Annotated in this window: 46 protein-coding genes, 1 tRNA gene and 2 pseudogenes (2 of these 49 running past the window's edge); 17 read left to right on the top strand and 32 right to left on the bottom strand. The window is 72.3% G+C overall.

Features of this window, described 5'->3' with window-relative positions; all coding sequences use genetic code 11:
- Positions 1–682: the 3' portion of a hypothetical protein gene (locus ACFRFC_RS08180; protein ID WP_382687281.1), read on the top strand. 485 nt of this gene lie to the left of the window's left edge; 682 of the gene's 1,167 nt are visible here — the last part of the coding sequence; the start codon falls outside the window, past its left edge; it ends in the stop codon at positions 680–682.
- A gap of 448 nt (positions 683–1,130) precedes the next feature.
- On the opposite strand, the pseudogene ACFRFC_RS08175 reads toward ACFRFC_RS08180, so the two are convergent.
- Positions 1,131–1,376 (bottom strand): annotated as a pseudogene (locus ACFRFC_RS08175) (ISAzo13 family transposase); the annotation flags it as partial.
- Between the two features lie 96 nt (positions 1,377–1,472).
- Here ACFRFC_RS08175 and ACFRFC_RS08170 point away from each other — a divergent pair.
- From ACFRFC_RS08170 to ACFRFC_RS08155, 4 genes are all read left to right on the top strand, one after another.
- Positions 1,473–2,237, top strand: coding sequence for a sporulation protein (locus tag ACFRFC_RS08170; RefSeq protein ID WP_382687278.1), 765 nt, complete (start codon positions 1,473–1,475; stop codon positions 2,235–2,237).
- A gap of 1,120 nt (positions 2,238–3,357) precedes the next feature.
- The gene (locus ACFRFC_RS08165) at positions 3,358–3,960 is read left to right on the top strand and encodes a toll/interleukin-1 receptor domain-containing protein (protein ID WP_382687276.1); all 603 of its coding nucleotides are present in this window, start codon (positions 3,358–3,360) and stop codon (positions 3,958–3,960) included.
- A 210-nt stretch (positions 3,961–4,170) separates the two neighbouring features.
- The gene (locus ACFRFC_RS08160) at positions 4,171–5,664 is read left to right on the top strand and encodes a TIR domain-containing protein (RefSeq protein WP_382687488.1); all 1,494 of its coding nucleotides are present in this window, start codon (positions 4,171–4,173) and stop codon (positions 5,662–5,664) included.
- Positions 5,661–7,523, top strand: coding sequence for an SPFH domain-containing protein (locus ACFRFC_RS08155; RefSeq protein ID WP_382687274.1), 1,863 nt, complete (start codon positions 5,661–5,663; stop codon positions 7,521–7,523). The genes ACFRFC_RS08160 and ACFRFC_RS08155 overlap by 4 nt, the downstream gene beginning before the upstream one ends.
- A 503-nt stretch (positions 7,524–8,026) precedes the next feature.
- On the opposite strand, the gene ACFRFC_RS08150 is transcribed toward ACFRFC_RS08155, so the two are convergent.
- The 9 genes from ACFRFC_RS08150 to ACFRFC_RS08110 all read right to left on the bottom strand — a co-directional run bounded on the left by ACFRFC_RS08150 (position 8,027) and on the right by ACFRFC_RS08110 (position 17,027).
- Entirely contained in the window at positions 8,027–8,509 is a 483-nt protein-coding gene (locus ACFRFC_RS08150) for a hypothetical protein (protein ID WP_382687272.1), read from the bottom strand.
- Between the two features lie 367 nt (positions 8,510–8,876).
- Positions 8,877–10,211 (bottom strand): MFS transporter, encoded by a 1,335-nt coding sequence (locus ACFRFC_RS08145; RefSeq protein ID WP_382687270.1) that lies wholly within the window; start codon positions 10,209–10,211, stop codon positions 8,877–8,879.
- A gap of 335 nt (positions 10,212–10,546) precedes the next feature.
- Positions 10,547–11,266 (bottom strand): 3-keto-5-aminohexanoate cleavage protein, encoded by a 720-nt coding sequence (locus ACFRFC_RS08140; RefSeq protein WP_382687267.1) that lies wholly within the window; start codon positions 11,264–11,266, stop codon positions 10,547–10,549.
- Between the two features lie 125 nt (positions 11,267–11,391).
- Complete coding sequence (locus tag ACFRFC_RS08135; RefSeq protein ID WP_382687264.1) at positions 11,392–12,066, bottom strand: RraA family protein; 675 nt, start codon at positions 12,064–12,066, stop codon at positions 11,392–11,394.
- Positions 12,067–12,074: 8 nt separating this feature from the next.
- Positions 12,075–12,875 carry a carbon-nitrogen hydrolase family protein gene (locus tag ACFRFC_RS08130; protein ID WP_382687261.1) on the bottom strand — a complete coding sequence of 267 codons (801 nt, stop codon included), beginning with the start codon at positions 12,873–12,875 and terminating at the stop codon, positions 12,075–12,077.
- A 112-nt stretch (positions 12,876–12,987) separates the two neighbouring features.
- Positions 12,988–14,103 carry an ABC transporter ATP-binding protein gene (locus ACFRFC_RS08125; RefSeq protein WP_382687259.1) on the bottom strand — a complete coding sequence of 372 codons (1,116 nt, stop codon included), beginning with the start codon at positions 14,101–14,103 and terminating at the stop codon, positions 12,988–12,990.
- A 2-nt stretch (positions 14,104–14,105) separates the two neighbouring features.
- Positions 14,106–15,185: a PotD/PotF family extracellular solute-binding protein gene (locus ACFRFC_RS08120; RefSeq protein ID WP_382687256.1), complete on the bottom strand. Its 1,080-nt coding sequence runs from the start codon at positions 15,183–15,185 to the stop codon at positions 14,106–14,108.
- Between the two features lie 82 nt (positions 15,186–15,267).
- Entirely contained in the window at positions 15,268–16,065 is a 798-nt protein-coding gene (locus ACFRFC_RS08115) for an ABC transporter permease (protein ID WP_382687253.1), read from the bottom strand.
- Positions 16,062–17,027 (bottom strand): ABC transporter permease, encoded by a 966-nt coding sequence (locus ACFRFC_RS08110; protein WP_382687250.1) that lies wholly within the window; start codon positions 17,025–17,027, stop codon positions 16,062–16,064. The genes ACFRFC_RS08115 and ACFRFC_RS08110 overlap by 4 nt, the downstream gene beginning before the upstream one ends.
- A gap of 331 nt (positions 17,028–17,358) precedes the next feature.
- Here ACFRFC_RS08110 and ACFRFC_RS08105 point away from each other — a divergent pair, with 331 nt between their 5' ends.
- Entirely contained in the window at positions 17,359–17,844 is a 486-nt protein-coding gene (locus ACFRFC_RS08105; protein WP_382687248.1) for an Lrp/AsnC family transcriptional regulator, read from the top strand.
- A gap of 32 nt (positions 17,845–17,876) precedes the next feature.
- Here ACFRFC_RS08105 and ACFRFC_RS08100 read toward each other — a convergent pair whose 3' ends face one another.
- Entirely contained in the window at positions 17,877–18,347 is a 471-nt protein-coding gene (locus ACFRFC_RS08100) for an Lrp/AsnC family transcriptional regulator (RefSeq protein ID WP_382687245.1), read from the bottom strand.
- Positions 18,348–18,753: 406 nt separating this feature from the next.
- Between ACFRFC_RS08100 and ACFRFC_RS08095 the strand changes: the two genes are divergently transcribed.
- A complete protein-coding gene (locus ACFRFC_RS08095; RefSeq protein ID WP_382687485.1) occupies positions 18,754–19,662 on the top strand; it encodes a YbhN family protein in 909 nt (302 codons plus the stop codon).
- 370 nt (positions 19,663–20,032) lie between these two features.
- Positions 20,033–20,929, top strand: a complete 897-nt coding sequence (locus ACFRFC_RS08090; protein ID WP_382687242.1) for an SDR family oxidoreductase — start codon at positions 20,033–20,035, stop codon at positions 20,927–20,929.
- Positions 20,930–21,076: 147 nt separating this feature from the next.
- Here the strand turns inward: ACFRFC_RS08090 and ACFRFC_RS08085 are convergent, their stop codons facing one another.
- Entirely contained in the window at positions 21,077–21,802 is a 726-nt protein-coding gene (locus ACFRFC_RS08085) for an SDR family oxidoreductase (protein WP_382687240.1), read from the bottom strand.
- Positions 21,803–22,009: 207 nt separating this feature from the next.
- Between ACFRFC_RS08085 and ACFRFC_RS08080 the strand changes: the two genes are divergently transcribed.
- The 4 genes from ACFRFC_RS08080 (at position 22,010) to ACFRFC_RS08065 (ending at position 28,506) form a co-directional block, all read left to right on the top strand.
- The gene (locus ACFRFC_RS08080; RefSeq protein WP_382687238.1) at positions 22,010–23,119 is read left to right on the top strand and encodes a mechanosensitive ion channel family protein; all 1,110 of its coding nucleotides are present in this window, start codon (positions 22,010–22,012) and stop codon (positions 23,117–23,119) included.
- A 156-nt stretch (positions 23,120–23,275) separates the two neighbouring features.
- A complete protein-coding gene (locus ACFRFC_RS08075) occupies positions 23,276–25,495 on the top strand; it encodes an NADP-dependent isocitrate dehydrogenase (protein ID WP_382687235.1) in 2,220 nt (739 codons plus the stop codon).
- Positions 25,496–25,996: 501 nt separating this feature from the next.
- Complete coding sequence (locus tag ACFRFC_RS08070) at positions 25,997–27,364, top strand: bifunctional o-acetylhomoserine/o-acetylserine sulfhydrylase (RefSeq protein ID WP_382687232.1); 1,368 nt, start codon at positions 25,997–25,999, stop codon at positions 27,362–27,364.
- The gene (locus ACFRFC_RS08065; RefSeq protein WP_382687484.1) at positions 27,361–28,506 is read left to right on the top strand and encodes a homoserine O-acetyltransferase; all 1,146 of its coding nucleotides are present in this window, start codon (positions 27,361–27,363) and stop codon (positions 28,504–28,506) included. Before ACFRFC_RS08070 ends, ACFRFC_RS08065 begins: the two co-directional genes overlap by 4 nt.
- Positions 28,507–28,541: 35 nt before the next feature.
- Here the strand turns inward: ACFRFC_RS08065 and ACFRFC_RS08060 are convergent, their stop codons facing one another.
- On the bottom strand, positions 28,542–28,883 hold the full coding sequence (locus ACFRFC_RS08060) for a DUF5713 family protein (protein ID WP_382687229.1): 342 nt from the start codon (positions 28,881–28,883) through the stop codon (positions 28,542–28,544).
- Positions 28,884–28,976: 93 nt separating this feature from the next.
- Here ACFRFC_RS08060 and ACFRFC_RS08055 point away from each other — a divergent pair, with 93 nt between their 5' ends.
- Both ACFRFC_RS08055 and ACFRFC_RS08050 read left to right on the top strand, forming a co-directional pair.
- Positions 28,977–29,777 carry an N-formylglutamate amidohydrolase gene (locus ACFRFC_RS08055; protein ID WP_382687226.1) on the top strand — a complete coding sequence of 267 codons (801 nt, stop codon included), beginning with the start codon at positions 28,977–28,979 and terminating at the stop codon, positions 29,775–29,777.
- Positions 29,778–30,279: 502 nt separating this feature from the next.
- A complete protein-coding gene (locus tag ACFRFC_RS08050; RefSeq protein WP_382687224.1) occupies positions 30,280–31,503 on the top strand; it encodes a cytochrome P450 in 1,224 nt (407 codons plus the stop codon).
- Positions 31,504–31,533: 30 nt separating this feature from the next.
- On the opposite strand, the gene ACFRFC_RS08045 is transcribed toward ACFRFC_RS08050, so the two are convergent.
- From ACFRFC_RS08045 to ACFRFC_RS08035, 3 genes are read right to left on the bottom strand one after another with little or no spacing between them, the layout of a single operon-like run.
- A complete protein-coding gene (locus tag ACFRFC_RS08045) occupies positions 31,534–32,031 on the bottom strand; it encodes a hypothetical protein (RefSeq protein ID WP_382687482.1) in 498 nt (165 codons plus the stop codon).
- Between the two features lie 29 nt (positions 32,032–32,060).
- Positions 32,061–32,720 (bottom strand): RNA polymerase sigma factor, encoded by a 660-nt coding sequence (locus ACFRFC_RS08040; RefSeq protein ID WP_382687222.1) that lies wholly within the window; start codon positions 32,718–32,720, stop codon positions 32,061–32,063.
- Positions 32,721–32,725: 5 nt separating this feature from the next.
- On the bottom strand, positions 32,726–34,165 hold the full coding sequence (locus ACFRFC_RS08035) for a S8/S53 family peptidase (protein WP_382687220.1): 1,440 nt from the start codon (positions 34,163–34,165) through the stop codon (positions 32,726–32,728).
- Positions 34,166–34,274: 109 nt separating this feature from the next.
- Here ACFRFC_RS08035 and ACFRFC_RS08030 point away from each other — a divergent pair, with 109 nt between their 5' ends.
- On the top strand, positions 34,275–36,878 hold the full coding sequence (locus tag ACFRFC_RS08030) for a CHAT domain-containing protein (RefSeq protein WP_382687217.1): 2,604 nt from the start codon (positions 34,275–34,277) through the stop codon (positions 36,876–36,878).
- 1,114 nt (positions 36,879–37,992) lie between these two features.
- Here the strand turns inward: ACFRFC_RS08030 and ACFRFC_RS08025 are convergent.
- Positions 37,993–40,251 carry a LuxR C-terminal-related transcriptional regulator gene (locus ACFRFC_RS08025; RefSeq protein ID WP_382687214.1) on the bottom strand — a complete coding sequence of 753 codons (2,259 nt, stop codon included), beginning with the start codon at positions 40,249–40,251 and terminating at the stop codon, positions 37,993–37,995.
- A gap of 95 nt (positions 40,252–40,346) precedes the next feature.
- Here ACFRFC_RS08025 and ACFRFC_RS08020 point away from each other — a divergent pair, with 95 nt between their 5' ends.
- On the top strand, positions 40,347–41,432 hold the full coding sequence (locus ACFRFC_RS08020; protein WP_382687211.1) for a M12 family metallopeptidase: 1,086 nt from the start codon (positions 40,347–40,349) through the stop codon (positions 41,430–41,432).
- 133 nt (positions 41,433–41,565) lie between these two features.
- On the opposite strand, the gene ACFRFC_RS08015 is transcribed toward ACFRFC_RS08020, so the two are convergent.
- From ACFRFC_RS08015 to ACFRFC_RS07960, 12 genes and pseudogenes are all read right to left on the bottom strand, one after another.
- A complete protein-coding gene (locus ACFRFC_RS08015) occupies positions 41,566–42,693 on the bottom strand; it encodes an LLM class flavin-dependent oxidoreductase (protein WP_382687208.1) in 1,128 nt (375 codons plus the stop codon).
- Between the two features lie 11 nt (positions 42,694–42,704).
- A complete protein-coding gene (locus ACFRFC_RS08010; protein ID WP_382687206.1) occupies positions 42,705–43,898 on the bottom strand; it encodes an LLM class flavin-dependent oxidoreductase in 1,194 nt (397 codons plus the stop codon).
- Positions 43,899–44,002: 104 nt separating this feature from the next.
- Positions 44,003–45,358 (bottom strand): annotated as a pseudogene (locus ACFRFC_RS08005) (NtaA/DmoA family FMN-dependent monooxygenase); the annotation flags it as partial.
- 19 nt (positions 45,359–45,377) lie between these two features.
- Complete coding sequence (locus ACFRFC_RS08000; protein ID WP_382687204.1) at positions 45,378–46,589, bottom strand: LLM class flavin-dependent oxidoreductase; 1,212 nt, start codon at positions 46,587–46,589, stop codon at positions 45,378–45,380.
- 438 nt (positions 46,590–47,027) lie between these two features.
- Positions 47,028–47,840: a GNAT family N-acetyltransferase gene (locus ACFRFC_RS07995; RefSeq protein WP_382687201.1), complete on the bottom strand. Its 813-nt coding sequence runs from the start codon at positions 47,838–47,840 to the stop codon at positions 47,028–47,030.
- Between the two features lie 62 nt (positions 47,841–47,902).
- The gene (locus ACFRFC_RS07990; RefSeq protein ID WP_382687198.1) at positions 47,903–48,922 is read right to left on the bottom strand and encodes a transporter substrate-binding domain-containing protein; all 1,020 of its coding nucleotides are present in this window, start codon (positions 48,920–48,922) and stop codon (positions 47,903–47,905) included.
- A 137-nt stretch (positions 48,923–49,059) separates the two neighbouring features.
- The gene (locus tag ACFRFC_RS07985; RefSeq protein ID WP_382687195.1) at positions 49,060–50,010 is read right to left on the bottom strand and encodes an amino acid ABC transporter ATP-binding protein; all 951 of its coding nucleotides are present in this window, start codon (positions 50,008–50,010) and stop codon (positions 49,060–49,062) included.
- Entirely contained in the window at positions 50,007–50,999 is a 993-nt protein-coding gene (locus tag ACFRFC_RS07980; RefSeq protein WP_382687192.1) for an amino acid ABC transporter permease, read from the bottom strand. Before ACFRFC_RS07980 ends, ACFRFC_RS07985 begins: the two co-directional genes overlap by 4 nt.
- Before the next feature lie 198 nt (positions 51,000–51,197).
- Positions 51,198–51,347: a hypothetical protein gene (locus ACFRFC_RS07975; RefSeq protein ID WP_382687189.1), complete on the bottom strand. Its 150-nt coding sequence runs from the start codon at positions 51,345–51,347 to the stop codon at positions 51,198–51,200.
- Between the two features lie 223 nt (positions 51,348–51,570).
- Entirely contained in the window at positions 51,571–52,470 is a 900-nt protein-coding gene (locus tag ACFRFC_RS07970; RefSeq protein ID WP_382687187.1) for a glutathione S-transferase C-terminal domain-containing protein, read from the bottom strand.
- 197 nt (positions 52,471–52,667) lie between these two features.
- Positions 52,668–52,793 carry a putative leader peptide gene (locus tag ACFRFC_RS07965; protein ID WP_382687184.1) on the bottom strand — a complete coding sequence of 42 codons (126 nt, stop codon included), beginning with the start codon at positions 52,791–52,793 and terminating at the stop codon, positions 52,668–52,670.
- Positions 52,794–53,010: 217 nt separating this feature from the next.
- Positions 53,011–54,084 carry a glycoside hydrolase family 5 protein gene (locus ACFRFC_RS07960; protein ID WP_382687182.1) on the bottom strand — a complete coding sequence of 358 codons (1,074 nt, stop codon included), beginning with the start codon at positions 54,082–54,084 and terminating at the stop codon, positions 53,011–53,013.
- A 397-nt stretch (positions 54,085–54,481) separates the two neighbouring features.
- On the opposite strand from ACFRFC_RS07960, the gene ACFRFC_RS07955 reads away from it, so the two are divergent.
- Positions 54,482–54,555 (top strand) — tRNA-Pro (locus tag ACFRFC_RS07955).
- A 310-nt stretch (positions 54,556–54,865) separates the two neighbouring features.
- Here the strand turns inward: ACFRFC_RS07955 and ACFRFC_RS07950 are convergent.
- The 3 genes from ACFRFC_RS07950 to ACFRFC_RS07940 all read right to left on the bottom strand — a co-directional run.
- Positions 54,866–56,113, bottom strand: a complete 1,248-nt coding sequence (locus ACFRFC_RS07950; protein WP_382687179.1) for a cytochrome P450 — start codon at positions 56,111–56,113, stop codon at positions 54,866–54,868.
- Between the two features lie 625 nt (positions 56,114–56,738).
- Positions 56,739–57,416, bottom strand: coding sequence for an SRPBCC family protein (locus ACFRFC_RS07945; protein WP_382687176.1), 678 nt, complete (start codon positions 57,414–57,416; stop codon positions 56,739–56,741).
- Positions 57,413–57,671, bottom strand: partial view of an ArsR/SmtB family transcription factor gene (locus ACFRFC_RS07940; RefSeq protein WP_382687173.1) — the 3' portion only. Its footprint extends 101 nt past the window's final position; 259 of the gene's 360 nt are visible here — the last part of the coding sequence; its start codon lies off the right edge, out of view; it ends in the stop codon at positions 57,413–57,415. Before ACFRFC_RS07940 ends, ACFRFC_RS07945 begins: the two co-directional genes overlap by 4 nt.

Below are 57,671 nucleotides of genomic sequence, written 5' to 3'. Positions count from 1 at the left end.
CCTGCCGCGCCGGCGGGTCTGGCGGCCCGCGCGGGCGGGCGAGGGTCCCGGGCGCTACGTCCTGCTCAACCTGGGCGGTCTCCAGAACCCCTGCTGGCCGGACTCGGAGGCCGCCGCGTACGCGCGGCTGATGCTCGACGCCGTCCGCGCCGCGCAGCCCGCCGGCTGGTCCGTCATCGTCACGACGAGCCGCGCCGTCGCAGCCGAGCTGGGCGACCCCGCTGTCCGTACCGACGGCCGCGACACGGTGCTCGGCCTGATGGCCGGCGCCGCGTACGCCTGCATGACACCGGGACTCGGCAATATCTACGACGCGGCGGCGACCGGCGTACCGGCCTTGTGGCTGCCGTCCGCCAACGAGACCCATCACCTCCAGGCCCGCCTGCTCGCCGAACACGGCTACTGCGATGCGCGGGTGGACTGGCCGGACGTCGGCGGGCCGGCCACGTACGACGTACCACTGCCCGCCGTCCCGGAGGCGCTGACGAAAGCGATCGTGGAGGTCGTACGTAAGCTCTCTGCGGAACCGGTGCTGAAGGACCGGCTGGCGGAGCAGGTGGCCCGGTGCGCGGACGGGCTCGGCCTCCTGCCCGGCAGGGCACGGGCGCTGACGGACCGCTTCGGCCACGGCGGCATGCGGGAGGCCGCGGCGGCGCTGGTACGACTGCCGCTCGGCCGCTGACGGCCCGTGCGCCCGGGCCCAGTCACAACGCCGCCCTGTTCGCGCTGGCCACAGAGGTCCCGGCGGCGATCGTCTCCCGCAATCCCGGCCTGACCATCGACGTCGCGGTCTCCTGGCAGCGCCTATCGGCCGGGGGGAGGACAGCCCAAGCGGCGGCCGTCAGCAGCCGCTCCAGCGCGACGACCCTGAAGGCGCCGTCCAGACCCCGGCATGCGTGTTGGGAAGCTCATCCCTGCGCACGGGCAGGCTCACACCGTGACGGCAGACGGGTCTCCAGCCCTTCCTTCAACACTGCTGCGCTGCCAAGCGCACCACCCGTTCTGCTGCCGGCTCGGTCGCACGGCCGTCGGCCGGAGGCTTCATGCGTTGGGCGGCGTAGGGCTCCAGGGCGTCGATCAGGCCACGGAGGGCTCGGCCGGTCGACTGCTGGTAGTCGGCCCATGCCGCGTTTGCGTCCTCCGCCCGGTCGCCGAACCCGCCCCAACGGGGCCTGTCCGGCCTCCAGCTCGAACACACCCTTGCGTACCGTCGTCCCGCTCACCCTGGCCTCCCGCGCTACGGCCCAGACCCCGCCGTGCCCCAGCGGCCTTGCTCCGATGCCAGCAGCGAGCGTCGCTGCCGCTCGTCGAGATGCGGAAACAACACCACGTACCTCAAAGCGAGTTGGGCACCAGCCCTCGTCCGCGATGCGCATGCCACACCAACGAGCCCCAGAAATGGGAAGCAACACCTTGATGACCTGCAAGCCCTTAAAGTCTGCGGAACGATGTTTCCGAGATACGGGGGCCACATGGCTGTCAGCAGGTTTCTGAAGCTGGTCGCGAACGGAGTCAACCCGCCCAAGGTCACCACCGAGCTGGCCGACTCCCGGGTCCGGCCAGGTGAGCGGCTCACGGCCCGGGTGATGCTGGAGGGCGGGGCGGCCGACACCGTGATCGAGCGGTTCGCGGTGGAACTGCTCGTCCGCTTCGAGAGCCATGGCGAACACGAGATCCGCTTCCTCAAGACGGTCGCCGAGCACACCTTTCCCTCGCCTTTCACCCTTGCCGCTGGTGATAAGCGTGACGAGGAAGTGGCCTTCGACCTGCCGTGGGAGATGCCCCTGACCCACGCCGGCGGGCAGCCCCTCAACGGCGCGTACTGCGCGGTGCGTACCGAACTGGCCGTCGCCGACGCCGTCGACCGGGGCGACCTGGACGAGGTGCAGGTGCACGCGCTGCCCGCGCAGGAGGCCGTTCTCACCGCCATGACGGATATCGGCTTCAGGCGCCTGGAGGCCGAGGTGAAGCCGGGGCACGCCAAGTCACCCCTGGAGGCGGCCGACTGGTGGGCGGGGTTGCAGACGGCCGGCTGGTGGCAGGAGATCGAGATGCGTTTCCCGGACTGGTACCCGCACGGCAGCACACTGGAACTCTGGCTCGTCACCGGCGCCGACAAGGTCGTCGTCTGCCCCGGCCAGGCGGCACCGCTGATCCTCGGCCATGACGAGACCACAGGCAGGGCCGCACTGGCGGCCAGGCTGGACGGGCACCTGAGAGCCCAGTTCGGCGGCTGAACCGAGCACGGCACTCCCGGACCGGCTCGACAGCGCAGGCCCCAAGACCCGCTCGTCCGCACGACGGACGGGCAAGCCGCCCCGCGGTTCGGGCGAGCCCCCCTACTGTGCCGCCCACCACCACGCGAGGAGCTGATCACATGACGGAACGGCACGATGTCGACTTATGGTTCGACCCCGTGTGCCCGTACACCTGGATCACCTCACGCTGGCTGGTAGAGATCTGAGCTGTACGGCCGGTGACGGTCCGCTGGCGGGTGATGAGGCTGTCAGTACTCGACGAGCATCTGGACGAGAACCCCGAGGGCGACTGGAGTGACCACATGTGGGCGCCGGTGCGGGTTCTTGGACGCCCATGCGAGCATGTCGGGCCGCCGTCCCTCCACGCCACCAGCGGAGACCGGCCACTCCCCCGCAGCGAGCCCTCACCGTGCCCCGCACACACGAGGCACGCAAGTCAGCCGCATCAACCATCCATGGATATCAAAGTTCATGGCGATGGCGCGGCGTCACTCACGTGCGCGCCGGGTGGCCTGGCGGCGATCTGGAATCCCTCCTGCTGGACGGTTCCCGCGACGGCCGGGCCGAGATCATCGGTGGGGAGGTAGCACAGTGCCAGGACGACGGCTTCCTCGGCTGTGGCGGCCTCGCCGAGAACGTCTCGGAGAGAGGATGCTTCTTCATGCGGAATGGGCTTCCAGCGTGTGACGGGACGATGGCCACCTCATCGCGGAACGGGTATCCGGTGCAGGAGCTGAAGCCGAGGCACCACGCCTGGGACCCGGCCGTACCGCTGGAGGAGACCCTGCCGGCGGGGGATTCGGCGCCGGGCGTGACGAGGGGCCGTCAGACCGCGCGACCGCTCCGGCCCGCTCCCACCCGACACCCCACCGCACCCCGGCGGCAGTGGACACCCCGGGTGTGCCGCCTGCGCCACCGGCGACGCCGAGCGGACCGCGGACCGCACCGCCATCCTCCACTCCCGCAAACAACGCTCGCAGCCGCGCCGCGTTCGGCGGCCGGCCACCCACCAGCCGTCTCAACCGCGCTGCGGGTCACTGCACCTAGACTCCCCTCAGGGCCCCTGCCGGAGGTCCGCCGGTCGACACCAGGGGGGCCGATGGACGCGGTCGTCGGTGATGTGATCACGGCGGTCGGGCTCGCCGCCACGGTGGCGTCCACCTACTTCGGCTATGTCGGCGTCCAGCATCTGATCCGGCGGCGGGGCAGCGCCGCGCCGCCCCCGTCCGGGCCCGCCCGCGAAGAGCCCGGCGAACAGCACGACGAGCGCCCCGGCGAGCACCCCTCCTACGAAGTCGTCGTCTCCTACACCACCGCCGACGGCGAGGCCGCCCGGCGGCTCGCGGAGAGCCTGCGCCGGGCCGGTGCGTCGGTGTTCCTGGTGGAATGGGTCGCGCCGGGACTGCTTCCCCTCCTCGAATCCCAACGCGCCTTGTCCGAAGCCGTGTTGGGGGTGCTGCTGTTCGGCCGTACGACGATGGACGACCCCCGGATCGTCGACGAGTACGCGGCGCTGCTCCAGCGGGCGCACGGCGGGGGACTGCGGTTCGTCCCGGCGCCGGTGGCGGACGTCCGTCTCCCGGCGTTCGCCGCGATCCGTCAGCCGGTGGATCTGCGCGAGCCGGGGTCCGCACGGTACGACACCGAGGTCGGGCGGCTGGTGCGGGTCGTGCGCGGACGGACGGCAGGGCCGGCCGGCTGACGCCCGCGCGCACCCCCACCCGACGGGCCATGCCACGCACCACGAGACGCCTGGCGCCACAACATGAGTCCTACACGCGGGAGTTGTGCGAAATGGGGGGTGGAGCCGAGCGCACCCCCCTTACCCTGGTTGCCCCGCAGCGGACGGCCAGGCTCCTTCGCGCAACCGCGAACCCCCGCCGTCCGGCCGAGGAGGTCCGAGCGGTTGAAGGTGTTTCTCTCGTACGCGGCCGATGACGCCGACTGGACACGGCTGCTGGCCGAACAGCTCGCCGGGCACGGACTGTCGCCGTTCCACGACCAGTTGAGCATCGAGCCGGGCCAGGTCGTGCTCCACGAGCAGGAGCGGGAACTGCGCGCCTCCGCGCACGGCATCGCCGTGATCAGTCCGGCGTCGATGCGGGACGCGCGCGCCATGGACGAGTACGCGGTGCTGGCCACCGAGGCGGCCTCGAACGGCATGCGGTTCATCCCGGTGCTGCTCGGGCACGTCCCACGGCCCCCGTTCGCCGCCCAACGGGTCTGGCGGGACTTCAGCGATGCCACCGGACAGGAGTTCGTGGCCATGGCCGCCGAACTCGCGGCGGTCATCGCCGACCGCCCCCGCCCGGCCGGCGCCGGCCACTCCCCCGACACCCTGCGCGCCGCCCACCCTGCCCCGCCCCGCCCCCTCACACCCCCGGACGAGCCCGCGTTCGTCGTCTGCTACGCCCCCGCCGACGCCGCCTACGGCGGACGGCTGGCCCGCCGTCTGCGGTCGGCCGGACTGCCGGTGTGGTCGACGGACGATCTACGGCCCGGCGACGGCCACTTCTGGACGATCCGGCAGCAACTGCGGTACGCGGTGGCCGTCGTCGTCGTGATGACCCCGCACTCGCAGGACTCCGAGGACATCACCCGGATGATCCTGGAGGGCCAGGTCCACGGGCGGCCGTTCGTGCCCGTGCTGCTGGAGGGCGAGGTCAACTTCCATCTGGCCGCCACCTGGCATCTGAACGCCCGTGACGGCAGCCTCCCCGACGCGGCCCGGCTGGACCTGCTGCGCCGGCTGCACGACGACGTACGCCACCACCGCCCGGTCCGGCTCCCCGAGGCGCCGCCGCGCGCCCCCGGCGGCCGGTCCCGGGCCCCGGTGGTCGCGCTGACCCGCCCCGCGGCCCTCGAACAGCTGCGCGCCCATCTCACCGACGGCGAGTACGCGCACGCCGATCTGCTGACCACCCGGATCGTGCTCGAGACGGCCGGCCGGCTCACCGAGGGCTGGCTGCGCGAACGGCAGGCCGCCGAGGTCCCGCTGGATCTGCTGGCGAGCCTCGACGCGCTGTGGGCCGACCGCTCCGGCGACCGCCAGGGCTTCGGCCGTCAGCTCGCGCTCCTCGCGGGCCGGGGCCGCCGGGGCCCGCGCTTCACGGACCTGGGAGCGGCCCTGGGCTGGCGCGATTCCCCGGAGGACCCCTCGCCCCGCCTCTACCGCGACTTCGTACGACGCTCCGCCGCCGGGACGGGCGAGCCAGGACGCACAGGCGACACAGGACATCCGGACGACGCGAGACACCCGGGCGAGCCCGGACCCGACCGGCACCCCGGGTTCTTCCCCACCCTCCGTGACCCCGGACGCGAGAACGACCCCGACTGGTACGACCGTTGGACCTCGACCGTGCTGGCGGTGCACGCACGGCTGCGTGAGTGGAAGGCCACCCCATGACATTTTTCTCGATTGTCCTCCTGCTGTTGTTCGCGGGCACCGGATGGGCCATCTGGCAGGGGCGGGTGGTGGTGCCCCGCGAGCATGTCGGCATCGTCACCCGCCGCTTCGGCCTTGCGCACTCCGATCCCGCGTTCCGCGAGATCAACCCCGCCAAGGCGAAGGGTGTCCACGCCCGCACCCTGCTGCCCGGCAGCATCCACTGGCGCACCCCGGTGGTGCACAGCGTCCGGTACGTGCCCCGCGTGCATGTCCCGGCGGACATGATCGGCGTCGTCACGGCGCGCGAGGGGCAACTGCGGGCCGACGGCCGCACCGTGGGACGGCATGTCGAGTGCGACAACTTCCGCGACGGCGCGGCCTTTCTGCTCGGCGGCGGTGAACAGGGCGTGCAGGTGTCGACCCTGGCCGGCGGTCACTCGTACCACCTCAACACCCTGCTGTTCGATGTCCAGATACGCTCCCGGACCCATGTGCCGACCGGCACGATCGGGCTGGTGGAGGCCAAGGCGGGCGCGGTCAGGCCGCCGGACCAGCGGTTCGGCCGCCATGTCGAGTGCGACAGCTTCCAGGACGGGCAGGCGTTTCTGTCCGGCGGCGGCGAGCAGGGCAAGCAGCTCGCCATCCTGGGCGGCGGCACCTCGTACGCGATCAACCCGGAGCTGTTCAAGGTCATCACGGTCGACAACGTGGCCGAGTCCCGGGAGGGGCTGACGGCGCGGCATCTGCGGGACATCTCCATCAAGGAGGGGTACGCCGGGGTGGTCGTCACCCTGGACGGGGCCGAACCCTCACAGGACGCCGAGTCCGGCACGGTGGCGCCCCGGATCGCGGGGCACAGCAGTTTCCGCAAGCCCTGGGAGTTCCTCGCGGGGAACGGGCAGCGCGGCATCCAGGATGAGACCCTGGGCCAGGGCACGACGTACTCGCTCAACCCCTGGTTCGTGCGGGTGACGCTCATCCCGACCCGGGTGCTGATCCTGACCTGGCACAACAAGAAGGGCACGGAGACCGACAACTACGACGCGGACCTCGGGGAGATCGTCGTCAACGTCCAGGGCTTCGACCTGGCGGTGACGCTCTCGCAGAACCTCCAGATCCCGCCCCGGGTGGCGCCCAAGCTGGTCAGCCAGTTCGGCAACGACAGCCACTCCGACCTCGGGGGGCTCGTCGATGACCGGGCGCCCATGCGGAGGTTCGTGCGGGACGTCCTCGGGCCGACCGTCGCCGGGTACTTCGCCGAGATCGCCATGACCAGCTCCGTGCTCGACTTCCTCGCCAGCTATCAGGACATCCGCAAGGACCTCACCGACCGGGTCATGCACGCGCTGGAGAAGTGGGAGCTGGCGATGCTGGGCACCACCCTCGGCCGCTTCACCCCGACCGACCCCGTCCTCCTCGAACGCCTCAAGGAGAAGTTCTACGAGGAGATGCGCGGCGAAAGCCTCGGGGTGAGCCTGAAGAACGCCAAGCTGGAGGACCTGATCGACGAGTACCGGGCGCGGCAGGAGTCCCGTCGGGTCGCCGTCGAACTCAAGGCGGAGGTCGACCTGCTGGGGCCGGACAACGTGTCGATGATCCGGATCGTAAGGGAGTTCGCCAAGTTCGATGTCCCCGAGTACATCGGCGGCGGTGACATCTCGGCGCTTGTCCAGGCCCTGCCGATGGCCACGATGCAGGACATGCTGGCCCGGCTGCACGAACTGCGCCCGGCCGGCAAGCCGATCGCCGCCGCCCCGGGCGCCAGGGAGCTGACGGAGCCCGGGATGGAGACCCTCGAAGCGGGCCTCGACGACATCGGCGAGGCGGAGGAGGCGGCGGACGGGGACATCGACGACGAGGGGCGGGCCGGGGTGTGACGCGGGTAGGTGGCGGGGCGGTCACATGACGAGCCAGCCGACCACGACGAGCACACCGAGGAAGCAGAAGGCGAGCATCCCGTCCACCGCACAGCCCGGATTGGCGGTCAGCCCGGAGAGCCGGGCCTTGAACGCCGCACCCCGTGGGGCGGGCGGGTCCGGCGGGACAGGCGGGAGCGGGGCGGGTGGCCCGGAGGACCGGACGGCAGGCTGGGCGCGCGGTTGGGCGGCGGGCTGGGGGCAGGCTGGGGGGCGGGGCCGGACAGGTCGCCGCGAGGGCTGAGCCGACTGGTGCGAGTGGGAGGGCAGTGATGGCCTGGACTTTCTCGGGATGGCACATCCAGCGCCACCTCAAGAGAGGGACCAGGCAGCACGGCGTCTATGCCTACCCCGCGAAGAAGGCTGTCCAGGCCGTGAAACGGAAGGTCAAGACGCTGTGCCGAGAGGAATGATCCCGGAACAGGAGGGGAGACATGGCCGGTGTCGGACGTGGGCCGTTCCCGTCAGCTCGGTGAAGAAGCGGCCAGGGACAGGCAGGACTTCTCGGGGCCGTGCGGCGTGACCTGGGCTCGGACCGGGACGGCCGCCGGCAGGTCGACGGTGAAGCAGCGGGTGGCCATGGCCTCGGCCGGGCCGAGGACGGCGAGGTTCCGCTCGTAGGTGCGGGAGAACTGGACGAGGATGCGGGTGCCGTGCTCTGTGGGGCGCACCTCGACGAGTGCCCCGTTGCGCGGGCCGGCGATGGAGGTGCGGTCGAGGACGGCCTGGACGTCCTGGTCGGACGGGGTGGGGTCCTCGGCCGCGACCAGGGCGTCGGCGAACCGCGCCGCGTCTGTCCGGGTCGCCTCGAACGCCTCGCGCTCCCGGCCCGACTCGCGGTACCGGCCGACGGCGAACACGGTGACGAGGACCAGTGCTGGAATGAGCAGGACGGCGCCCAGGGCCTTCGCCCAGGGTGCGGTCCTTCCTTCTCGCTCTGCTTTCACGGGTTCCCGTCGCTTCTACGGAAGGTTGCCCACCGCGCGGCGGAAGGCGGAGGCGGCGGCGTAGGCGGAGGTGCCGGTGTTGTTCGGTTGGTGGCTCTCACGGCCGACCCACCAGGCGCCGCCAATCTCGCATTCGAAGTATCCGGGCCCCTGTCCCGCTCTCAGCTCGGCGACGACGGACCCTTGCTTGCCCTCCAGGTAGACGGCCTGGATCCTCGCTCCCTGCCTGCGTTGTGCAGGTCAAGGGCGGTTCCCCTGACCGATGACGAGTCGGGGGCGGCGCCGGCCGGCCCCGCGCCCCGCGCCCCGCGCCTCGCGCCCCGCGCCCCGCGCCCCGCGCCCCGCGCCCCGCGAAGAGTGCGGCGATTCACCACGCGGGCGCAGGTCCTCGTGCCGTGCCCGCGAGGCGGTACCACGCGAGCGGCGCGGCGACCAGGGCGATGGCCGCGGTGACGCAGAACGTCCGCACGAAGTCCGGGGACGCCGGGTGCTCACCGTGGAGCAGGACCAGCAGCGCCAGTCCGATGGAGCCACCGGTGTACTGCGCCGTTGTCACCAGGGCGCTTCCCGTTCCGCTGCTTGCCTGCGGAAGGTCCCGGGTGCCCGTGATGAACATCGTCGTGAACGCCATTCCCTGCCCGAAGCCGCTGAGCAGCAGTCCCGGCAGGATGCCCGCCGCGTATCCGCCGTCGGTGCCGGCGGCCAGGGCGAGCACCAGGAGCCCGGCCGCGCCGGTGACGAAGGCCGTGGACAGCAGCCGTCGCAGCGGCATGCGGCCGGCCAGTCGGCCGGCGACCGTGTTCCCCGCGACGATGGCGCCGGCCAGCGGAAGGAACGCCAGGCCCGCGGCGAGCGCGCTGTACGCCCGCACGTCCTGGAGATACAGGGTGACGAGATAGAACTCGGCCCCGAAGCTCGCCATGTACAACGCCGCGACCAGGCAGGCGACCTGAAGGGTCCGTACGCGTAACAGTGTCCGGGGCACGAGGGGGCGGTGCCGGCTCTGGCTGAGCGCGAGCAGCCCACCCGCCAGGACCGCCACCAGCAGTGCGGCGGCGACGACGGTCGGGTGGGGATGCGCGCGGGAGAGTTCGGTGAAGGCCAGGATGACGGCGACGACCGTGGTGCACGCCGAGAGGGTGGCCAGGGCGGCGACGGGAACCCGTGCTCGGGTCGCGGTGGAGCGGACCGCGTTTCCGGCGGCGAGCAGACAGACGGCCACGATGGGGATGTTCACCCAGAAGATCCACTGCCAGGAGGCCACCGCGAGGATGCCGCCGCCGGCGGTGACGCCGAGGGCGAGGCCGACCGCCCCCGTGGTCCCCCACACGCTCACGGCCCGGTCCCGCTCCGGTCCGGCCGGGTAGGCGGAACTGAGCAGCCCCAGTGTCGCGGGCACCAGCAGGGCCGCCGCCACGCCCTGACCGACGCGCGCCGCGATCAGGAGCGCCGCCGAACCCGAGAGCGCGGCGGCTGTCGAGGACACGGCGAAGAGCAGCTGGGCGGTGACGAACACCCGGCCGGCGCCGAACACATCCGCCAGTTGTCCGCCCAGCAGCAGGAATCCGGCGAAGAAGATCGCGTACGCGCTCACGATCCATTGCAGCGCGACCGCGGAGAAGTTCAGGCTCTCGCCGATGTCGGGCAGCGCGACGTAGATGATGGAGAAGTCGAGCGCCACCAGCAGCTGCGCACCGGCCAAAGCCGTCAGCAGGCGCGCTCCGGGAGACGGTAAGGGAGCAGTTGGCAAGGTCGGCCTCCACAGGTCAACTGGTCGTCCCAGAGCGACGAGCGCCTTCATGAACACGTCTCAGAACCGCTCTGTGTCCAGATGCGTCGCCACCGGGGCGTTGGGGGTCCTCCCCGTGACACCGTAGAGGTCGGTCACCGTCGCACGGCGGGTGAAGGCGTCATCCGGCCCGATGGCCTTGTGCACACGCGCACGCACCGGACACCGCTCGTCGACCGGCCCTCCAGCGGGCGGCAGGGCCGAGCCGTCGGTCGCCCGGCGGACGTCGGCCCCGTCGCCCCGCGGCGTCAGCTCCCGGTCAGCTCCCGTACCGCCCGCACCAGCGCCGCGTTGTCCGTCGCGGCCGTGCCGTCGGGCAGGGTCGTGCCGTCCTCGAAGCCGATGCGGGTCTGGTGGCCGTCCTCGGCGGCGGCGCGGACCAGGGGCCAGACCGTGGCGCCCTCGCCGTGGTAGAGGATCGGGCAGGTCACACCCGCGGCGACGATACGCTCCGCCATCGCGCGGGCCGCGGTGACCGCCTCCTCGGGGTCCTCCTCCACCGGCTCGATCAGGATGCGCACGTTGTGGTGCAGGGTCGGGGAGGCCAGCAGGGCGGGGACGTCGTCCATCGTCCAGACGGCGCTCTCCAGGACCATGCCCCGTTCCAGGACCAGTTCGGCGGTCTCGGTGGCGCCCTCCTCGCAGAAGGCGACGGAGGCGAAGTCGGGCAGCACGTCCCAGGACTTGACCAGTTCGTAGCGTTCCTCGGGGCCGGAGCAGGTCCACAGGCCGGTGGTGGTGCCGACCACCGCTTCGGGGGCGGTGGCGCGGATCGCGTGCAGCACCTCGGCGAGCGCGTCGGGGCGGATGGACTGCCCGCCGTCCGGGGTGCGCACATGGAAGTGGACGACGTCCGCTCCGGCGGCGAGCACCGCGGCGGTGTCGGCGGCGATCTGCTCCGCGGTGACCGGGACGGTGGGGTGCTCGGTCCGGGAGCGCCCGCCGTTGACGGCGGCTTTCAGAAACACGGTGGTCCTTTCAAGGGGGTATGGCGTAGGGGGGTGAAGCACAGGGGTGAGGGGTGGTGCAGAAAGGCTTACGGGGGTGAGGGCGGCGGCGAGCCTCGTCAGGCGAACGCGCCCAGCCCCCGGCCTCAGGCGAACGCGCCCAGCCCCCGGAGGGTCTCCGTCGCGCCCGTGAGGGAGCCCAGGGGCTTGCCCTGGTGGAGTTGGGCCACCAGCGCGGGTTCCTCGGCGTCGTCCTCGATGGCCTCGTCCAGGACCGCGGCGAGGCGGCCGGCCGGGGCGATGATCAGGCCGTTGGCGTCGCCCAGGACCAGGTCGCCGGCGTGCACGGGGACCCCGCCGCAGGTGACGGGGGCGCACAGGGAGCCGTCGGCGAGGCCGTGCAGCTTGGTGGTGAGCGGGGTACGCCCGAAGGCGTACACCGGGAGGCCGACCTCGCGCAGGGCGTCGATGTCGGTGCACAGGCCGTCGACCACCGCACCGGCGGCGCCGCGCGCGGCGAGGGCGTTGACCAGGACCTCGCCCAGCGGGGCGTGCCGGCGGTCGCCGCCGGTGTCGAGCACGATCACATCGCCGGGGCCGACCAGTCCCGCCGCGTGGTGCAGCATCGTGGAGTCGGTCGCCGTGGTGCGGACCGTCACCGCCCGGCCGACCAGCTTCCCGGAGCCGGCCATCCGCTGGAGCGCCGGGTCGCAGAAACCTTCCTCCAGATAGTGGCCGAGGGTGGGGAAGTCGACCGTGCGCAGCCGTTCGGCGAGGGCGGTGTCCAGGGGGGCGGGCAGGTCGCGGATGTCCAGGGGCATGGGACGGGTCACCTCGGTCCGATGATGATGCGGCGGTTGCGGAGCACGGGCAGGACCGTGCGGGCCCGGTCGATCCGGTCCTTGTCGGCGTCGACGACGAGCAGCGAGCGCTCCTCCTCGCCGAGCGCGGCGCGGACCACGCCCAGGGGGTCGACGGCCATCGACATGCCGATGCAGTCGGGGGTGGTCAGCGAGGACGCCACGACCCAGCAGGTGTTCTCGATGGCGCGGGTGCGCAGCAGGGTCTGCCAGTGGTCCTCCTTCAGCGGGCCCTTGACCCAGGCCGCCGACACCGCGAGCAGGTCCGCGCCCATCTCCACGAGGGAGCGGGTGAACTCCGGGAAGCGGATGTCGTAGCAGTTGACCAGTCCGACGTTGAAGTCACCGATGCGGACGACGACCGGGCCGGTGTCGCCGCGCTGGATGCGGCGCGACTCCTTGTAGTCGAAGGCGTCGTACAGATGCATCTTGCGGTAGAGCCCGAGGACCTCGCCCTCGGCGTCCACGGCGGCCATGGTGTTGTACGGGAGTGCCGTGCCGCTGTCCTCGTAGCCGGCGGCGATGACCGCGATGCCATGGGTGCGGGCGATGCGGGACAGGCCCTCCAGGAAGGGCTCCCAGTGGGCGACGGCGAGTTCCCTGAGCTGGGCGTCGGTCTCGGTGCTGAAGTCGGAGGGGAGCATCGACTCCTCGGGGAAGACGACCAGTTCGGCGCCCGCGGCGACGGCGTCGGCGGTCATCTCCTCGATGACGGCGAGGTTGGCGACCGCGTCGGCGGTCGGGGCGAATTGTGCTGCGGCGACCTTCACGGTCGTATCTCCTTGTGCGGGGGGACGGGGTCGGGCAGGGACCGGCGGCGGGCCGGATGCGGGCGGCGCGGGGACCGGCTGCCGTTGGGATGTGGGCGGCGCATGGCGGAGGTCATTCCGCGAGCAGCCGGGACCGCTCGGGGTCCCAGCCCGCCCGGAGGGGCGATCCGGCGGTGAGGCCGCTGCGGTCGGGGCCGCGGGACTCGGAGACCAGTTCCGTGCCGTCGGTGAGGGTGAGGTGGTAGCGGGTGGCGTTGCCCAGGTAGACGATCTGCTGGAGGGTGCCGTCCAGGACGGTGCCGCAGCCGGGCAGTTCGGCGTCCGGGGCGGCGAGGCGGACGCTCTCCGGCCGGACCGCGAGATGCGCCTGGGTGCCGGGGGCGAGCCCGTGGCCCTCCGGGGCCGCGAACCGGCCGAGGCCGGGGACGTCGACGAAGGTGCCGTCCAGGGTGCCGGTGAGGAAGTTGGACGTACCGATGAAGTCGGCGACGAAGCGGGTCGCGGGGCGTTCGTAGATCGCCTCGGGGCTGTCGACCTGGAGGACCCGGCCGCCGTCCATCACCGCGATGCGGTCGGACATGGTCAGGGCCTCCTCCTGGTCGTGGGTGACGGTCACGAAGGTCACCCCGACCTCGCGCTGGATCTTCTTCAGCTCCAGCTGCATCTCGGCCCGCAGCTTCTGGTCGAGCGCGCCGAGCGGTTCGTCCAGAAGGAGCAGCGAGGGCCCGCCGATCAGGGCGCGGGCGATGGCGACGCGCTGCCGCTGGCCGCCGGAGAGCTGGGCGATCGAACGGTCGCCGTACGCCTCCAGACGGACCAGTGCCAGGTACTCCCGTACCGCCGCGGCGATCTCCGCCTTGGGGCGGGACTTGCGCACCTTCAGTTCGAAGGCCACGTTCTCCGCGACCGTGAGGTGCGGGAAGAGGGCGTAGCTCTGGAAGAGCATGTTCAGGTCGCGCTTGTGCGGCGGGACGGAGTTGGCGGGGACGCCGCCCAGCTCGACGGTGCCCTCGGTGGGCGTCTCGAAGCCGGTGATCATCCGCATGAGGGTGGTCTTGCCGCAGCCGGAGGGGCCGAGGATGGAGAAGAACTCGTTGCGGCGGATGTCGAGGGTGACGTCCTGGACGGCGGGGGTGGTGCCGAAGGTCTTGCCCACGCCCGTGAGCCGTACCGCCGGGGCGTCGGTGTCGGGGAGCGCCGCCCTGGGGGCGGTCTTCGTGGTGGTCATCGTCAGGACGCCTTCACCTTGGTCCAGCCCTGCTGGAAGTACTTCATCGCGGTGCCCGGGTCGAGCAGGAAGTCCGCCTTGGCGATGGCCTCGTCGGAGGCGTAGACGGCCGGGTTCTCCAGGGCCTTCTTGTCCTTGATGAACTCGCGGGCCTGTTCGTTGGTGCTGGCGCTGCCGCCGTCGTCGGTGGCCATGGCGGCGATCTCGGGCTTGAGGAGGTAGTTGATGAACTGGTAGGCGGAGTCGGTGTTCTTGGCGCCCTTGGGGATGGACAGGCCGTCCGTCCAGATCGAACCGCCCTCCTCGGGAAGGACGTAGTGCACGTTCGGGTTGGCGGCGACCACCTTGGCCATGGCCGTGCCGCTCCACGCCTGGGCGGCGCACGCCTGGCCGGTGGAGAGCAGCTGCGGGTAGTTGGTGGAGTTGTAGCCCGCGAGCATCTTCTTCTGGTCGGTCAGCGCGTCGGTGGCGGCCTTGATCTCGCCCTCGTCGGTGCTGGTGGCGCGGGCGCCGGTCACCTGGAGCCCGGCGATGTACGCGGCGAGCATGTTGTCCAGCATGTAGACCTTGCCCTTGTACTTCTCGTCGAAGAGCGTCTGCCAGCTGGTCGCCGACGGGATGCACTTGTCGTTGTAGGCGAAGCCGGTGGTGCCCCAGATCCACGGGATCGAGTACTTGTTGCCGGGGTCGTAGGACGGGTCGCGGAATTTGTCGGCGAGGTTGTCCAGGCCCTTGATGCGGGAGTGGTCCAGCGGCTCGATCAGCTGCTGCCCGATGAGCTGCTGCACGCTGTACTGGCTGGGCTCGATCAGGTCGTATCCGGCCGAGCCCGAGCTGAGCTTGGCGGTCATCGTCTCGTTGCTGTCGAAGGTGTCGAGGGTGACCTTGATCCCGGTCTCCTGCTCGAACTTCTTCACCACGGAGTCGGGGATCTCCCCGGCCCAGGCGTAGATGTTCAGCTCCTTGCCGCCGCCGGAGGACGCCGAGCCCGAGTCGGAGCCGCCGCAGCCGGTGGCGATGAGGGCGGTGACGGTGGTGACGGCGATGGCGAGGGCGCCTCTGGAGACACTTCTTGCGCGCATGGGGTGGTGCCTTTCATGAGTGACACGTGAGTGACAGAAGAGCGAGGAGGAGCAGGGCGGGGCAGAGAGGGAAAGGGGCGGGTCAGGCGCGGTCGGCTCCGAGCAGGACCCGGCGCATCTGCCGCAGGCCCACGCCGACGATGATCAGCAGGGTGAAGAGCACGAGCAGCGTGCCCAGCGCGTTGATCTCCGGGGTCAGACCGCCCTTGAGCATCGAGTAGACGCGCAGCGGAAGGGTGGTGCTGCCGACGCCGTTGGTGAAGGTCGACATCACGATGTTGCCGAAGGAGATCGTGAAGCTGAGCAGCCAGGCGGCGAGCAGCGGCTGCCGCAGCAGGGGCAGGGTGATCCGGCGGAACGACTGCCAGGGGTTGCACCCGAGGTCGGTGGCGGCCTCCTGGAGCGAGGGCTCGAGCGCCGCGTAGGCGCCGAGGACGATCAGCGAGGCGTACGGCAGGGTCACCACGACATGGCCCAGGACCAGGGTCGTCATCCCCAGGTCGACGTGCATGGCGCCGAAGACGGACAGCAGGGCCACGCCGAGCACGATCTCCGGGATGATCAGCGGCAGGAACAGCCCGCTGGAGAAGAGTGCCTTGCCGCGGCCGCGGAGCCGGGCCATGCCCATGGCGGCGAGCAGTCCGCACAGGGTGGCGAGGGTGGCGGAGATCAGCGCGGTCTCGGCGCTGATGCGCAGCGCGGCGAGCAGTTCGGTGTTGTCGGCGAGCTGCCCGTACCAGCGGGTGCTGAAGCCCTCCCATTTGTAGGTGACTTCGGAGTCGTTGAAGGAGAGCACCACCACCACGACGATGGGGATGTAGAGGAAGGCGATGACGCCACGGGCCAGCCAGGCGGTCACGGTGTCGAGGGCATGCTTCATGCGGACTTCCTCCTCAGCCGCCGGACGGCCAGTCCGAACACCGCCATCGACGCCACCATCAGCAGCAGCAGTACGACCGAGGCGGCGGCGCCCATGGGCTGGTTACGGAACTCGGTGTAGAGGGTGACGATGAGATTGCCGACCAGTTGGTCCCGTCCGCCGCCGAGCAGCACCGGGATGACGAACACGCCGAGGGTCGGGATGAAGGTGAGCAGGGCCGCGGCGAGCATGCCGGGCCGGGCGATCGGCAGCAGCACCCGGGTGTGCACCCGCCACCAGCCGCAGCCCAGGTCGCGGGCGGCCTCGCCGAGGGAGCCGTCGACGCCGCGCAGCGAGGCGTAGATCGGGAAGATCGCGGTGGGCAGGAAGGCGTACACGAGGCCGATGAAGGAGGCACCCTGGCTGGGGATCCACTGGGTGCTGCCGTCGGTGAACCCGATGGCGTCGGTCAGGCTGTTCACCGGGCCGCCGGGGCTGAGCAGATTGATCCAGGCGAAGGTCCGCACCAGGAAGTCGGTCCAGAACGGCACGATGATCAGCAGGAGCAGCAGCATCTGGCGCTGCGGGGACCGGCTGGACAGGTAGTACGAGACGACATAGCCGAGGACCAGGCAGACGGCGGTGTTCAGGGCCGCCATGCCCAGGCTGTAGCTGAAGACCTTGAGATAGACCGGGTCCATCAGGTCCTGGTAGTTGGACAGGGTCCAGCCGCCCTGGATGCCGCCGTAGGCGTCCGCCGAGGCGAAGCTGTTGCGCACCACCAGCAGCAGCGGCACCAGGACCAGTCCGAGGACCGTGATCCCGGCGGGGGCGAGCAGCAGCGTCGTCACCATGGCCCGGCGGGCGCGCGGCTGCCGGGCGGCTCCGCCGCCGGAGGCCGGACCCGATGCCTGCCCGGACCCCGCCCGGCCCGCGCCCGGCCGCTCGGCGGGGGCGCCCGCGGCGGTCGCCGTGACCGTCACCGGAGCGTCCGCCGGGGTGTCGGGGGGAGAGGAGGGATGGTGTGTCGCATGTGCGGGAACTCCTTGTCCGGACCGGGGCGGGCTCCGGCCCTCGGCGCTGAGATGTCGGATGGGGAAAGCGTGGTGGAACGGGCGACGACCCGAAAGATGAGTCCGCAACGAATCCCGTGGAAAGTGGCAGCGTTTTCCACGCGTATCGCAGCGGGGTGCGGATGTGACCGACGACATTGACACTCCTGGGCCCTGGGCATAAAGGTGCAAAGAGCAACTGGTGCAAAGAGCAACTACTGTCCCGTGGCCACGGCCTCGCAGCCGCCCTGGAGGTTCCCCGATGATCGACGACCTGGACCGGCAGATCATCGATCAGCTCAGGGTGGACGGCCGGCGCTCCTTCGCCGAGATCGGGCGGACGGTGGGCCTGTCCGAGGCGTCGGTGCGGGCCCGCTACCAGCGGCTCCAGCGCAAGGGCGTGGTCCAGGTCGTCGGCATGACGGACGCGGTGCGCATGGGCGAGATGGAGGTCCATCTCGCGGTCCGGGTGCACCACATCCCGGTGGCGCTGGTGGCCCGCGAGATGTCACGGATGCCGGAGGTGCGGTACGTGGCCTCCTGCGTGGGTCCGTACGACCTGATCGTCGACGTCCGCTGCCGGGACCTGGAGCATCTGGCCGAGCTGCTCACCGAGCGGGTGCGCCGGGTCAACGGGGTCGCGCACGCGGAGGCGCTGACCGTGCTGGAGGTCATCAAGGACTCGTATCTGTGGGCCGGGTTCCGGGAGGTGCCGGTGCGGCCGGAGAAGCGGATCATTCCTGGGTGAGGGTGGGGGCCCGGCGAGCCGGGGAGAGCGGTTCACTCCTCGGCGACTCCCTGGCCCACGGCGGTGGCGAGCCCCTGCCACGAGTAGTCCTTGAACAGCTCCAGCAGCAGAAGCACCTGCACGCGGGAGACCCCGGGCAGCATCCGGATGTCGTCGAGCAGCTGGACGAGCTGGGCCTGGTCGCGGCAGGTTCCCTCCAGGAAGATGTCCTGGCTCCCGGCGCACAGCGCCACATGGTTGATCATCGGCATGCCGGAGAGAGTCTTGGCCACCGCCCTCGGGGTGAGGTCCCGCACCCGGATCATCAGCCGTACGGACTGGTGCCCCAGCCGCAGCGGATCGCACAGGGCGACGATCCGCAGCACCCCGCTCTCCTGGAGCCGGGCCACCCGCTGCCGCACGGTCCCCTCCGAGACGCCCAGCTCACGGGCGAGCGTGGTGTAGGGCGTCCGGCCGTCGCGGGTGAGGGTACGCATGATCCTGCGGTCGGTGTCGTCGAGCACGCCCCCACCATGTCATCCGAAACGCGCCAAGTTGACCGAATGTGTCACCTGTCACAAATCAGCCGATACGAGGGGTTCCATACAGTTCTCCGTACAGTTCTGATAGTTCTGATGGATCTGATGGATCTGATGGATCTGATGGATCTGATGGATCTGATGAATGTGACGGATATGGACGACCTCGGCGGTCTGCCGTCGGCCCGGCACAAGCCCGCAGTCCGTCCGTAAACCGGCGTCCGCGCAGCCGCAACCCGCAGTTGAGGCGCTGCGGAGAACCTCTGCGAGTGTGACAGCCGCACAGACGCCGCCGGACTCGCCGGACCCGCCCGACCCGCCACAGGACACCGCCCCGACGGCCCGGTACGCGGGGGTGCGCCGGGCGTTCCGGCGGGTCCCGGTGCGCCGGATGCTCGTCCTTCTGCCGCTCGCCCTGGTGACCGCCGTCGCCGTCCAGCACCGTGAGGTGCTCGTGGCGGGCTTCCGGCAGCTGGCGGCGGCCGAGTGGCCCTGGCTGCTGGCGGCGGCCGGGGCGACCTGTCTGACCTGGGTGGCGGCGGCGGTGACCCGGCAGGGCGCGGTGGTGGACCGGCTGCCCGCGCTGCGGTTGCTGGTCACCCAGTTCGCGGCCGGGTCGGCGAACCAGTTGCTGCCCACCGGGCTCGGCGCGAGCGCGGTCAATCTGCGGTTCATGACGGTGTGCGGGCTGCCCCTGGCCCGCTCCTCGGCGGCCCTCGCGCTGTATCTGCTGGCCGAGGCCGTGGCCCGGGTCGGACTGCTGGCGGCCCTGTTCATCGCCTTCCCGGACGCCCTGCGGCTGGACTCCCTGGTCCCGGACGGCGTGGCGCTGCCCCTGCTGGCCGCCGTCGGCGGTACGGCCGTCGTCGCCCTGACCGTCCTCGCCCTCGTACGACGGCTCCGCACTCCCGTCGTCACCTTTCTGCGCATCGCGCTCGGTGAGGCCCGTACCGTGCACGCCCATCCCGCGCGGGCCCTCGCGCTGTGGGGCGGGTCGCTGGCCTTCCCGGCCCTCCAGGCCGCCGGGCTCGCGGCCGTCGGGACGGCGCTGGGGCTGCCGGTGCCGCCCTGGCACATGGCGCTCGCCTATCTCGCGGCCACGGTGGCCGTGGCGGTGGTACCCACCCCGGGTGGACTCGGCTCGGTCGAGGCGGCGCTGATCGTGGCCCTGGTGGCGGCGGGCAGCCCGGTCACCGTGGCCACGGCGGTGGTCCTGGCGTACCGGATCATCACGGTGTGGGTTCCGCTGGTGCCGGGGGCGCTGACGCTGGGGGCGCTTGTGCGGCTGAAGGTGATCTGAGCCGGGGCGGATGCGAGCCAGGGCGGATGCGAGCCAGGGCGGATGTGAGCCGGGGCGGATGCGGGTGAGGTTGCGGGTGAGGATGTGGGTCATACGGCCGGCGTAGCGCCGACCGGCCGCGCCGGACATCTGGAGAGCCGCGTCGACCTGCGGTGATCTCCCTTCCGTACGGTCCCACGCGCGGCAGCCTCCGAACGCCGGGCGTCTCGCGTCCTGACGATGGAAGCAGCGGCGGACTCTCCGTATGGGTGGCCGACCCGCCGCCTACGTGGCCCGACCCGCCGCACTGGTGGCCGGTGCTCCGCGTCAAGAAGCAGGCCCGCCGAACCACACCCGCCTCGCCGCATCTCCGTCAGCAAGGGAGCACACCGTGCGTGTCTTCGTCACCGGCGCGACCGGATTCATCGGCAGCGCTGTTGTCAGCCAGTTGCTGGACGCCGGGCACACGGTCGTCGGGCTCGCCCGTTCGGAGGGGGCCGCCGCCGCGCTGGCCGCCGCCGGAGCCGAGGCGCATCGCGGCGCCCTCGATGATCTCGATTCCCTGCGGAGCGGGGCGGACGCGGCGGACGGTGTGATCCACACCGCCTTCATCCATGACTTCTCCGACTACGCCGCCGCCTCACTCACCGATCTGCGGGCCATCGAGGCGATCGGCGAGGCCCTCGCGGGCTCGGACCGCCCCTTCGTCGTCACCTCGGGCGTCGCCGGAGTCTCCCCGGGACGGGTGGCCACGGAGGAGGACCCCGCCGACCCCGCCGTACCGGGCGCTCTGCGGGCCCCGGCCGAGCAGGCCACGCTGGCGCTCGCGGAGCGCGGGGTGCGCGCCGGTGTCGTACGGCTGCCGCCGTCGGTGCACGGCCCGGGCGACAAGGGCTTCGTGCCGACGCTCCTCCGGATCGCGCGGGAGAAGGGCGTCGCCGCGTACATCGGCACCGGCACCAACCGCTGGCCCGCCATGCACCGGCTGGACGCGGCCCGGCTGTTCCGGCTGGCGCTGGAGGCGGCCCCGGCGGGCTCACGGCTGCACGGTGTCGACGACGAGGGCGTGCCGTTCCGGGACATCGCCGGGGCCATCGGCGAGGGACTGGGAGTGCCGGTGGTGTCGATCGCCGCCGACGAGGCCATCGACCACTTCGGCCCATTGGGCACCTTCGCCGCCACGGACGTCCCGGCGACGAGCACCCTCACCCGCGAGCGCCTGGACTGGCACCCGCAGCAGCCGGGCCTGCTCGCGGACCTGGCGGAGGGCCACTACTTCCGGACGTGACGCACCGCTTCCCGACTTCCCGACTTCCCGAATTCTCGATCTGCCGGCTTCTCGATCTGCCGGCTTCCGGACGAGAGGGCTTCCCGAGGCGACGGCTCCTCGACGCGACGGCTTCCCGACGCGACGGCCCGCAGCAGCCCAAGAACCTCACCACGGCACCGGCCGCCCGTCCCGGAAGAACCCCCCGTTCGGCCCGTCGTCCGGCAGGGTCGCCGCCCACACCACCCCCGCCGCCCCCTCCGCCACCGGACGGCCACCGGCGCCGCCCATGTCGGTGGCCACCCACCCCGGGCACACCGCGTTGACCAGCACCCCACGGCCGCGCAGCTCCCCCGCCAGCAGCCGGGTGAGGGCATTGAGCGAGGCTTTGGAGACGGCGTACGCGGGGATGCCGCCGCTCATCGACGCCAGCGAACCGGCCTCGCTGCTGACGTTGACGACCCTCGCGCGCGGGCTGCGTTCCAGCAGCGGGAGCAGGGCCTGGGTGACCCGCCAGGCGCCGAACAGATTGGTGTCCAGGGCCCGCCGCACCTCCGCCAGATCGGCGGCGACGGCCCGGGCCCAGGTGTCGTAGAGGATCGCGGCGTTGTTGACGAGCACATCGGCGCGGCCGAACCGTTCGGCGACCCAGGTCCCCAGCGTGTCCACGCTCGCCGGATCGGCGACGTCCAGCCGTACGGGGGTGACGCGCTCGCCGCCGGGGTCGATCCGGGCCGCCGCGGCCTCGCCCTTGGCCAGGTCGCGGGAGCCGAGGACCACCCGGTGACCCCGGTCGGCGAGTTGCCGTACGACCTCGTGGCCGATGCCCCGGTTGGCGCCGGTCACCACGGCGACCGGCGTCGTTCCGCCGTCCCCGGCCCGCTGCTGTGCCATCTGCGAACTCCCCGTGGCCGAGCCTCTCGGTACGAACTGGTGTGCCCTGTACGGCAGTATGAGCGAATCGCGCCCCGCCGCCAGCCGAGCGGGGCGAGTTGCCCGATCCCGGAACGAACCGGAACGAACAGGTGAGCACGTGACAACACTCCCCACCCGGCCGCCGACGCCCCCGGGCGCCGCACCGCGTCTGTCCGGAGGTGACCGATGGACCGCGCGCTGACCGTGGACGATCTGATGCTGGCCGGGATCGCCCTGGCCGCCGGTGTGCTGGCGGCGCTGCTGCTGCGGGTGCTGCTGCGCTGGCTGGGCAAGCAGGCCGACCGCACCCGCTGGAGCGGCGACGACGTGCTCGTGGCCGCGCTGCGGATCATGGTGCCGTGGGCGGCGCTGGTGGGCGGCGCGGCGGCCGGGGCGGCGGTGCTGCCGCTGACGGAGACCGTGCAGCACCACACCAACCAGACGCTCACCGTGCTGCTGATCTTCGTGGTGACCGCCGCGGCGGCCCGGCTGATCGCCGGGACGGTGCAGTCGGTGACGCTGGCCCGCTCCGGGGTCGCCGGTTCGGCCACCATCTTCGTCAACATCACCCGCGTCCTGGTGCTGGCCATCGGTTTCCTGGTGGTGCTCCAGACGCTGGGCGTGTCGATCGCCCCGATGATCACCGCCCTCGGCGTCGGCGGTCTGGCGGTGGCACTGGCCCTCCAGGACACCCTCGCCAACCTCTTCGCGGGCATCCACATCCTCGCCTCCAACACCGTGCAGCGCGGTGACTACATCCGGCTGAGCAGCAGCGAGGAGGGCTATGTCGAGGACATCAACTGGCGGCAGACGACCGTGCGCAACCTCTCCAACAACCTGGTCGTGATCCCCAACGGGCAGCTCGCCAAGACCAACATGACCAACTTCATGCGCCCCGAGCAGGAGCTGACCATCCTGGTCCAGGCCGGGGTGGCGTACGACAGCGATCTGGACCAGGTGGAGCGGGTCACGAACGAGGTCGTCGGTCAGGTGATGGCCGAGGTCGACGGCGCGCTGCCGGACCATGAGCCGATCGTGCGGTTCCACACCTTCGGGGACTCGCGGATCGGGTTCACGGTGATCCTGGGTGTGGGCGAGTTCAGTGACCAGTACCGGATCAAGCACGAGTTCATCAAGCGGCTCCACCAGCGCTACCGCAAGGAGGGCATCCGCATCCCGGCGCCCACCCGGACGGTGGCGTTGCAGCAGGGGGCGGTGGTGATCCCGCAGCAGCGGGGCGGGAGCGCGGGCGCGGAGAACGGGCCGGGCGAGCTGCCGGCGGCGCGGTTCGAGTAGCCCGAGCGGGGCGGAGGGCGGGGACCGGCCCCCGTGGCCCGTCCGCCCCTCCTCCCCCGCGTCGCGAAACCTGTCCGCCGAACCCCTGTCGGTCGACCCCCCGGCACGAGATATCTTGATGTCGAGCAATGTTGCAGACGTGGAGCGGAGCACCCGGTGACTGACTCGACCATCATCTACACGCACACTGACGAGGCCCCCGCCCTGGCGACGTATTCGTTCCTGCCGGTGGTCAAGGCGTACGCGGCGCAGGCCGGTGTCCCCGTCGAGACGCGGGACATCTCGCTGGCGGGCCGGATCATCGCACTGTTCCCGGAGTACCTCGCCGAGGACCAGCGGATCCCGGACGCGCTCGGTGAGCTGGGCGAGCTGGCCAGGACGCCCGAGGCCAACATCATCAAGCTGCCGAACATCTCGGCGTCGATCCCGCAGCTCAAGGCCGCCGTCGCCGAGCTGCAGAGCCAGGGCTACACGCTGCCGGAGTACCCGGACGACCCCAAGACCGACGAGGAGCGCGACATCCGCGCCCGCTACGACAAGGTCAAGGGCTCCGCCGTGAACCCGGTGCTGCGCGAGGGCAACTCGGACCGCCGCGCCCCCGCCTCGGTGAAGAACTACGCCAAGACCCACCCGCACCGCATGGGCGCCTGGTCCGCCGAGTCGAAGACCGACGTCGCCACCATGGGCGTGGACGACTTCCGCTCCACCGAGAAGTCGGTCGTGCTCTCCGAGGCCGGTTCGCTGCGGATCGAGCTGGTCGGGGACGACGGCTCCACGACCGTGCTGCGCGAGTCCGTACCCGTACTCGAAGGCGAGGTCGTCGACGCCTCCGTCATGCGGGTCGCCGCGCTGCGCGAGTTCCTCACCGCCCAGATCGCCCGCGCCAAGGCCGACGGGGTGCTGTTCTCCGTACACCTCAAGGCCACGATGATGAAGGTCTCCGACCCGATCGTCTTCGGCCATGTCGTGCGCGCCTTCTTCCCGGACACCTTCGCCCGGTACGGGGCTCAGCTCGCCGCCGCCGGTCTCACCCCGAACGACGGTCTGGGCGGCATCCACAAGGGCCTGGAGGCACTGCCCGAGGGCGACGAGATCAAGGCGTCCTTCGACGCCGAGCTGGCCAAGGGCCCGGCCCTCGCGATGGTCGACTCGGACAAGGGCATCACCAACCTGCACGTCCCGTCCGATGTGATCGTGGACGCCTCGATGCCGGCCATGATCCGCACCTCCGGCCACATGTGGGGCCCGGACGGCCAGGAGGCCGACACCCTCGCGGTGCTCCCCGACTCCTCCTACTCCGGCGTCTACCAGGCCGTCATCGACGACTGCCGGGCGAACGGCGCCTACGACCCGTCCACCATGGGCTCGGTCCCGAACGTCGGCCTGATGGCGCAGAAGGCCGAGGAGTACGGCAGCCACGACAAGACGTTCGAGATCCCGGTCACCGGCACGGTCCGCCTGGTCGACGCGAACGGCACCGCCGTCATCGAGCAGGCCGTGTCCGCCGGTGACATCTTCCGCGCCTGCCAGACCAAGGACGCCCCGATCAGGGACTGGGTGAAGCTGGCCGTCACCCGCGCCCGCGCCTCCGGCGACCCGGCCGTCTTCTGGCTGGACGAGACCCGCGCCCACGACGCCAACCTGATCGCCAAGGTCGAGGCGTACCTGCCGGAGCACGACACCGAGGGCCTGGACATCCGTGTCCTCGCCCCGGTCGACGCCACCAAGCTGTCGGTGGAGCGCATCCGGCGCGGTGAGAACACCATCTCCGTCACCGGCAATGTGCTGCGCGACTACCTCACCGACCTGTTCCCGATCCTGGAGCTGGGCACCAGCGCCAAGATGCTGTCGGTGGTCCCGCTGATGGCGGGCGGCGGCCTGTTCGAGACCGGCGCCGGCGGCTCCGCGCCCAAGCATGTCCAGCAGCTGGTCAAGGAGAACTACCTGCGCTGGGACTCGCTCGGGGAGTTCTTCGCGCTGGTCCCGTCCCTGGAGCAGTTCGCGAAGACCACCGGCAACGTCCGCGCCCAGGTCCTCGCGGACACCCTGGACCGCGCCACGGCGACCTTCCTCGACGAGGACAAGTCCCCGACCCGGCGCGTCGGCGGCATCGACAACCGGGGCAGCCACTTCTATCTGTCGCTGTACTGGGCGCAGGAGCTGGCCCGGCAGACCGACGACGCCGAGCTGGGCAAGGCGTTCGCGCCGCTCGCCGAGAGCCTCGCGGCGAACGAGCAGACGATCGTGGCCGAGCTGAACGCCGTCCAGGGGTCCCCTGCGGAGATCGGCGGCTACTACCAGCCGGATGCGGCCAGGGCGGCCGAGGTCATGCGTCCGTCGGCCACGTGGAACGCGGCGCTGGCGTCGCTGAGCTGACGGTTACCTCCGGCGGCGACGCGGGACACCACGAGGGCGGGACACCACGGGGTGGGACGCTCCCCGCAGCGGCCGGGTCCCGACCGGTACCGTCCGGTCGGGGCTCGGCCGTGCACGGCGCGTCGGCGGCTGCGTTTCGACTGCGGGCCCGGTGGGGGCTGGTCGCGCAGTTCCCCGCGCCCCTGAGGACGTCGGGGTAACCCGCGCCACCACGCCCTCGGGGACATCGCGAACACCTCCCGGGGGGCGTCGCGGTCGCCGGCCTCACCGGGCCCCGGCCGGGGGCGTCGCGGGCACCCGCGCCGCCAAGCCCCGCCCCGCTGCGCGAACATTGCCCGTGCGTGTCGTTTGTAACGTCGTGTGACGTGTTCGTTGCGGGGCGCGCGCGGCCCCTGTGCGGGTCTTCCTCCCCGTGCTTGTCTCGTCGCGGATCCCCCGGGTCCCAGGTTTGGGATCCCGTATCTCCGATCGCCGCTCTCCCGCCGCACGAGGAGCACCACCATGACGACGAGCCAGCCCATCGACTCCGTCACCGCCGGTCACACCCCCGAGGACGTGGCCGCCGGGCCCGACACCTCGGCCTGGTCCTTCGAGACCCGGCAGGTCCACGCGGGGGCCGCGCCCGACCCGACGACCGGTGCCCGCGCCACCCCGATCTACCAGACCACCTCCTTCGTGTTCCGGGACACCCAGCACGCGGCCGACCTGTTCTCGCTCGCCGAGCCCGGCAACATCTACACCCGTATCCACAACCCCACCCAGGACGTCTTCGAGCAGCGGATCGCCGCGCTGGAGGGCGGCGTGGCGGCGGTCGCGCTGGCCTCGGGGCAGGCGGCGGAGACCCTGGCGATCCTGACAGTGGCGGGCGCGGGCGACCACATCGTGTCGAGTACGTCCCTGTACGGCGGCACGTACAACCTGCTGCGGCACACGCTCCCCCGGTTCGGCATCGAGGTGTCGTTCGTGGACGACCCCGACGACACCGAGGCATGGTCGGCCGCGATCCGCCCGAACACCAAGGCGCTGTTCGCCGAGACACTGGGCAACCCGCGCGGCAACGTCCTCGACGTGCGGGCGGTGGCGGACGTCGCCCACGCGGCGGGCGTCCCGCTGATCGTGGACAACACCGTGCCGACGCCGTACCTGCTGCGCCCGATCGAGCACGGCGCGGACGTCGTGGTGCACTCGGCGACCAAGTTCCTCGGCGGTCACGGCACCACGATCGCCGGGGTGGTCGTGGACGGCGGCACCTTCGACTTCGGCGCCCACGCAGACCGGTTCCCGGACTTCACCGAGCCCGACCCCAGCTACCACGGCCTCCAGTACTGGCCGGCCCTCGGCCCGGGCGCGTTCGCGATCAAACTGCGGGTGCAGCTGCTGCGCGACCTCGGCCCCGCCCTGTCCCCGCACTCCGCGTTCCTGCTGCTCCAGGGCGTGGAGACGCTGAGCCTGCGCCTGGAGCGGCACTCGGCCAACGCCCAGGCGCTCGCCGAGTGGCTGGAGCAGCGCGACGAGGTCGCCGCCGTCCACTATCCGGGCCTGCCGTCCAGCACCTGGTACGAGGCCGGGCAGAGGTATCTGCCGCGCGGCGCGGGCGCGATCGTCTCCTTCGAGCTGCGGGACGGCATCGAGGCGGGCAAGCGGTTCGTGGACGCGGTCGAGCTGTTCAGCCATCTCGCCAACATCGGGGATGTCCGCAGCCTGATCATCCACCCGGCGTCCACCACGCACAGCCAGCTCGACGCCGACCAGCTCGTGGCCACCGGCACCACGCCGGGCCTGGTGCGGCTGTCCGTCGGCATCGAGAACCTCGCGGATCTGAAGGCGGATCTGGAGGCCGGCTTCCGCGCCGCCAAGGGCGCGTCCTGAACGCGACGACCACCGCCGAGGTCCCCCTCCCGGCCTCCGGGGGGTGGCGGGAGGGGGACCCACCCGGCCGACGCCAGTGGTGGCGCCGGCCGGGTGGGCCGCTGCCGCTGGAGGCGGGCGGCGCGCTGCCTGGCGTACGGCTGGCGTTCGAGATCTGGGGCACCCTCGCCCCGGACGCCTCGAACGCCGTGCTGGTGCTGCACGCCCTCACCGGGGACAGCCATGTCAGCGGTCCCGCCGGGCCGGGGCATCCCACGCCCGGCTGGTGGCAGGGGCTGATCGGGCCGGGGCTGGCCCTGGACACCGACCGCTGGTTCGTGGTCGCGCCGAACGTACTGGGCGGCTGCCAGGGCAGTACGGGACCGTCCGCGCCGCGCCCGGACAGCGCACGCGCCTGGGGCGGCACGTTCCCCTTCCTGACCCAACGCGACCAGGTGAACGCCGAGGCCGGGCTCGCGCGGGCGCTCGGCATCGCGCGGTGGGCGCTGGTGATCGGCGGCTCGATGGGCGGGATGCGGGCCGTGGAGTGGGCGGTGTCGTACCCCGGGCGGGTGGGCGCGCTGCTGCTGCTCGCGACGACGGCCGCCGCCAGTGCCGAGCAGATCGCGTGGGCGGGCGCGCAGCTCACGGCGGTCCGCGCCGACCCCGACTGGCGTGGCGGCGACTACCACGGCACCGGGCGCGGCCCGCACACCGGCCTCGGTCTGGCCCGCCGGATCGCCCATGTCACCTACCGCAGCGAACCGGAGCTGCACCTGCGCTTCGGCCGTGGGCCACAGGGCGCCGAGGACCCGTGGCGGGGCGGCCGGTACCAGGTCGAGTCGTATCTCGACCACCACGCCGGGAAGCTGATCCGCCGCTTCGACGCGGGCAGTTACGTCACCCTGACCGAGGCCATGAACGCGCACGACGTGGGCCGCGCCCGGGGCGGCACTCGGGCGGCGCTGAGCCGGGTCACGGCCCGCACACTGGTCGCCGGGGTGGACTCCGACCGGCTGTATCCGCTCGCCCAGCAGTCGGAGCTGGCCGCGCTGATCCCGTCCGCCGACCGGCTCCGGGTGATCGAGTCGCCGTACGGGCACGACGGGTTCCTGATCGAGACCGGGCAGGTGGGCGCGCTGGTGCGGGAGCTGATGGGCTGAGGTGCGCCGGGCGCGGATCCGGTGTCGCGCGGGACTCACCAGTCCCGGGGCTCGACCACCTCCTCCAGGTCGGCGTCCTCGAACCCGTACGTCTCCGCGATGAACCAGAAGTCCATGGCTATCTCGTCCCGCGCCACCGTCTCGATCTCGCTGTCCGCCGCCCAGAACTCCTCCTGGAGCGTGTTGAACTCCTCGGTCGCGGCATGGGTGAGGGCATAGAACGCCTCCACGTCGGCGGGCCGCTCCGCCTCGATGCGCTCGCACAGCCGCACCAGGATGTCCCGGCCCTTGTCCACCAGCCGGTCCGGGTAGTAGTCGTCGCCGTAGAGCAGCTTCAGGAAGGCGCGGCCCGCGGCCCGCTCGTCGGTGATCGGCATGAGGTTCCCCCCTCGTTCGTGGCGGTGACACCTTGTGCGTCACCCTGTCCTCGATCTTGCCGTACGCCACTGACAACGCCCCGGAGCCGCCCGATGCCCCACCCCGCACCCGCCTCCTTCGAGCTGCTGCCCGGCGCCGCCCGCTCCCCCGTGCTGCTGCACGTCCCGCACGCGTCCCGCGTGATCCCGCCCGAGGTGCGCGCCGGGATCGTCCTGGACGACGCGGCGCTCGCGCGGGAGCTGGACCACATCACCGACGCGCACACCGACCGGATCGCCGCCGAGGCCGCCGCGCTGGCCAAGGTCACCCCGTGGCGGTTCGTCAACCGGCTCTCGCGGCTGGTCGTGGACCCGGAGCGGTTCCCGGACGAGCGCGAGGAGATGCTCGCCGTGGGCATGGGCGCCGTATACACGCGGACCACCCACCGGGAGGCACTGCGGGCGGAGGGCACCGATCCCGGCCCGCTGGTCGAGCGGTACTTCCACCCCTACGCGCGGGCGGTGACGGACGCCGTCGCGGACCGGCTGGCGGCCACCGGACGGGCCGTGATCATCGACGTGCACTCGTACCCCACCGCCGCCCTCCCCTACGAACTGCACGGCGAGGGACCGCGCCCGCCGGTGTGCCTGGGCACGGACGCCTTCCACACCCCGCCCGAGCTACGGGCGGCGGCCCGCGCGGCGTTCGCGCGGTGCGGGGAGACGGGGCTGGACAGCCCGTTCGCCGGGACGTACGTACCCCTCACGTACTACGGGAGCGACCCCCGGGTGAGCGCGCTGATGGTGGAGATCCGCCGCGACACGTACATGACGGAACCGGGCGGCCCGGCGACGGCGACACTGCCGGACCTGGCCTCGGCACTGGCGGAGCTGGTGGAGACCGCGTCCCGATGACCGGGCCCGGTGGTGGCCGGTGACGCCGCCGGATCGGGCCCGGCCCGGCGGCCGGTGACCAGGCCCGGCCCGGCGGCCCCGACAGAGCCGGGCGACCCGGCAACTGCGGCGCTCACCGACCTGGCCCTGTCGCCGTCGGCGCCGGCGGACGGCGTCCCGGTGACCGGGCCGGCGGGTGGCCGGCGACGCCGCCGGATCGGGTCCGGCCCGGGCGGCCAGTGACCAGGCCCGGCCCGGCGGCCCGGTCACCCGTCGCCGTCGGAGCCGGCGGACGCCGCATCCCGGTGACCAGGCCCGGCGGATGCCCGATGCCTCCGCCGGACAGGGCCCGGCCAAGCGGCCGATGATCGGGCCGGGTCCCATGGCCGGTGGTCAGACCGGGCGCCATGCCCGGTGGTCAGGCCACGCCCGGTGGCCGCTGATCAGACCCGCCCGATGGCCGATGCCTCCGCCTGGAGCACTACCGCGCGACAGCCCGCCCCCGGCGGGCCAGGGTGAGGGCATGACCGAGGACACCACCACGCTGACCGGACAGGCCCTGCCGCCGGTACGGGACTGGCCCACGCCCGATCTGGAGGGCACCGCGTTCGACCCGGTGCTCGCCGGGCTCATGCGGGAGGGGCCGCTGCACCGCATCCGGCTGCCGTTCGGCGAGGGCTGGGCCTGGCTCGCCACCCGCTACGAGGACGTCAAGGCGATCACCAACGACCCGCGCTTCGGACGCGCGGAGGTCACCCGGCGTCAGGTGACGCGGATGGCCCCGCACTTCAAGCCCCGGCCGGGTTCGCTCGCCTTCGCCGACCAGCCGGACCACAACCGGCTGCGCAAGGCGGTGGCCGGGGCGTTCACCGTCGCCGCGATGAAGCGGCTGCGGCCCCGGGCACAGGAACTGCTGGACGGCCTGGTGGACGGGGTCGTACGGGACGGGCCGCCCGCCGAGCTGATCGAGCGGGTGCTGGAGCCGTTCCCGATCGCGCTGGTCAGTGAGGTGATGGGGGTACCTGCGGCGGACCGGGAGCAGGTGCACGCCTGGACCCGGCGGATCATCTCCATGTCCGGCGGCGCGGAGTCCGCCGAGCGGGCCAAACAGGGGCTGTACGGCTGGATCACGGACACCATCCGGGCCCGCGCCGGTGACGGGGGCGAGGACGTGTACGCGCGGCTGGGCGCGGCGGTGGCGCGGGGCGAGGTGGCCGAGGAGGAGGCGATCGGGCTCGCCGGGCCGCTCCAGATCGGCGGGGAGGCGGTCACCCACAACTGCGGGCAGATGCTGTTCCTGCTGCTGACCCGGCCGGAGCTGATGGCGCGGATGCGTCGGGACGCGGCGGCGCGCGGGCCGCTGATCGAGGAGATGCTGCGTTTCGTCCCGCACCGCAGCTCGGTGGGGCTGGCCCGGATCGCGCGGGAGGACGTCGAACTGCACGGCACGCTGATCCGCGCGGGGGATCCCGTGTATGTGTCGTACCTGGCCGCCAACCGGGACCCGAGCGTGTTCCCCGACCCGGATCTGATCGACCCCGACCGGGCCACCAACCCGCATCTGGCCTTCGGCAACGGGGCGCACTACTGCACGGGCGCGATCCTGGCCAAGCTCCAGACCGAGCTGCTGCTGGGGACGCTGCTGGAGCGGCTGCCGGGACTGCGGCTCGCGGTCCCGGCGGACCAGGTGGAGTGGCGGAAGAAGACGATGATCAGGGGGCCGCGGACGCTGCCGTGCACCTGGTGAGCGGCAGCGTCCCCCGTCCTCACCGCCCGCTCAGGCCCGCAGCCACTCCGTCACGACCACCTCCGCCCCGGTCCGCAGCCGCAGGGCGAACGGGCCGATCGGCGGGGCCTCGCTGGTGAAGCGGCCCATGGCGTCGGCGGTCAGCACGTCCGGCGTGGACAGCTGCGGGCCGCCGAGCACCTCGATCCGGGCGGGCTGGGGCGGCAGCACCTGCCCCATCAGGCCGTGCGCGGTCACCTCCACGTCCACGGTCAGCTCGCCGGTACGGAAGGTCAGCATCCGGGGCGGGTCCGTCACCCCCCGGACGGGGATGGCGTCGACCAGGGAGTCGAAGGTCAGCTCGGCGATCCGGGCGTCCAGGTCGTGCAGTATGAACGCGTCGACCGCGAGCCGGCGCAGCTCGGGCGGGACCGGGTCCAGGACGGCCGCGGCCCGCCGCAGTTCCGCCTCCAGCGGGCTGGTGTCGAATTCCCCGATGTGCGCTTCGAGGGCCTCGTCGCCCCCGAAGTCCCCGGCCCCGCCGGGGATACCGGCGTTGCCGTCGTTGTCGTTGCGGTTCACGATGCTCCCCGTGCGTCGAGTCGGGCCCGCAGGCGGCGCAGACAGCGCTGGCGCAGGGGCCCGATGCTGCCCACCGCGATGTCGAGCGCGGCCGACACCTCCTGATAGCTGGGCGGCGGCGAGGCCATGAGCACGCGCAGCAGCTGCCGGCAGCGCTCGCCCAGTCCCTCGAACTCCTGCCACACCCTGCGGACCCGCTCGCTCTGGGCGGCGGCCTCCTCGGCGTCGAGCAGTGACTCCTCGGGCGTGGGCTCCTCGCTGACCCGGTCCAGCAGGATCGGGTCGTCGGTCGGTGTCAGCCGGCGCAGGCTCTTGATGACCTTCAGGCTTTCGTGCCGCGCGGTGCTCGCCAGCCATGATCCGGCCTTCTGCGGCTCCCGGATCCGCCCCAGGTTCTGGGCGAAGCGGAACCACACCGTCTGGTAGACCTCGTGCGCGTCCGCGTCGGACAGCCGGTGTGCGCGCGCAACCGACCACACCAGCGGGCTCAAACCCTCCACCAGCGCTTTCCAGGCCGCCGCGTCGCCGTCGACGGCGGACTGTACGAGCGCGCCGATCTCTGCACGTTCCACGGACCCACCCCTCGTGTACGGCCTGTCATCGTACGCCGTGACGGGGGTGGTTCCGGTACACGCGCGGAATCCTGCGTTCAGCATGGTGCTCATGCCGGCGGGGCCGGGTGCGCGACCGGTACGGACTGCCAGGTGGGCGGCAGCAGCGCGGGCACATGGCCGCCGCGCACCTCGGCCAACTCCGTGTTGAGTTCGAGGAGTTGACGGGCCGCCGCGCGCGGGTCGCGTTCGCCACTCGCCGTCATGTGGGCGGCGACCAGACCGGCGACGACGGGCGTCGCGAAGGAGGTGCCGCTCCACTGCGCGAGGCCCTCGAACATCACCTGATCCGCCTTGCCGACGCTGTCCTCCCCGTCGTCGCTGAGGACTCCGGTGTGGCCCGGGTGGGTGCAGGTGCAACCGTAGGAGAAGCCGTAGCGGCAGTCGTCGTACGTCGAGTGCCGGTACACGTACGGCACCGGCGTCCCGAAGCCCGTCAGGGCGCTGGTGACGCGCTCGCCGGGGGCGAAGACGCTGACCCAGGGGCCGTGATTGCTGAAGCAGGCGCCGAACTCGCCGTCGCTGCGCAGCGCGCCGACCGAGACCACCGCCTCCTCGAAGTCGGGGCGGGTGGCGTAGGCGGCGGGCCAGAAGGGCGTGGCGCTGCCGTTGTTGCCGGCGGCGGCGACCAGGAGCGTGGGCTGCTCGCGCAGCTCGCGCATGAAGTTCTCCAGGCCCAGCAGCCCGTCGAGGCGGCCGTTGGAGGTGCCGGCGGACAGGCTGAGGATGTCGGGCCAGCCGCTCTCGTCGACCGCCTCGAAGAGCTTGTCGCCGAACTCGGACTCCAGGATGGCGCCGACGTCGCTGAGCGTGTTGCGCACGGTGATGTCCGTGTTGGGGGCGACGGCGGCGACCAGGCCCGCGATGAACGTGCCGTGGCCGATGTACAGCTTCAGCAGCCCGTCGGCGTCGGTCTCCTGCGCGTGCGCGTCGCCCTCGGTGCGGGCGAGCGGCGGGTAGGAGCGGTAGTCGTGCGTCAGCCCGTTGTCGATCACCAGGACGCGTACGGCGCTCCGCGCGTCGTACGGCGTCCGCGCGGCGGCCGGGTTGGGCTGCGGGTCCTGCTGGGCGGGCACGGGCTCGTCGCCGGGGCAGCAGTTGACCGGCGCGATGTGCACGACGTGGTTGCGGCTGACCAGGCGGCGCCCGGCGCGGCCCTCGGCGGTGCGCATCGCGCGCAGCGCCCCGGCCACGTTCTGGTCGGCGGCCCGGCCGCCGTCGACCGGGTCGCCGACCTGGATGCGGGTGATGCCGGAGCGGTTGGTCTGCGGGCTCGCCCGGCGCACGTTCTCCGGGAGCAGGCCCTCGGTCGCGGTGAAGTGCGCGCGGACGGCGTCCTCGACGGCGAGGGCCTCCTCGCCGTCCCGCGCGAGGACGACTCCCTTCTCGTAGATGAACTCGGCGGAGTCGTCCGGGCCCATCGCCAGGGGTACGTCGGAAAGCGCCCGCTGGATCTGATCGAACTGCTCGCGGAATCGCTGTGGTGCCATGGCGTGTCCTCCCAATGAGGCGTCGGTCGTCAATCAGAGCCGGGGGGCGGTCGATTGATACAGACCCAAACTGGTGTGACCTGGTTCCGCTCGCACTACCATCCCTGGGGTGACAGCCGGAAGCGACACGGTGCTCGAACTGCTGCCCATGGTGTTCGCCGCGCCGAACGACGCCCTTACGCGGGCCCGCCTGGTGCTGGACAGCCCGGCGCCCCCGTTGCACGCCTCGGTGGCCCATCAGGTGATCGGTATCTGGCAGCGGGACTTCGGCGACACTAAACTCGCCCTGCGTCATCTGCGGCGCGCCCGGGACTACGCGGTGCGCGCGGACTCGCCGGACCGCGAGGCGGACGTGCTCGGCACGCTCGGCGTGGCGCTGATCCACGCGGGCCAGACCCGGCAGGGCCAGGAGGCGCTGGAGCGGGGGGTGGCGCGCGGCACCGGGCACACGCGCGCGCGGGTGCTGTTCCGGCGGGCGTACGCGGGGTGGGTGCTGGGGCATCACAGGGCGGCGCTGGAGGACGTACGGCGGGCGATCCCCGTGCTGCGGCAGGCGGACGACGTGATCTGGACGGCGCGGGCGCTGACGCTGCGCGCGACCGTGCATCTGGCGCTGGGCGCGGTGGAGCGCGCGGACCAGGACTTCGCGGCGGCCGAGGCGCTGTGGGAGATCACCGGCCAGGAGCACGACAAGGCGGACGCGGTGGAGAGCCGGGGGCTCGCCGCGTTCCGGTCCGGGGATGTGCCGGTGGCGCTGCGGCTGCTCGCGGAGGCGGAGGAGCGGTACGGCAAGCTGGGCACGCCGATCTTCCAGCTGATCGTGCGGCGCTGCGAGGTGCTGATGGCGGCCGGTCTCGCGCCGGAGGCGCTGTCGGAGGCGGACACGGCGATCGCGCAGCTGGACGGGATCGGCGGGCAGTCCACGCGCAAGGCGGAGCTTTTGCTGACGGCCGCCCGCGCGGCGCGGCTCGCCGGGGATCCGCACACGGCGATCGCGCGGGCGGCGCTCGCGGTGCGGCTGTTCGCGGCGCAGCGGCGCGGCTGGTGGGAGACGCACGCGCGGCTGGTGCTGATCGAGTCGCGGGTGGCGACCGGGCGGGGTTCGGGCCGGATGGTCGCGGACGCGGCGGCGGTGGCCGACCGGCTGGCCTCGTTCGGGGCGCCGGCCGCGCCGGAGGCATCGCTGCTGGCGGGCCGGATCGCGCTGCGGCTGGGCTGGCGCGCGGACGCGGAACGGCATCTGGCGCTGGCCGCCCGCAGCAGGCACAGCGGGCCGCCGCTGGCCCGGCTGACGGGCTGGGCGGCGCAGGCGCTGCGGGCGGAGGCGGCCGGTTCCCGGCGGGGCGTGCTGGAGGCGTGCCGACGGGGGCTGAACGTCCTGGACGACCATCGGATGACGCTGGGCGCCTCGGAGCTGCGGGCGCGTGCCACCGAGCAGGGTGCGGAGCTGGCGGCGCTGGCGCAGGGCGCGAGCCTCGCACAGGGCGGGCCACGGCGGCTGCTGGAGTGGAGCGAGCGGTGGCGGGCGACCGCGCTGAGCACCCCGCCGACCCGGCCGCCCGCCGACCCGGAACTCCTCGGCGACCTCACCGCTTTCCGGGAGATCGCCGCCCGCGCGGAGGACGCCCGCCGTGAGCGGCGTCCGGTGCCTGCGCTGGAGCGTGAGCAGCGGCGGCTGGAGAAGGCGATCCGCTCCCGCACCCTGCATCTGCGCGGTGAGACCCCGGGCGGCGGCCACCGCTTCGACGTGGGCCGGCTGCTGGCCCGGCTCGGGTCGACCCGGCTGGTGGAACTGGCCGTGGTCGACGGCCGGGTGCAGGTGCTGCTGTGCGCGGACGGCCGGGTGCGGCGCTTCTCGGCGGGGCTGCTCGCCGAGGCCGAACTGGAGGCGGAGCACATACAGGCGGGGCTGCGGCGCCTGGCCCATCCCGGCGCGGAGGCCCGCCTTCCGCTGGTGGAGGCCATGGGCCGGCGCCTTGAGGAGCTGCTCCTGGGCCCGGCGGCGGCCCAGCTGGGCGGCGGCCCGGTCGTGGTCGTACCGCCCGGCCGGCTGCACCGCGTGCCCTGGGCGCTGCTGCCCTCGCTGCGCGAGCGAGTGGTGAATGTGTCGCCGTCGGCGGGCAGTTGGCTGCGGGCCCACGAGACCGCGCCCCCGCCCGGCGGCCGGCACGTCCTGGTACGCGGTCCCGGGCTCGCCACCGAGGGCGCCGAGGTCCCCGAACTCGCCCAGCGCTATGCCGCGCCGGTCGTCCTGGAGGGCGACCACGCGCGCGTGCCGCGTGTTCTGGAGGAACTCGACGGGGCGGCGCTCGCGCACATCGCCGCGCACGGCACGTTCCGCGCGGACAGCCCGCTGTTCTCGTCCCTGGGCATGTCCGACGGCCCGCTGATCGTCCATGACTTCGAACGCCTGGCCCGCAGCCCCTACCGGATCATCCTCTCCTGCTGCGACACCGCCCGCTTCGCGTCCGTCGGCGCCGACGAACTCCTGGGCCTGGTCACCGCCCTCCTCCCGCACGGCACGGCGGGCGTGGTCGCGTGCAGCGCCCCCGTCAACGACGCCGCCGTGGTCCCCCTGATGCTCGCCCTCCACAAAGGCATCGACGCGGGCCTCTCCCTCGCAGAATCCCTCCGAGACGCCCGAGCCTCCCTCCCGGACGACGCGACCCACCAGGCAACGGGGTGGGCGTTCTCGGCGTTCGGGGCGGCGTAGGTGGGGTGGGGTGGGGTGGGGCGTATCGCCGGGGGGGGCCGGGGTGCCGCCGGGGGGCGGGGGTGAGGTGGCGTGGGTCGGCGTGGGTCGGCGTGAGGCAGCGTGGTGCTGCTCGGGACGGCGTGGGCCGGGCTGCGTGGGGGCTGCGGGAGGTGGACGGCGGGCCGGGCTGAACACCGGGGTGGAGCAGGCTCGGGGTGGCGCGGGGCGGGGTGGAGTAGGCCCGGGGTGGCGTGGATCGGAGTGACGTAGGCCGGGATGGCGTGGATCGGGGTGGCGTGGGTCGGCCACCGCAGGGGCGGCATCGGGGAGCAACTCCGGTCAAGCCGCTGCCGGGACGCTCAGGTTGGGCCGACGCCCGGGACGCGCCGGTCGGCACGGTGTACGCCGGGGCCGCCGTCGGAGCGGATAGCAGCAGAGCAGCGCAGGTCCTGCTGGCGACTGGGCAGCGTAGATCGGGCCGAAGCCGTGCAGCGCGGGGCAGGCTGGCGCCGGGCTCGGCGTTGATCGGCCCGGCGTGGACTTGGCCGCGGACGGATCGGCGCAGGGAGTGCGGCGTCGGCCGGACTGCCGCCCGGAAGGCAGCGGATGGACCACCGTTGGGGACGCCTTCGTCGGCACGACGTAGGCCGTCCTGCCGCGCAGGCAGTCCGCCGCCAGCCAGCGCAAGCCGCGCTGGTGCTGGGCTCGGCGTAGGCCGCCAGGCAGCACAAGCACGCCAGCTCCAGCGCGGCGCAGGTCGTGCCTCCGTGGAGGCAGCATTGGCCGACGCGGCGTAGGTCAGACCACCGCCGGGGACACGCAGGCCAGCACGGCGTAGGGCCGGGCCGTCACCGAACCCGGCCGCCGCCCAGCAGCGCAAGCCACGTTGGCGCCGGGCTCGGCGTAGGTCGGGCCATCGCCGGACAGCGCAAGCCAGGCCGTCACCGGGGCCGCAAGCGGTGGCCGCCTCAAGCCGATGGCGCCGGAGGTCCGGCCGTTGGTATCGGGGTCGGCGCGCTGCCGATCGCCCCGGGAGGCCAGATCGGCGCCTACGGCGGTCCCGTCGGCCCTCGCTACGACGTCCCGGCGCGTCCTCCCCCCTCACGGCACGGCACGGGCACGGCGCCGCCGCTCACGCCGACGCCGCGTCCGGTAGGTCGATCAGGCACGTCAGCTCGCTGCGGTCGCTCGCGCCCAGGCGGGTGTACGCGCTGTAGAGGTGGTTGCCGACGGTCCGGACGGACAGGGTGAGGCGCTCGGCGATCTGCCGGTTGCTCAGGCCCGCCGCCGCCAGTGTGACGATCTGCCGCTGGCGGGCGGTGAGTTCGCCGAGGGCCAGGCCGGACAGGGCCGGGGTGCGGGCGCCCTGACAACGGCGTGCGAGGGTGATGGCGCGGGTTCGGGACAGCCGCGCGGCGCTCGGGTCCCGGTGCACGGCGACGGCCTGCGCGTGTGCCTCCGCCGCGAACAGCAGGAAGCCCCGCGCCTCCAGCAGCGCCGCCGCCCGGTCCAGGGCGGGCCCGTCGGCCCGCGCCAGCGCCTCCGCGTGCCGGGCGAACGGGCTCCCGGGCGGGAGCACCCCGACGGCCCGCTCCGCGACACCGAGGCGTACGGCGTCGTACGCCTCGCTGTACGCGGCCCGCTCGGCGTAGGGGTGTTCGGCGGCGGACTGCGGGGGGTCGCCGACCGGGGTCGGGGCCGGGGGCTGGACGCCCTCACCCAGCCCCGCCCGTGCGCCCTGAGCCTCCACGGAACGGGCCCCGTCCGTCGTGGCTCGCGCGCCCGGGAGCGCGACGGTCCAGGCGGGGTCCGTCGGCGTGGTTCGCGGGGGCGTGCCCGGCGGGCCCCATGCCACCTCATCCCGTACGGATGACAGTCCCTCACCAGCCACGGCCCGCACCCCGAGGTCTCCCACGGCTCGCACCCCCTGTCCTCCCACGGCCCGCGCCCCCTCGGGCACTCCACCCCGCGCAGCCTCACCCGGCACGAACCGCGCATCCACACACTCCCCGGCGCCACCCGGCACGACCCGCGTACCCCCGCTGCGTCCAGCCCCCGCGCCCCCGCCCAGCACCACCGACGCGCCCTCCGTGTCGCCCCGTGCCGCCGCGAGCCAGGCCGTGAGCCGGCGTGGGGGGTGGGGGTGGCCGGACATCGCCGCTTCCACCGTCTCGGGCTCGGCCGACTGGGCCGCGCCGAGGGCCAGTTCGGTGCGGCACAGAGCGTCGTCCGGGGAGGTGCGCAGGCCCTCGCGTGCCCAGGCCGACGCTTCCCGGAGGGCGCCGCGCAGGCGGGCGTGGCGGGCGCGGATCGCCGCGTAGTCGGCGGGTACGGTGCCGGTCTCCTCCATCAGCCAATCCCCCACCGGGGTCGGGAAGGTCCGTACGTCGGCCTCCTCGATGCGGTCCTCCAGGGCCACGGCCTCGGACTTGAGGGCCTGGGCGCAGTCGTCGGGGGTGCGGGCGAGGCGGCGGGTGCGCAGGGTGCCGGCGGCGGCGCGCAGCACCGGGCCGTACAGCGCGCGGGCGAGCCGGACCGTGCCCGCCGCGTCGATGGCGATCAGGCCGTCGGATTCCAGGCGTTCGAGCGTCGGCAGGTCGAATGTGTGGAGGTCGGGGGCGAGGGGTTCGGCGAAGGCGAGGCGGTCGAGGGTCTCGCGTTCGGCGGGGACGACCCGGGCGAGGACCGGGGCGGCGCGCAGCCGGACCGTCTCGGTGAGCGGGACGGGTCCGCGCCAGGCGACGGTGGCCGTGCCGGGGACGGGCGTGAGCAGGCCCGGGCCGGCGAGTGCGCCGGACAGGTCGCGCAGCAGTCGCAGATCGCCCCCGCACAGCCGGCGCAGCCGGTTCACGGTGAGCGGTTCGAACCGGCCCCCGGCGCCGGCCGCGAGGAGGTGGGCCATGTCGTCGTCGGGGAGGGCCTCCAGGGCGAGGCGGGGCAGCACCTCGCCGGTCCACAGACGGGAGACGGCACCGGGCATCGGTTCGCCGTCCCGGGCGACGACGACCAGCCGGGTCCGGCCGTGCGTGGCCAGATGGTGGACGAGGGCGGCGGAGGCGTCGTCCAGGAGATGCGCGTCGTCGACCAGCAGCAGCCGCACGCCGGAGAGGAGTTGGACCGCGCGGTGCAGGGACACCGACTCGGGCAGCAGATGCGCGAAGGCGGCGAACGGGATGCGGTGGGTGCCGGGCGTCCCGGCGACCTTGGCGCAATCGGTGCCGCGCACGGCCTCCACGGCGAGCCGGGTCTTGCCGCAACCGGCCGGACCCGTCACCACGATGCCGTGCCGTCCGGCCGTCAAGGACCGGCGGACCAGCGCCAGTTCCTCCTCCCGGCCGGTGAACGGCCAGGGCAGTTCCAGGGTTCGCGCATCCCGTTCATAAGTCGTCACGGTGTCATGAGCACCCGTACTCAGTTCTGATACACGGCGACTTGAGTAGACCTCGACTCAGGCGGTTCCGGCCGCGCGGACGGCACGCTGGGCGCATGACCGGTCGCTACTGCTCGCTCCCGCAGCAGCCGGCCCCCGCCTTCGCGCCGGGGCTGGCCGCCGAGCGGCTCAGCGCGCTCATCGACGGGCGGGCGAAGTGGGTCAACGGCACGGTCCTGCACTACTACTTCTTCGACGGTGAGACGGACGCCTCCGTCATCCCGGTTCCGGGGACCGGGGAGACCCGGCGGGTGTCCTGGGTGGGCGCCGAGCAGCAGCGGGCCGTGGTGCGCGACTGCTTCGCCCAGTGGCAGGGGCTCGGCATCGGGCTGTCCTTCGCCGAGGTCGACGACCGCTCGGAGGCTGAGCTGAGGATCGGGTTCCAGCTCGGCGACGGCTCCTGGTCCACGGTCGGCCGCGACGCGCTGCGCCTCGGTCAGAACGAGCGGACGGTGAACTTCGGCTGGGACCTCACGCCGTCCGGCGAGCACACCACCGCGCTGCACGAGATCGGGCACGCGCTCGGGATGCTGCACGAGCACCAGAGCCCGTTCGCCGGGATCCACTGGGACGACGAGGCGGTCTACGCCGAGCTGGCGGGACCGCCCAACCACTGGGACCGGGACACCACCTTCCACAACATCCTGCGCAAGCTGGACCGCGACGAGGTCAACGGCTCGGTGTGGGATCCGCAGTCGATCATGGAGTATCCGTTCCCGTCGGGGCTGATCCTGGAGCCCGAGCAGTTCCGGGCGGGCGTGCACCCACCGGGCACGCTGTCGCCGCTGGACAAGGAGTTCGTGCTGCGCTGGTATCCGCCGGCCGGCACCGGGCTGCCCGAGGAACTCGTGCCGTTCCGCTCGGCGCCGCTCAGGCTCGGGCCGGGCGAGCAGGCGGACTTCCGGATCGAGCCCGCGCAGACCCGTGAGTACACGGTCGGGGTGTTCGGGGACGGCGACGCCGTGGCCGTCGTCTTCGAGGAACGGGACGGGGAACCGCGCTTTGTCGCCGGTGACGACGACGGCGGCACCCCGCACAACGCCACGGTCAAGGCCCGTCTGGTCAGGGGCCGCCGCTATTTCGTCCGCGTGCGCCTGTACTCCGGCTGGGGTTCGGGCGAGACGGCGGTCATGTGCTGGTGAGAGCACGCGACGGCCTCACGCGGACGGCTGGACCACTGTCCGGCGCCGGGGGAAACGGTCGCGCGGACGCCGCCTTCGGGGGAGGGCGACGTCCGCGCGGCCACGCCACGCGTTCGCTACGGGACGGCGCCGGTCATCTGCGCGCCCACTCCCCCGCCAGCAACTCGTACGACCGCACCCGGTCCCCATGATCGTGTGTGATCGTCGTGATCAGCAGCTCATCGGCGCCCGTGGCCTCCTGGAGCTGCTCCAGCCGGTCGGCGACCCGCCCCGGTGATCCCACGAACTGGGTGTCCACCCGGTCCCGTACCAGCGCCCGGTCCGCCTCGCCCCACGGAAGGGCGCGGGCCTCGGCCGGGGTCGGGTACTCGATCGCGCCCTCGGCGGTGCGGATGCTGCGCACCCACGGCCCGTACCCGGCGGCCCGTTCGCGCGCGGTCTCGTCGTCCTCGGCCACGACGACATCGGCGGAGACGCTGACATAGGGCTTGTCCAGGACGTCCGAGGGCTGGAAATAGGCCCGGTAGCCGTCCACGGCCTCCAGGACCGTGCCCGGGCTGACGTGGTAGTTGGCGGCGAAGCGCAGTCCCCGGGCGCCCGCCGTCTCCGCGCTCTGGCCCCCGCTGCTGCCCAGGATCCACACCTGGACGTCGGCGCCCTCGCCCGGGACGGCGTGGGCCTCGATGCCGTCCGGGGAGCGGTAGCCGCCCGCGAGCAGGGCGAGGATGTCGTCGATCTGCTCGGCGTAGTCCTGCGCCTGGGCGCCCGGCAGATGCAGCAGCCGCTGGTGCAGGGCGACCCGGGGTGAGTCGAGCAGATGGGCGTAGGAGAAGCGGGGCGGGATCAGCAGGCCGCCCGGGGCGCGGCCGTCGACCACCGGGGTCGCCGTCGGCGCGGGTCCGGCGGGGTCGGCGGGCGGGCGTCCGCCGGAGCGGCCGAGGCCGAGGTCGAGCCGGCCGGGGTGCAGGGCGTCGATCAGGCCGAACTCCTCCACCGTGGACAGCGCCGTGCGGTGCCCCAACTGGACGGCTCCCGAGCCGATCCGGATGGTGGAGGTCGCGGCGGCGGTCAGGGCCAGCAGCACCGCCGGGGAGGTGCCCGCGACGCCCGGGTTGAGGTGGTGCTCGGCGAACCAGTACCGGGCGTAGCCGGCCGCCTCGGTCCGCCGGGCGAGGTCGATGGAGTTGCGCAGGGCGTCCGGGGCGCTCGACCCGGAGGAGACCGGCACCAGGTCGAGGACGCCGAGGGGGGTGTCGGACATGGGGCGGCTCCTCAGGGTCCGGTGGTGGCGGGGTGGGTGGTGGCGGTGTGAGTCGGGGCGGTGTGAGTCGGGGCGGGGTGGGTGGGAACGGGGTGGGTGGGGGCGGGGTGGGTGGTCGCGGGTTCGGTAGTCGAGTGTTCGGTGGTCGCGGACACCACCGGCCCCCACCCGAACGGCGGGTCCGGGATCGCCGTACGCAGTACCGGCGCCACCGCCGACTGGAACAGTTCCAGCGAATCGCGGTGCTGGGCGATGGTCAGGCCGCCGGCGTCCGCCGGAGTGTGCAGGACGGTATGGCCGAACTGCTCGTGGTAGCGGTGCACCTTGTCGATGACCTGCTGGGGGCTGCCGATCAGCGCCGAACTGCGCTCGGCGAAGTCCTCCAGCGTCTCGAAGACGACCGGTAGCCCGGCCTGCTTCGCGAAGGCGAGGTTGGACTCGAAGATCGGCCGGTACGCGGCGAGCGCCTCCTGTGAGGTGGGGGCGACCAGGAGGCCGGCCGAACCGGCGCCGACGGCGATGTCCGCCGGGTCATGGCCGTGGTGCTCCCAGCGCTCGCGGTAGTGGCGGATCAGCTCGGCGTACGGCTCGATGGGGTGGGTGACGTTCGCCGAGAACAGCGGGTCGCCGTAGCGGGCGGCCAGCTCCACGGACTCCTTGCTGGTGGCGCTGCCGTGCCAGACCCGGATGGGTTGCTGATGGGGGCGGGGCCAGACCTCGGCGTCGGTCAGCGGTGGGCGGAAGCGGGTGCGGGCGGTCACCTTGTCCTGCCGCCAGATGCGCCGGAAGACCTCGTAGCTCTCGGCGTTGCGCTCCCACTGGTCCTCGGGAGTGACCTGGAACAGCTCGCGCTGGGCGGTGCCGTTGCCCTTGCCGATGATCAGCTCAAGGCGGCCCTGGGACAGATGGTCGAGGGTCGCGTAGTCCTCGTAGGCGCGGACCGGGTCGAGCAGGCTGAGGGTGGTGACGGCGGTGAAGAGCCGGATGCGCCGGGTGAGCGCGGCGATATGGCTGAGTACGACGGTGGGCGCGGAGGAGAGGAACGGCCGCTCGTGCCGCTCCCCCACCCCGAAGCCGTCGAAGCCGAGTTCCTCGGCAAGCTGCGCGTTGTCCAGCACCTCCCGGAAGCGGTCGTGGGTGGAGGTCCACACTCCGGTGACCGGGTGCGGGCGATGCACGATCAGCGTGATCGCGAGGAACCTCACGACGCCGCCCGTACACCGGCAGCGCTCCCGCGAGCGTCACCGCGCACCTCGTCCCCTGTCTCGCTCTCTGTCTCGCTCCCTGCTTCGCTCCCTGTCTCGCTCTCGTCCCGGATCTCGTCGGGGTGGTCGAGGCCGAGGTGATGCCGCAGGGTCGTCCCCTCGTACTCGGTGCGGAACACCCCGCGCTCCTGGAGCAGCGGCACCACGCTGTCCGCGAACGCGTCCAGGCCGCCCGGTGTGATGTGCGGGACGAGGATGAAGCCGTCCGAGGCGTCGGCCTGCACATGGTCGTTGATGGTCGCGGCGACCGTCGCGGGGGAGCCGATGAAGCTCTGCCGGTTGCCCGTCTCGATGACCAGATCGCGGATCGACCAGTTGTTGGCCTCGGCCAGCTGCCGCCACTCGCGGGCGGTCTCCTGCGGGTCGCGGTACATACGCACCTGGGCCCGGCCCCGGGAGACCGTGTGCTCACCGGGCAGCGGGTCCACGTCGGGCAGCGGCCCTTCGGGGTCGTACGCGGACAGGTCCCGGTTCCACACCCACTCCAGGTGCTTGAGGGCGGTGGCGCCGCTGACCTGCTGGCGGCGGACCTCCTTGGCCAGTTCCTCCGCCTCCGCGTCGGTGTCGCCGAGGACGAAGCTGGCGGCGGGCAGGATCAGCAGCTGGTCGGCGCGGCGGCCGTACTTGGGCAGCCGGGACTTGACGTCGGTGTAGAACGCCTGGCCCGCCTCCAGGGTGGCGTGCCGGCTGAAGATGGCGTCCGCGCCCGAGGCGGCGAACTCGCGGCCCTCCTCGGAGTCCCCGGCCTGGAAGATCACCGGGCGGCCCTGCGGGGAGCGCGGGACATTGAACTGTCCGTGGATGTCGAAGTGCTGCCCCTCGTGGACGAAGGCGCCCGCCTTGGCGTCCCGTAGGAAGGCCCCGGTGTCCTGGTCGGCGAGGATCTCGTCCCCGCGCCAGGAGTCGAACAGCTCATGGGCCGTGGCGAGGAACTCCCTCGCCCGCGAGTAGCGCTCCTCCTGGGGCAGGAAGCCGCCTCGGCGGAAATTCTCGCCGGTGAAGGCGTCCCAGGAGGTGACCACGTTCCACGCGGCGCGGCCCGCCGAGAGGTGGTCGAGGCTGGCGAACTGGCGGGCCACCTCGTAGGGCTCGTTGAAGGTGGAGTTGATGGTGCCGGTCAGGCCGAGACGCTCGGTGACGGCGGCGAGCGCGGTGAGCACGGTGAAGGTGTCCGGGCGGCCGACGACATCCAGGTCGTAGATCTTCCCGCCCTGTTCGCGCAGGCGCAGGCCCTCGGCGAGGAACAGGAAGTCGAATTTGGCGCGCTCGGCGGTCCGCGCGAAGTGCGCGAAGGAGCTGAACTCGATATGGCTTCCGCCGCGCGGATCGCTCCATACGGTGGTGTTGTTGACGCCGGGGAAGTGGGCGGCCAGATGGATCTGCTTCTGCGGCTTGCTCATGGTCGGGTGTTCCTCCGGCTCAGACGGTCGCGGCGGCGGCGTAGCGGTTGGCGGGGCGGGCCAGGCCCAGCAGTCCGCGCAGGGTGTCGGCCTCGTAGGCGGTGCGGAAGGCGCTGCGGCGCTGGAGTTCGGGCACCAGGTCGCGGGTGATCGCGGGGAGGTCGTGCCCGGCGACGGCGGGGCGCAGCCGGAAACCGGTCAGCCCGGCGCCCTGCCACTCCTGGAGCAGATCGGCGAGCTGGGCGGCCGTACCGGTGAAGATCAGCGCATCACTCGTGTACGGCTCTCCCGCGAGGGTGTCGAGCCGGTCCCGGCGGGCCCGCGCGGTCGCCTCGTCGTCGTCCAGGAAGACCAGCAGGTCGGCGAAGACATGCACGGGCTCGGCGGCGCGTCCGGCGGCTTCCTGCTCGGCGCGGATGGTGGCGACGATCGACCGGGCCTGGGCCGTGTCGTGCGGGGTGATGTAGCCGATGTCGGCGGCGCGGCCCACCAGGCGGTACGGGATGGTGTCGTGGGCGAGGGTGCTGACGATCGGCTGGCCCTGCGGCGGCCGGGGGGTGATGGAGGGGCCCTTGACGCTGAAGTGCCTGCCCTCGAAGTCGATGTAGTGGAGCTTGTCGCGGTCGATGAAGCGGCCCGTGGCGGCGTCCCGGATCTCGGCGTCGTCCTCCCAGCTGTCCCAGAGCCGGCGCAGCACCTCCACATAGTCGGCCGCCTCGTCGAAGAGGTCGGTGACGACGTCCAGCGCGGACGGGCTGGGGTAGTCGTCGATCCGGCGGATCGTACGGCGGCCGAAGTGGGCGGCCTCGCCCGGGCGGGCCGTGAGCTGGGCGCGCAGTCCGGCGCGGCCGGTGCTGACGTAGTCCAGGGTGGCGATGGCCTTGGAGAGGTGGAAGGGCTCGGTGTGGGTGGTGACCACCGTCGGCACCAGTCCTATGTGGCGGGTCAGCGGGGCCACCCGGGAGGCGATGAGCACCGCGTCGAGCCGGCCGCGCACCTGGTCGGTGCGTTCGTCCGGGTCGAGGAAGTGGCTGGACTGGGGACCCAGGCCGTCCTCGATGGTGACGAAGTCGAGCAGTCCGCGCTCGGCCTCCGTCACCAGGTCGGCCCAGTAGCCGGCGGTGAACAGGTCCCGGGGGCGGGCCACCGGCTCCCGCCAGGACGCGGGATGCCAGCCGGTGCCGTCCAGGGCGACGGCGAGATGCGGGAAGGAGGGGGGTACTGAGGACACGGGGCGGTGCCTTCCTTGAGGGTGACGACGGTGCGGGCCGCCGGGTGGGCAGTGCGCGGCGCGGGGCCTGCCGGTCCGAAAGCCGGAATGCCGGGAGAGCGGGAGGAGCCGGGAGCTGGAGGAGCCGGGAGAACCGGGAGAGCGGGGAGAGCGGGAGGAACGGGGGGAGGGCAGGGTGTGCGGGGCTGAGCGCGGGCCGTGCGGGTGGAGCGGGCTTGCGGGACCGCGCGATGTCAACCGAGCGATGTCAGCCGGGCGAAGTGAGCCGAGGGAAGTGAGCCGAGGGAAGGCATCAGCGGCGACAGAGCGCGGTGGCCACGCGCTTGAGGTCTATGTGGTGCCGCGAGGTCAGGTGCACGGCGTGGCATATGTGCGTCACGTCGGCCTCCTCCGTCCTCGGGTCGGGCGCCCCGGGCGCCTGGTCCATCTCGTCAAAAGTCACAACGTCCCTGCCCGGACGGGTGTTCCCGGAACGCGCACCCGTTGGATGACCGAGCGGCGACGCAGGGTGAAGCCGATCGACTCGTACAGCCGGATCGCCTCCGTGTTGTCGGCGGCGGCGTGCAGGAACGGGGTCTCCCCGCGCTCGCGGATTCCGGCGGCGACCGCCCGGACGAGCCGGGTCGCCAGCCCCCGCCCGCGGTGGCCGGGGTCGGTGCAGACCGCGCTGATCTCCGTCCAGCCGGGCAGCCGCAGCCGTTCGCCCGCCATGGCGATGAGTTGGCCCCGGTCCCGGATGCCGAGGTAAGTGCCCATGTCGATGGTCCGGCGCAGAAACGGGCCGGGGCGGGTGCGGCCGACCAGGTCCAGGATCTCGGGGACGTCCCCGGGCCCGAGCCGGACCGCCTCGGGGGCGGGTTCGGCGCGCAGCCCGGTGTCCACGAGCTGGACGCCCTCCCCGCCGCCGACGATCTCCCAGCCGTCGGGCACCAGGTCGACCCCCTTCGTCGCCACCACCGCACCAGGTCCGGCGAGGGTGTGCAGGTCGGCCCAGGCGGCGGGGTCCCGGGAGTCGGCGAGCGCGGCGAAGGCGTAGATGTCGGCCTGATAGCGGGCGGCCTGTCCGTACCGCTCGGCGAGATGCGTGTGCGGGCCGGTCAGCGCGGCCCACACGGCGCTGTCGAGCAGGCGCTCATCGGGCGTGGGTCCAGCGGGGCCATGGGGTCCAACGGGTCCATGAGGCTCATGGGGCTCACGGGGCGGGGGCGGGGGCGGGGCTCCGCCTCCGCGGACATGGGTCTGGTGTGCCACGGAGGCGAAGCCTTTCCGGTTCCGGCGGTGCTCAGAGGCTGGCGAGGGGGGTCAGGGGTTGCTCAGGAGTTGGTCAGGGGCAGGCCGGGCGGGTCGATCTCGGACTTCTCGACGGCCTCGGAGGACAGGTTCCACGCCTTGAGCCACTGGTCGTACTGACCGTTCTCGATCAGGTAGTTGATCGCGGCGGCGATCGGCTCGGCGAGGCCGCTGCCCTTCTTCGCGGCTGCGGCGATCAAGCCCTGGAGGGTCTCCCCGGCGCCGGAGAAGTTCCCCGCGATCCGGGTCGCCTGAGGCGTACCGGCGGTCTCGGTGGTGTGGTAGGCGAGGTTCGGGCTGGGGCCGAGGTAGGCGTCGATCTTGCCGCTGGACAGGGCCAGATAGAGGCTGTTGTTGTCCTGGTAGTACTTGACGGTGAGGTCCTCGCCCTCCTCGGCCAGCTTGTCCTTCCACTCCAGCAGGATCTTCTCCTGGTTGGTGCCGCTGCCGACGCTGACCGTCTTGCCGGCCAGGGCGCGGTAGTCGCCGTCGAAGGTCCAGTCGCTGCCCTCGTCCACCTCGAAGGCGAGGTCGTCCTTGCGGTAGCTGGCGAACTCGTACTTCTGCTTGCGCTCCTCGGTCACGGTGACGTTGGAGATGGCCACGTCGACCTTGCCGCCGTCCAGGCCGATGAACATGTTCTCCCAGGTGGAGGGGGACAGTTCGGGTTCGAGGCCGAGGACGGTGGCGATCAGCCGGGCGAAGTCGGGCTCGGAGCCGGTGAGGGTCTTCTGGTCGTCGCCTATGTAGCCGAGCGGCGGCGACCCGGACGGCAGGGTGCCGGACCCGATGATCAGCGTGCCCTTCTCCTTGATGGCGGCGGGCAGCAGGGCGCTGATGGAGGCCACCTCGGCGACCTCGATGCTGGTCTCCTGGGCGGCCCCGTTGGACAGTTGGCCCACGGTGACCGTGCCGGCCGGCGAGGTGGTGGCGGCGGCGTCGCTCTCCCCGCCGCAGGCGGCGAGGGTGGTACCGAGCGCGGCGAAGGCGCTCACGGCGGTGATGCCACGCAGGAGTTGGCGGCGCGAGAAGGTCGTGGACATGGCTGTTCCTTGTCTTCGTCTTCGGTGGGTTCGCTGGAGTCGGTGGAGTCGGTGGAATTTGCGGACTCGGCGGAATTCGCTGATGAACGTCGTTGGTAGGGGCGTCGACATAGGCGTCTTCACCGCACCTCGCCGCTTCACAGCACCTTGCTGAGGAAGTCCTTGGTGCGTTCGTTGCGCGGGTTGTCCAGGACCTCGGCGGGCGACCCCTGTTCGACGATCCGGCCGGCGTCCATGAAGACGACGCGGTCGGCGACCTCGCGGGCGAAGCCGATCTCGTGGGTGACGACGACCAGGGTGGTGCCGCTGGTGGCCAGGTCCTTGATCACGGCGAGCACTTCGCCGACGAGTTCGGGGTCGAGGGCGGAGGTCGGCTCGTCGAAGAGGATCACGCCGGGCCGCAGGGCAAGGGCGCGGGCGATGGCCACGCGCTGCTGCTGCCCGCCGGACAGCTGCCGCGGATAGGCGCCCGCCTTGTCTCCGAGCCCCACCCGGTCCAGTACCGACCGCGCCAGCTCGTCGGCCGCCACCTTGGCCAGCCGGCCGGTGGCGACGGGCGCGGCGGCCACGTTCTCCAGCGCGGTGAGATGCGGGAAGAGATTGAAGTTCTGGAAGACGAAGCCGATCCGCCGCCGCTGGATGAGGATGGCCCGCTCGCTCAGCTCCTTCAGCCGCTCGCCCTGCCGGCGTACGCCGATGGGCTCGCCGTTGACGCTGACGTACCCGATGTCGGGCTTCTCCAGGTGGTTGATGGCCCGCAGCAGCGTGGACTTGCCGGAGCCGGACGGGCCGAGGATCGCCGTGACCTCGCCGGGCCGCACGGTCAGATCGATCCCGTCGAGGACGCGGTGCGAGCCGTACCACTTGTGCACACCGTGCACCTGGACGGCGGCGGGCTCGACGGCGAGGGCGTCGAGGGCGGGGGCGGTCCCCTCGGCCGCGGAGGTCTCGGACGTCCGGTCAGTCTCGGACGTCCCGTCAGCCCCGGACGCCTGGGCGGACTTGGACAACTTGGCGGACTCGGCGGACTTGGCGGACTCGGCGGACTTGGACGTCAGGCTCGCGGCACTCGCGGTCTCGGCGGTCATACGGCGGTCTCCCTGCGGGCACGTTCGCGTACCTCGCGCAGGCCCGCGCGGAGGCGTTGCAGCGGAGTCGGCGGCAGGGTGCGGGTGGCGCCCCGGGCGTAGTACCGCTCGACGTAGTACTGGATGACGGAGACGACGCTGGTCAGGATCAGGTACCAGACGGTGACGACCATCAGCAGCGGGACGATGTCGCCGGGGTAGGTGGCGCCCATGGTCTGGGCGGTGCCGAACAGGTCGAGCAGTGAGACGTAGAAGACCAGCGAGGTGGCCTTGATCAGGCCGATCAGCTGGTTGACGTAGTTCGGTGTGATGGAGCGCAGGGCCTGCGGGAAGGTGATCCGCAGGAACTGGTAGCGCTTGGGCAGGCCGAGTGCGGAGGCGGCCTCGTGCTGGCCCTGGTCGACGGAGAGGATGCCGCCACGGACGACCTCGGCGGCGTAGGCGGCCTCGTTGAGGCTGAGGCCGATGATGGCGACGACCATGTCGGTGCCGAGCTGGGACTCGTCGAAGGTGAAGAAGGCGGGCCCGAAGGGGACGCCGAGGCTGAGACTCTGGTAAAGGGCGCTGAAGTTGTAGAGGAAGAGGAGTACGACGATCAGCGGGATGGAGCGGAAGGCCCAGATATAGGTCCAGCTGACGGCGCGCAGTACCGGGCTCCTGGAGAGCCGGGCGAGGGCGAGCACGATGCCGCCGAGGAGCCCGAACACCGCGCTGTAGGCGGTGACTTCGAGGGTGATCAGGAGTCCGTCGAGGATGGTGGGGCGCAGGAACCAGTAGCCGAAGCGATCCCATTGGTAGAACGGATTGGTCGCCAGCCCGTGGAGGAACTGGGCGGCCAGGACGAGGACGATCGCGGTGGCGATCCAGCGTCCGGGCCGGCGCAGCGGCTGGATCCGCTGGGCGGTGAGGGGTGGTGAGGGGGGTTCGGCGGGTTGCGGCGTGGACTTCGCCTCGGCGAGGGACACACCGGCGCCTGGGGGTTCACTCATCGTGGACTCCGGCTGGGAGGGAGGCCCCGGGGCCACGGCGGGCCGCGCGTCACCACGTCGCGTCGGCGGGCCGGTGCGGCACGGCGGTTACGGGCGGGGAAGCGCGGGAGGCACTGGACCGGGGGCGCGGGCGGGGACGGCACACCGGGAAGGGGTGTGCGTCGGGTGCGGGGCCGGGGTGTGGTCGCGGGGTGGTGGTCAGCCCCGGCAGCGGGCTCGGCCCGGTGCGGTACACAGTGCGCTGCTGACGCGGAGCAGATCGACGGCACGGTCGGCGACGAGACGGTCGGCGCGCGGGCGGACGCGGCCGGCGGAGCGGCGTACGGCCGTCCAGGTCGCTGCGCGCATGTCGGTCGTCCTTTTTCGTCCCGGCCCCGTGAAGGGGCCCGTTGTCGTCCCGGTCCCGGAAAGGGTCCGTCGTGGTGTGGGGTCACGCCTCGGCCCGGAGGCCGGACGCGCCGACTCACCTCGACTTCGGATTCATACTGGTGTCCGAAATCGAGGTGGGTGCCCGAAAGTTAAGGGCGCGGGCCGGGCATATGTCAATGCCGGTCCACGGTGTGGGACGGTATCAGGGCCGGTCGGCCCGTACCCGGGCGCTGTCAGCGTCCGCCGCGTGGGCGGCCCAGTCCAGGATCTGGACGGCGGCTCCGGCGGCCTCCAGGCCCCGGCAGTGGGCCTGATGGCGGCGGGAGATGCCGTCGAGGTCGAGATGCGCGGCGAAGGCCGGGTGGGCGGTCAGCCGGCGGGCGAAGTCCCACACCGCGGGATGCTCGGCGATGCGGTGCACCACGGCGGCGTCGAGGTGGTGCCGGTGGACGATGTCGAGCTGCACCAGGGTGACCCACACCACCACGTCGGCGGCGGTGAGCTGGTCGCCCATCAGATACGGCTGTGCGGTGAGCCGCCGCTCCAGGCGCGCGAGCGCGTCGAGCAGGCTCTCCACGGCCACCGCCCGCTCCTGGTCGTCGGCGCCGGCCCGGCCCGCGTCCTGGGCGGAGGCCTCGATCCGCTCGGCGCACAGCCGCTCGACCTCCGCTATTCCGGCGTCCAGTTCGCGCGGGAAGAGGTCGGGGCGGTCCGCGCCGAAGTGCCGGGCGAGGTCGCGGACGATGTCGGGGGCGTGCCCGCTGACGATCCGGCCGGACCAGTCGTCGGCGAGTACGGGCGCCAGGGCGGGCCCGGTGTAGCGGTGTGCGGTGGCCTCGTAGAGCGGGCGCAGGGCGGCGTGACCGCCGCCGGGACAGTCGGGGACGGCGGGCAGCAGGGAGACCGGACAGCTGTCACCGAGGCCGAGCAGGGTGTGGGTGACGGCGATCCGCAGCCCGTCGGGGTCGGCCGTGCACAGATGGAGGCGGTAGCGGCGCGGGACGGCGTAGTGCCCGCTGCGGGCGTCACTGCCGATGCGGCCCCGGAAGGCGGGGGTGCCGGGTGTGGCGATGCGCAGGGGGGCGGGCGGTGTGACGGTCATGGGTCTCCCCGGGATCAGGCACGCGGAGGTCCGCGCGGCGGACGGGACACGAGCGGGAACAAAGAGGAGCGAATGGGGGGAAGTGGAGGGAATTTGGGTGAGTGTGCAGAAATTCAAGGAAACGGACCCAACGGGGGCCGCATACGGCGGAGGACCGTCGCCGGCAGACCGGGTGCGCGGCCCCGGCGGGCCGGGGGTCAGCCCCGTCTGCGGCCGATCGCGCTGCACACGCGCAGGAGATCGATGTGCCGGCGGGAGGTGAGCAGGGGTGAGCGCCGAGGTCTACGGCTCGCTCGGCTGGTCACCGGCTCAAGGCGCCCCATGATTCCCTACCCGTTCACTAGGATTCCCTAGGGGAGTGTCGATCGCCCCCAGCCCGGCGTCAAGACCACGTCCACGAACCGGTCTCGATCCATGGACACAGAGTCCGCACAGGGCACCGCCCCGGAGCGCGCGGGGGGGTGCGCGCGGCCCGGAGCAGCGCCCTCTATGTACCGGGATGAGCACAGGATGTACCGGATGCGCACAGGGCCGTTCGGGTCAGCCGGCCGGGAAGGCGTCCGGGGTCCGGATGCGGTCGCGGATCCAGACCCCGGACTGCTTCAGCGGGGCGGTGCCGGTCCAGGGGCCGCCCGCGTCGCAGGTGCCGGTGTTGAAGACGGCGCCGGAGCGGCCGTCGTCGGAGAAGTTCCAGTTGACCCAGGAGATCTTCTTGGCGGCCATCAGATCGAGGTACCGCTGGGACATGGCGAAGTCGTCGGCGCCCTCACCGGCGTAGTTCTGGGTGCCGAACTCGGTGACGAAGACCGGGATCCGGTCCGCCGCGCGGGAGAGAGTGTTCAGGTACTCGTCGCGGTGCGAGTACGCGTAGAAGTGGAACGTGTACATGATGTTGGAGGCGTTGACCGGGTCGCCGACGACCTCGCTCTCGTTCGCGCCCTCGGAGACCCCGAGCGAGGACCAGGCGCGCGTGCCGATCAGTACGGGGGCGTCGGGGTCGATGTTCCGGATCACCGGGATGATCTGCTCGGCGTAGGACTTGATGGTGCTCCAGGAGACACCGGAAGGTTCGTTGGCGATCTCGTAGAGGACGTTGGGCTTGTCCTTGTGCCGGTTCGCGATCTCCGTGAAGAAGGCACGCGCGCGGGCGAGGCTGAAGTGGGGGTCGCCGGGGCTGAGCATGTGCCAGTCCACGATCACGTACGTGCCCCGGCTGGTCGCGTCCTCGATGAGCCGGTGGGCGAGGTCGGTGAACTTGCGCGGGTCGGTCTCGTAACCGCCCTCCTGGACGTACGTCGACACGCGCAGCACATCGGCGTTCCAGTCCCCGGCGAGGGCGTCGAGCGAGCCGGGGGTCAGACACTGCGGGTACCACTGGGTGCCGTGGCTGGACATGCCGCGCAGCTGGATGGGGTTGCCGTACTGGTTGCACAGCTTGGTGCCGCAGACCGTGAGCGGGCCGTTGATGCCGGCCGGGGTGCCGGGGGGCACGGCGGCCTGGCCGCCGGGTGCGGCGGCGGCCTGGGGGGTGATGAGCGCGCCCGTCAGGGCTGTTGCGAGGAGAGCGGACCGGGTCCACAAGGGCGATCGGGTGGTGCGTGGGGGGATCACCATGATCTCCGTCTCGGTCGTGAGGAACTCGATCCGTGCTCGATCCGTGCTCGATCCGTGCTCGATCCGTGCTCGAATCGCGCTCGAATCGCGCTCGAATCGCGCTCGAATCGCGCTCGAATCGCGCTCGAATCGCGCTCGATTCGCGGTCGACACTCGGTCGATACGCGGGCCGGTTCGTAAGGAAACTTTCCTAATAGTGAGATAGCAGCGGGGACCGAGAGGAGCAAGGGGTGTGACGCCGATGCACGTACGGGGTGTTGGGGACGGGCGGGAGCCGGGAGTGTCGTTCACGGGCACGGTGCTCGGGACCGCGCGGCGCGGCTGATCAGCGGCCGGACGCGCTCCACGCATGGGGTAGTCTTGATCCGCACGTTCGCGCGATACGCGCGGCAGGCATCGGGACGTGGCGCAGCTTGGTAGCGCACTTGACTGGGGGTCAAGGGGTCGCAGGTTCAAATCCTGTCGTCCCGACTGGAGACAGTCGCAGTTCGGGGCCGGTTTCGGAGAGATCCGAAACCGGCCCTTGATCGTTCCTGGGGACCAGTTGGGGGCCAGTCAGGGACCAGTGCCCTTGACCGGGTCAGCGGGTCATGACGACGGGGCCCGGCAGCGAGCGTGGTGCGCGCAGCGCTGGGTGGTCTGGAAGCTTTCGTGGACGCCTCGCTGGGCGAGTGGGAGGCGTAGGTGTGGCGCACGGAGTGGGCCTGATCGAGGGCGAACCGCTGCGGGGGGCTGGTGGCGATGGTGGGCAGGTCGATGCTGCGGCAGGAGGACGGTCGGATCACCTCGCCGTACGGGTCAGCGGGCGCAGCAGAACCGGCAGGGCGAGGACGTCGTTGCCGATGAACGATGGCTGGGGGTTCGGAGTGTTCCCCTCGTTCGCGAGCACGATGTCCGGGAACCGGTCGAAGAGGGCGGGCAGGGCGATGGCGGCCTCCAGCCGGGCGAGCGGGGCGCCTAGGCAGTAGTGGATGCCGTACCCGAAGGCCAGATGGTCCCTGTCCACGCGGTCGATCTCGAAGCTGTGTGCGGCGTCATGGAACGACGGGTCCCGGCCGTGCGCACCGAACCCTATGAGGATGGCTTCCCCGGCCGCTATGGTGACGCCCTCGCCGAGATCGATGTCGCGGATCGCGAACCGCAGCGGAAGATGGACGACCGGCGGATGGAGCCGCAGGGTCTCCTCGATGGCATCGGCCCAGCGGGCGGGCTCGGCCAGGGTCGCGCTCAGTTGCTGACGGTGGGTGAGAAGCGCCCGGACGGCGTTTCCGATCAGCGCGATCGTGGTCTGGCTCCCGGCGCCGATCATCAGGAGCAGGGTGGAGATCAGCTCCGTCTCGGTGAGCCGGTCCCCCTCATGGGCGGTGAGCAGCAGACTGGTCATGTCATCGCCGGGCTCCCGCCGCTTCGCCTCCACGAGACGGTGCATGACGGTGATCAGCTCGCTCGCGATCCGCTCCGACTCCTCCTGGGGGACATCGGTGGCCAGGATCGCGTCGGCGACGGCGAGCACGGCGGGGCGCTGGTCCTCGGGGACGCCGAAGAGATCGCAGATCACACGGGTCGGCACACCGTGCGCGAAGTGCGCCCGCAGATCCACTGCCGCGCCGTCCTCCAGGGTCTCCAGGGTCTCCAGGCCGTCCAGGAGGTCGGTGACGATGGACTCGATCGAGGACCGCAGCGACTCCATGCGTCGCGGTGTGAAAGCGGGGCCGATCAGCCTCCGTAACCGGGTGTGCTCGGCCCCCTCGGAGGTGGCCATGGAGTGGACGTCGAGCCAGGGGGAGAGCCAGGGGACGGCGCCCGGCTGGTAGCCGGGCCAGGTGTCACGGGCGTTCCTGGTGACATCGGGATGGGTGACCAGTCGCCTGACGACATCGCCGCGCGTGACGGACCAGGCGATGACGTTCTGGGGCAGCCGGACCCGCGCGGCGGGCCCGGTGGCGCGGAGTTCCTCGATCTGCTCGTACAGCCGGTCACCTCCGTCACTGTCGAGGACCGGGATCGAAACCTCGTGGCGGGTGGTCAAGAGACACCTCCGGTCACGCGGGGGCGGCCCGTCGGCGGGAGCGGCCACGATGGTGCGGTCTCGTGCCCGGGAGCCGGGTCGCGCCGGTGCGTGGATCGATGGACTTCGCGGGGACGGCGGGGAACCGGTACCGGGAATTGTGCTGCGCCCACCAAGGACCGCACAGAGGGAAATCAGCCTCTTGTCTGATTGCTGAGCCAATGCGGGATTGCCGACTTCGGGGAACACGGTGCGCGCGGTGTTCGACGTCATGCCTCCGGGTCCGGGTGCGGAGGCTACGAAGCGCTCATGCTGGGGGGCTCGTACTGGCTGTGTGCGCCCCTGCCGGGCCCATAGGCACCGGATAAGGGTGGGGACCTTGTGGGCGTCGCCCGTCTGGGGGCGCGGGCATGGATCCCGCACAGTTCTGCGGCCATGTCCGCCCGGGTTCGCATGGACGCTCTCTCCGTCGCGGACGCGTCCCGGCAACTGGGCGCAGGCACCGGGTATGTCACCCAGGCCAGGGACAACCTCGCCCGACAAAGGGGCCGCAGGTTCACATCCTGTTGTCCCGATGGTGGCGGAGGGCCTCACGGACGGAAGTCGGTGAGGCCCTCCGGCGTGTGGTGGGGCGGCGGCTCGTGTGTCAGGCGTCCGTGTCCGGCTGCCCGGCACTCTCGGGCTCGTGGCCGGGGCCCTCGCCCCGGTAGAACGCGGCGGTGCGGTCGGCCGCGCCGCGGGCCGCCTCGACGCTCTCGCCGGAGGCGATGTTCGCCTCGTACCAGCCCTCGCTCGCGGCGGTGACGAAGGACCTGCCCTCGTCGGAGGCGCCCCAGGTCTCGACGGCGGCGGGGTCGACGGCGGGGGCGCCGCCGAGGTGGAGGGCGAGGCCCATGACGGCGAGGTCCCAGCCGACGCCGACGGCTCCGGGGCCGAACTGCGCCCAGCGCTCCTCGTCCACATGGGCGATGTGCTCCAGCTCGAAGCGGGTGCGCTCGTCGCCCTCGGGGGTCAGGCGCAGTTCGATCCAGCTGACCTCGCCGCCGTACTCCCAGGTGGCGAAGAAGCCCTTGGGCGGGTCGCAGCGCTCGATGGTGCCGGAGGCGTTGCCCTGGACCGCGTACCGGCCGCCGGGCTTGAGATCGCCGGTGACCGGGGCGAACCAGCGGGGCAGCCGCTCCGGGTTGGTGCAGGCGTCCCAGACGTCGTCCAGCGGGGCGTCGTAGGACTGGCCGATGGTGACGATCCGCGCCTCGCCCGCTTTGAAGACGCGCTTGCCGACCGTGCGGTGCACGGTGTTGATCTGGTGGTTCACATCGATCACGGGGTACTCCTCGGTGGTTCCTCGCCGCGCAGGCGGCGTTCGCGTCTGCCGCGGGCCAGTTCGGTGCCCAGGGCGTCCAGTCGGGGCGTCCAGTAGCGGCGGAAGCGGTCCAGCCAGACATCGACGTCCCGCAGCGGCTCGGAGTTCACCGCGTACAGGCGCCGGGTGCCCTCGGGGCGTACCGTCGCGAAACCGTTCTCCCGCAGCACCTTCAGATGCTGCGAGACGCCCGGCTGCGATATGCCGAACTCCTCC

This window comes from Streptomyces sp. NPDC056734 (assembly GCF_042790455.1).
Classification (GTDB): domain Bacteria; phylum Actinomycetota; class Actinomycetes; order Streptomycetales; family Streptomycetaceae; genus Streptomyces.
The sequence above is the reverse complement of the archived record's forward strand: the minus strand, read 5'-3'. Positions and strand labels throughout refer to the sequence as shown.

Coding starts and splice junctions, on each gene's coding strand:
- ACFRFC_RS08170 (WP_382687278.1), top strand. CDS start 1,473: ATGGCTGTCAGCAGGTTTCTGAAGCTGGTCGCGAACGGAGTCAACCCG.
- ACFRFC_RS08165 (WP_382687276.1), top strand. CDS start 3,358: ATGGACGCGGTCGTCGGTGATGTGATCACGGCGGTCGGGCTCGCCGCC.
- ACFRFC_RS08155 (WP_382687274.1), top strand. CDS start 5,661: ATGACATTTTTCTCGATTGTCCTCCTGCTGTTGTTCGCGGGCACCGGA.
- ACFRFC_RS08135 (WP_382687264.1), bottom strand. CDS start 12,066: ATGCCCCTGGACATCCGCGACCTGCCCGCCCCCCTGGACACCGCCCTC.
- ACFRFC_RS08125 (WP_382687259.1), bottom strand. CDS start 14,103: ATGACCACCACGAAGACCGCCCCCAGGGCGGCGCTCCCCGACACCGAC.
- ACFRFC_RS08120 (WP_382687256.1), bottom strand. CDS start 15,185: ATGCGCGCAAGAAGTGTCTCCAGAGGCGCCCTCGCCATCGCCGTCACC.
- ACFRFC_RS08115 (WP_382687253.1), bottom strand. CDS start 16,065: ATGAAGCATGCCCTCGACACCGTGACCGCCTGGCTGGCCCGTGGCGTC.
- ACFRFC_RS08105 (WP_382687248.1), top strand. CDS start 17,359: ATGATCGACGACCTGGACCGGCAGATCATCGATCAGCTCAGGGTGGAC.
- ACFRFC_RS08095 (WP_382687485.1), top strand. CDS start 18,754: ATGCTCGTCCTTCTGCCGCTCGCCCTGGTGACCGCCGTCGCCGTCCAG.
- ACFRFC_RS08085 (WP_382687240.1), bottom strand. CDS start 21,802: ATGGCACAGCAGCGGGCCGGGGACGGCGGAACGACGCCGGTCGCCGTG.
- ACFRFC_RS08080 (WP_382687238.1), top strand. CDS start 22,010: ATGGACCGCGCGCTGACCGTGGACGATCTGATGCTGGCCGGGATCGCC.
- ACFRFC_RS08070 (WP_382687232.1), top strand. CDS start 25,997: ATGACGACGAGCCAGCCCATCGACTCCGTCACCGCCGGTCACACCCCC.
- ACFRFC_RS08060 (WP_382687229.1), bottom strand. CDS start 28,883: ATGCCGATCACCGACGAGCGGGCCGCGGGCCGCGCCTTCCTGAAGCTG.
- ACFRFC_RS08055 (WP_382687226.1), top strand. CDS start 28,977: ATGCCCCACCCCGCACCCGCCTCCTTCGAGCTGCTGCCCGGCGCCGCC.
- ACFRFC_RS08050 (WP_382687224.1), top strand. CDS start 30,280: ATGACCGAGGACACCACCACGCTGACCGGACAGGCCCTGCCGCCGGTA.
- ACFRFC_RS08040 (WP_382687222.1), bottom strand. CDS start 32,720: ATGCTGAACGCAGGATTCCGCGCGTGTACCGGAACCACCCCCGTCACG.
- ACFRFC_RS08035 (WP_382687220.1), bottom strand. CDS start 34,165: ATGGCACCACAGCGATTCCGCGAGCAGTTCGATCAGATCCAGCGGGCG.
- ACFRFC_RS08020 (WP_382687211.1), top strand. CDS start 40,347: ATGACCGGTCGCTACTGCTCGCTCCCGCAGCAGCCGGCCCCCGCCTTC.
- ACFRFC_RS08015 (WP_382687208.1), bottom strand. CDS start 42,693: ATGTCCGACACCCCCCTCGGCGTCCTCGACCTGGTGCCGGTCTCCTCC.
- ACFRFC_RS07990 (WP_382687198.1), bottom strand. CDS start 48,922: ATGTCCACGACCTTCTCGCGCCGCCAACTCCTGCGTGGCATCACCGCC.
- ACFRFC_RS07985 (WP_382687195.1), bottom strand. CDS start 50,010: ATGACCGCCGAGACCGCGAGTGCCGCGAGCCTGACGTCCAAGTCCGCC.
- ACFRFC_RS07980 (WP_382687192.1), bottom strand. CDS start 50,999: ATGAGTGAACCCCCAGGCGCCGGTGTGTCCCTCGCCGAGGCGAAGTCC.
- ACFRFC_RS07975 (WP_382687189.1), bottom strand. CDS start 51,347: ATGCGCGCAGCGACCTGGACGGCCGTACGCCGCTCCGCCGGCCGCGTC.
- ACFRFC_RS07970 (WP_382687187.1), bottom strand. CDS start 52,470: ATGACCGTCACACCGCCCGCCCCCCTGCGCATCGCCACACCCGGCACC.
- ACFRFC_RS07965 (WP_382687184.1), bottom strand. CDS start 52,793: ATGGGGCGCCTTGAGCCGGTGACCAGCCGAGCGAGCCGTAGACCTCGG.
- ACFRFC_RS07960 (WP_382687182.1), bottom strand. CDS start 54,084: ATGGTGATCCCCCCACGCACCACCCGATCGCCCTTGTGGACCCGGTCC.